This is a genomic window from Nostoc sp. XA010 (assembly GCF_020829625.1).
GTDB lineage: Bacteria > Cyanobacteriota > Cyanobacteriia > Cyanobacteriales > Nostocaceae > Nostoc.
Map to the genome: position 1 here is coordinate 1 of NZ_JAIVFX010000016.1, position 57,671 is coordinate 57,671.

Genomic DNA, 57,671 nt, shown 5'->3' on the forward strand with positions numbered 1-57,671 from the left:
CAGTAAGTCGTTTAAATTTCCTTGAAGTAAGCTGCTTGGCTCTCCAAAATTTCACTGCTAATTTAAGCCCCAATCATAAAGAAAGCAAATTTCTAATCATATCACAAAAAACTTTTGCAAGAGTTCTAATACTTTTATCCATTGAGGATCTGATAATTTATTTTCCTCCAAATCGCTTCGATGTCAATATTAAAGGCTTATCTGGCTTACTCAATGGCGATTTTCTACTGATGCTTTCCAGTTCATTTGCTGCCAATTTTGAGATAATTATGCTGCTACTTGCTGCACACTCTGAAGCTGTACTCAGTGGTAGGCGATAGCTAATAAACTATAAGTTTTTATACTATACTTAGAAAATTGCTACAATCATGCTTAGTCTTGTTAGCTACTATTCATGATGAGTCGTTTTTAACTAGTGTTCAGTTCATAAACTGTCACTCACCAGATCCCCGGTATTCTTGCAAAAGAGATATTCTTAGTTAGTGCAAGGAGTGATACCATTTCACCACATGTTTGTCACAAGTTATCCCCGCAATGCTCCCTAATAAGGGGGCGTTGCAGATTTCAAATGTTGCATCAAACGAGTGAGTTGGTATAAGCTTTTACGGGGAAACGCTTGAGTGAGCAAAACTCTCAAGCGTTTTTTCGTGTATAAATAAAACAGTTCAACTCTCTGGAAGATCATACAGATGTTTTTAAATACACATGTACCAGAGAAGTAAACTACTGTTATAAAAATTGTTGCAACACATAACTTTTTAAGCAATTCTGGGGGTTTAAATCCCCCGCTTCTAACAAGCTGCAAGTATGGAATGGCAGGGTCTAAATTCCCGTTTCAAAACTTAATTACGTTAGCGACGCAGGAGCGTCATTACGAATTATTTTAAGTGACTGGACGTACCACACGAATTAGTTTTCCTTGCAACGGTTCTTCTTTCAATTCCTTGCCAATGGTTGCCGAGACTTTGAGCAAGTAAATGTATAGCCTGCAATTTTTCACCAGGACTGAGGGCAAGAAGTTGTTGTTTTAACTCTTTGAGTGTCACGGATGTAAATCCTCTGATGTTTGGTCAGGCTATATTTACAATTTTATCGATTGCTAAGTACAATATTTAATTAATTGGTAGCGAATTGTCTGCGCTCTTCCCCTACGGGAAGGCGGAGCGCATCTGAGTTTAAATTTCAACCCTCAATTCGCCACGATTTTAGGCAAAGCTGTACTTAGCTAACTACAAAATTTACCAACTTTCCAGGCACGACAATTACCTTTTTAATCTCCTTACCTTCGATGTAACGTTGGGCAATTTCTGATTCACGGGCATATTTCTCCAACGCTGCTTTATCTGCTTGTGCTGGTACTTGAATCGAGCCGCGAGTTTTGCCCATAATTTGAATTACTAAAGTAATTTCATCAGCTACCAAAGCAGCCGGGTCAAATGACGGCCAAGTTTGAGTATGAACTGAATTACTTTCACCCAATAAATGCCACAATTCATCAGCAATGTGTGGTGCAAAGGGTGCTAGTAATACTACCAAAGTCCGAATACCTTCTGCGTAAATTGGTGAATTTTTTCCATCGGCATCAGTTAGGGCGTTACTCAACTTCATCAATTCTGATATAGCTGTGTTGAATTGATATTCGTCTTCAACGTCTTCTGTCACTGCTTGAATAGCCGTGTGAATCGCCCGTCGCAATTCTTTTTCTGCCTTAGTTAAATCAGCGAGTTGGGCTTGCTTACGGGATACCCCAGCTGCAACATAGTCTGTCACCAAACGCCAAACCCGATTTAAAAAGCGGAATTGTCCTTCCACATCGGCTTCATCCCATTCCAGGTCTTTTTCTGGCGGCGCTTTGAACAAGATGAACATCCGCGCTGTATCTATACCGTATTTGGAAATTACATCTTCTGGGGCTACACCGTTACCCTTTGATTTAGACATGGTGGCGTAGAGACGTTGCAGTGGTTCGCCTGTCTGAGGGTCGCGGGGGTCGGCTGAATTTACTAGATTAGAAGGAATCCATTTATCTTTGCCGCCTTTGTTGGGATTTAGGTAAGTTAAACCCTGTACCATACCTTGAGTTAACAGGCGTTGGAAGGGTTCATCAAAGTTTAACAAACCTCTGTCGCGTAGTACCTTAGTAAAGAAGCGCGAATACAACAAATGTAAAATCGCGTGTTCAATTCCACCTACATACTGATCAACTGGCATCCAGTCGTTTATTTTACTAGAATCGAAAACCTGTTGTTCATTCTTAGCGTCAGGGAAGCGCAAGAAATACCACGAGGAATCAATAAAAGTATCCATCGTGTCAGTTTCCCGCTTTGCCGGAGTGCCACAAGTTGGACAAGGCACATTTACCCAGCTTTCCAACTGAGTCAAAGGTGAACCGCCACGTCCAGTAAATTCCACCTCTTCTGGCAACTGGACTGGTAAATCTTTATCAGGCACTGGCACTATCCCACAGTTGGGACAGTGAATTACAGGTATTGGTGCGCCCCAGTAACGCTGCCGCGAAATTAACCAATCCCGCAAGCGATATTGCACCCGTACTTTACCAAAACCTTGTTGTTGGGCGTATTCAATTATTGCATGTTTAGCATCTGTGGAAGTCATACCAGTAAAAGACCCAGAATTAATTAAAATTCCTGGTTCAGTGTATGCCTGGTTATATTCAATTCGGATAAGTTGTGTGACTTCATTAATCTCTGATGTTGGAGTTAAGTCAAAACCTGCAACATCATCTGGAGAGGCAATGACAAAATCAACTGGCAAATCGTAATTTTTGGCAAACTTAAAATCCCGGACATCGTGCGCTGGTACACCCATCACTGCCCCAGTACCATACTCATACAGTACATAGTCAGCAATCCAAATCGGTACTTCTTCCCCTGAAAATGGGTTAATTGCCACCCCACCTGTGGAAATACCCCGCTTCGGTTTATCTTCAGCAGTACGTTCCAACTCACTTTGATTGGAAACCTCTTTAATAAAAGCTTCTACGGCTGCTTGTTGTTCTTTTGTAGTGACACGCTTTGTTAAGGGATGTTCTGGTGCTAACACCAGGTAGCTGACACCATAAACGGTATCTGGACGTGTGGTGTACACGGCGATTTTTTCATCTATCCCAATGATAGGAAATTCTAAGTAAGCGCCTGTGGATTTGCCAATCCAGTTTGCCTGCATCAATTTGACGCGTTCCGGCCAACCTGTTAACTTATCCAAGTCATTGAGTAATTCTTCGGCATAATCGGTAATCTTGAAAAACCATTGTCGCAACAATTTGCGCTCAACTATTGCGCCACTGCGCCAAGAACGTCCTTCGTTATCGACTTGCTCATTTGCCAATACAGTTTGGTCAATGGGGTCCCAATTTACTGCTGCTTCTTTTTGGTAAGCTAACCCCGCTTGCAAAAACTGCAAGAAAATCCATTGTGTCCACTTGTAATAATCGGGTGAACAGGTAGCAAGTTCACATTCCCAGTCAATGGATAAACCAAGGCGCTGCAATTGTTGCCGCATCTGGGCCATATTCTGATAAGTCCACTTTGCTGGCGGTACACCACGGTCAATGGCGGCATTTTCTGCTGGCAAGCCAAAGGCATCCCAACCCATTGGATGTATTACTCGATAGCCTTGCATTCTTTTAAGGCGGGCAATCACATCGGTAATCGTATAATTACGGACGTGACCCATGTGTAGGCTGCCCGATGGATAAGGGAACATGGATAAAGCGTAGAATTTTGGCTTGTTGCTAGCTGTAGGTGTTTTATCTAAGCCAAGTTCTACCCATGTTTTTTGCCATTTTTCCTCTATTGCTGTTGGGTTATATCGAGAATCAACAGAATCACGTATTTCCAATGGTTTCATGCCTGTTACACTTTACTTCTACTAATTTTCTAGTATTTGACCCTTACTAGTACATTTGAGCCACTATCTTGAGGGAATTATCTGTATAGTAATTTTCTAATTTAATTTACAAAATCAATTTACTATTTTTTTCTACCCCCTATTCCTATCTATCTTATATCCGTGAACTACCTACACTGTACCGTCAGGTCAGTGTAGGCTTCCAGGTTCAATGGATGTTGCCTTCTTCCCCTTTCGGTTGGTTGGTCTTACACTTGTGGGGGATCTTGTTTCTCACCAATGACTCAGGATTGCTAGATTACGCTAAATCAAAAAGTAAGATTTCGCCGCCGATATTGGTGCTAATTTCTAGCTGTTCTTCGCCGTTGATTTGCACTCCATCGCCTGCTCTAAGTTCTTCACCATTTAAGTTAACTATACCTTGGGCTATTTGTAACCATGCATAGCGATCGCGTTTAATTTGATAATTAACAACATCACCTGATTCTAAAACAGATGTGTATAAATCAACATCCTGGTGAATTGTCACAGCACCATCGCGCCCATCTTTAGCAGCAATTAAGCGGAGTTTGCCGCGCTTTTCTTCCAGAGGAAAAGCTTTTTGTTCATATCTTGGCGTCAACCCTTCTTGATCGGGAAGAATCCAGATTTGTAACAAGTGTAGTGGTTCAGTTGGCGAGGGATTAAATTCACTATGGCTGATTCCAGTTCCAGCACTCATAATCTGTGCATCACCAGGACGAATTACTGACCCAGTACCCAAGCTATCTTTATGCTCTACAGCACCTTCTAAGACATAAGTGAGGATTTCCATGTCACGATGGCTGTGAGTAGGGAATCCAGCACCAGGGGCGATGCGATCGTCGTTAATCACTCGCAGAGAACGAAATCCCATGCGGTTGGGATCGTAAAAACTACCGAAGGAAAATGTGTGATAACTATCGAGCCAGCCCATTTTAGCGTGACCACGGGCGTTTCTGTCATGAATTAGATGGCTAATTGTATTTTGAGACATATATTTACCTCTTTGTTAATGAGTATTTAGAGAAGCGATGAATCGCGTCTGTACGACAGTTAGGAATCAGAATGGAATTAGTATACTTTTTCACTAACTGACTAGCTTATTGAAGTTGAAGTATTAATCTTGAGATATCACTTGTCGAAGATATTCTGAAATTTTTTGACCTAGTTTTGAACTATTTCAATAGTAAAGTATATACATATAAAATGAAAAGTACGCACTTAAAAGTGACGTACTTACTAAAAAGATACTACTAGATTTACGAAAGACTACTTTTCTCGGAAGTGCTTACTTTACACCAGCAGGGATCTTTTGAGTTGTAGTAGCACCCGCTTTGCCATTCTCTGCTTTTATTTCTGCTACTTGCAGATGAGCTTCTAAGAACCAGAGTCGTTTGTCAATGGTGCGGGAAATTTCGGTGTAAAGGTCGGCGGTATCGAGGTCGCCTAATTCATCAGTTTTATCGATCGCTTCCCGGAGATGTTTAGCATAGAATGCATAACGATCTGACAGAGCTGTTACATGGTCTTTGCCATCCAAAATATCTAAGGGATATTCTGGCAAAATTGAATTATTAGCTGCGGCGCGGACTGTTCCGAAAGCGTATCCACCTAAAGCTGTGACGCGTTCAGCTACCATATCAATGTACTCTTCCAATTCCCCAGCAAGCTCATCAAATAATAGGTGTAACTGGTAAAAGTCAGTACCTTTAACATTCCAGTGCGCTTGCTTTGCTTGGGTTTTTAGATCAGAAGTAGCTGCCAAAGTTTTGTTGAGAAGTACCACGATTTGCACTCGCGCTTCGGCAGGAATGTCAATGCGGGTAGGGTACAAACGTGATGTAATGCTGTTGTCGCTCATGATTCTACGTTGTTAATGCCTTTTACATCTAACTCTACAGAATTGCTTGGCTTGGCGAAACTCTCTGACGATGGATTGAATTAACGGGTGAATATGTTAAGGTTAATTACTATTAGTTAATACGATGGTTTTCTATGGTATTAAAAGTACCACCGAAAAGGCGATCGCGAATAACATCATTGTGTAAAAAGTCATGGGGGAAACCTAGTTCAATTTGACTCACTTCATTTAAACGTTGCAAATTTTCTGGCGGGAGAGTGATGTTTAAAGAAGCTAAGTTATCTTGAAACTGCGTTAATTTACGTGCCCCAATTATCGGAATAATTACACCATTTTGAGCGCGTAACCAAGCTAATGCTACTTGTGAAGGTGTGTGTCCAATTTGGGTTGCAACTTCACTAACAACTTGAGCGATCGCTAAATTCCGTTCTGAAATAGTTCCAAACGCTGGATTTACTAATCTTCCTTGTTCGCTACTCTCTTGAGGAGGTTGATTATACTTACCTGTAAGCACACCACCACCCAAAGGTGACCACGGTGTTACTGCTAAATCCAAGGCTTTAGCCATTGGTAGCAAGTCACGTTCTGGTGTTCGTTGAATTAAACTATACTCAATTTGCAGGGCGACGAACTGCGTCCATCCTTGGTATTGGGCGATGGTATTTGCTTGGGAAACGATCCAAGCGGGTGTGTCAGAAATACCGATGTAAAGTACTTTACCTTGACAGACTACATCATCAAGCGATCGCAAGACTTCTTCAATAGGTGTTGTGAAATCCCAAGCGTGTAACCAGAATAAATCAATGTAATCAGTATTGAGTCGTTTCAGGCTACCTTCTAAAGACTGGATTAAGTTTTTGCGATGATTTCCACTGGCGTTAGGGTCGCCCTTTTTGTCATTCATCCGCAAGGGAAAGGAATATTTTGTCGCAACTACAAAGCGTTCCCGTTCTTTAGCAATCAACTCACCGACAATTTTTTCACTGCTACCATCGGTATAACCGTTAGCGGTGTCAATGAAATTTCCCCCTGCTTCTACATAGCTATCAAAGATTTTACGGCTTTCGTCAACAGATGCACCCCAACCCCAATCTTCACCAAAGGTCATGGTTCCCAAGGAAAGTTCAGAGACTCTTAACCCGCTTTTGCCCAAGAGTTTGTATCTCATGAATATTTTCTCATTAATGAAAAAACTAAGCAAATACCATCCCAAAAGCATGATAGCTGGAAACCGGGGGCGATGTTTGAGAACAAGCCGTTTCGTATTTGTATTGCCGTGCTATTTAAATGCAACGGCCGCTTTGTTAACGCGATAACTGCCTTGTTTATCCACACTCTTCTTTTTTTGCGACCTTTATTTATCAAGAGGATACATAAAAATCAAACCGCAACGCGAGAGTCATTAGTCCAAAATAAACCACGCCTACTCTTTAACGTGGTTTGAATTAGTCCGATATCATTAGTTTTTTTCGGTTACCTAACGGCTTGCTTAGGGCATCACAAGGGGCAAGCTATGTACCAAAAACATTTTTGTCAGAAAGATTATCAAAAAAGAATTCAGGAGTCAGGAGCCAGAATTCAAAATTTAATTCTGTGCGAGTGACAACCTCCGAATCCAGATGCGGAAACTTGGATTTTATCACCTTAAGATGCGTTTAAATCGTTGATAATACCGCCACCCTCTAAAGCACTGTTGTAACGAAAGATATCAGATCCTCCTCCACCAGTTAAGATATCTTTACCCAATCCGCCCATTAGAATATCATTACCATTTCTACCATCAAGGTTGTCATCACCCCAACCACCGTTCCGGGTATTGACTCCAGCATTCCCAGTTAAGGGGTCATTTCCATTACCTCGGATAACGTTCTCAAAGTTCACAACTCGGAAATTTAAAGGACCGAAATCGGGAATATTGCTGATGTTGAATTGTTCGGCAGATAAATCAGCAATTAGCTGTACATCGGTTCCAGAAGCGTCTATCGTATCTATCGCATTTGCTGAACCAATAATTTTTTCAATCCTAATAAGTTGGTCTTTAGCACCACCACTTTTTTGAATACCTGTTGGTAGTACCGTGATATCACCACTTTGGCTGTAATCTACAGTGTCTTGTCCGTCCCCACCATTAATAATATCGTTACCAGCACTAGCAATAATTACGTTATCTCCATTTAATGCAAGGATTAAATCGTTGTCGGGTGTACCGTTAAGAATATTGTTTAGAGGAGTTACAGTGATATCAGCCATAATTCTTTATGAGGTAATTGGTGTTTGAAGTTACAAAATCTGAAAATTAAAGATATATTTAGGTGTCGCAAGCAATCAGTATTTTCTTGTACCTATGTTGTGTATGATAAAAGACTATTTTGTAAATAATGATAAATATATAATGTTTTTTTTATTAAAGAATAATAATAAAATAATGAAGGATAATTATTTTTTTTGTAATGAGAGTAATTTGCTAGGTAAATATTTTATATTCCTTATTCGGAAACTATAATTGTAGGGCTTACGCACTGTAAAAATGCATTGTAATGTGCATTAACAAAAGCAACTTGTTTCAGGTTTTTCTTAATTATCGTGTGTTTGTAAATAGACCATGCAGTAGGGGCACAGCAATGCTGTGCCCTTACGAAAGATGTGGGTTTTAAACCTATCCATGTTTGGTATTTTTTGTCAATGAGTAAGTTCTAGATTTAGCCCTTTCAAGGTAGTGAAATTTAGAACGAGAATTGATTATTTCAACCTTCAAAAAGCCCAAAATCTGAGCAGAGGATTCCAGATGGTAGCACTGAAACAACGTATCTTCGTTGGCCACCTTGAAAGGACTAGTCCTAACAAATTAAATTTTGTTTTGGCTGAGGTGAATCGCATTATTTAGCCCTGTCTTACCGAGGTAAGAGCGATCGCCACGGTTTTCTAAGCTAGAATACCAAAGTTGTATTTAAACACATCTGACAACTCAGTTATTTTTATGAATTACTACGTAATCTACGATGGGAATTGTAATCTCTGCGTTACCTTAGTGCGATCGCTAGAAACCTTAGACCAAGGAAAGCTGTTTCGCTACAGTCCTATGCAAGATGAGCAGACACTTTTACGGTGGGGAATTACAGCTCAAGACTGTGAACAGGGGATGATTTTAATTGATGGTAATGAACCTCAGAGACGTTGGCAAGGTAGTAATGCAGCTGAAGAAATTGGGCGGTTATTGCCAGCAGGAAGTATTTTTGTAGACGCTTATCGAGCCTTACCGGGGATGAAGTGGGCAGGCGATCGCTTTTACGAACAAATCCGCGATAATCGCTATACCATCTTTGGTAAGCGTTCTAATACATATCAATCGGCATACTGTGTGGATGGTAGCTGCAAGCCGTAGGTCGTACAGGTGAGAGTATTGGTCTGGGGCAGGGGGCAGGGAGCAGGGAGCAGGGGGCAGGGGGATGAAGGGAAACCCTATAAATAAATGTATTGGCTTTGAGACAAATACGCATTATTTATCGTCGCACTTTTGGCGACGCTCGATAGCGCAGCGTAAAGCCTTCTCTACGAGAGGCTCCGCCAACGGCATGGCTTCTCTACGTTCGCGTAGCGTGTCGCAGACAGACGCTACCGCGAACGCTTAGAGCGACGGAGGAGCGTCTGACTTGCTAACGCTGCGCTATCAAAATAAGTATTTTTTCCTTAAGCATAAATATATTTATTAGCTCGTAACCCTAGACTGCATGGTAATTCCAGCATCTTTCTCCCCCTGCACCCGCCCCCTGCCCCCCTGCCTCTTTGGTCATTAGACTGAATTTGTTCTGGTCAAAAATCCGCCTCCAGGTGCTAGCAAAAACTCTGCTAGACCAACCATTATGCTATCTGGCGTGTTTGTAAATATTTTGCAATCAATGACATTTGCGATCGCCTATGGCGGGCGGGTACGCCATCGCGCCACGATTCGGCACAACAAACTGGAACTGATGGGAGGATACTGCGTGAGAATAGGTGCTAACTACTTGGGTGACGGAGAGTGCGAATTTACAGTTTGGTCTCCGCTATTAGAGAGCGTAACTGTACAAATTTTGACGCCAGAACAGCAGTTAATTCCGCTCAAGCCTCAGTCTGAGGGATACTGGCAAACGAAAGTCAACGATGTATATCCGGGTACGCTTTATCGGTATGTCTTAAATGGGCAAGACGCTTTTGCCGATCCCGCGTCGCAGTATCAACCGGAAGGGGTGCATGGGCCGTCGCAAATTGTCGATCAACACTTTGATTGGACTGATGAAGGGTGGACTGGGATTCCTGTGGAGTCGATGATTTTCTATGAAGTTCACGTTGGCACATTCACGCCTGAAGGAACTTTCACCGCCATTATTCCCCGCTTACCGGATTTGAAAGAACTGGGAATTAACGCCATTGAAATCATGCCTATCTCCCAGTTTCCGGGAGATACCCATATTGAAGCAACTCTTGCATACCGCAACTGGGGTTATGACGGCGTTTACCCTTATGCTGTCCAAAATTCCTACGGTAGCCCAGCCGAACTGAAGCAACTGGTAAATGCTTGTCACCAACACGGAATTGCCGTAGTGCTGGATGTGGTATATAACCACTTTGGGCCAGAAGGCAACTATATGAGTCAGTTCGCGCCCTACTTTACTAAAACCTATAAAACGCCTTGGGGCGAAGCATTGAATTTCGACGATGCCCATAGTCAGGGTATGCGAAATTATTTTATCGAAAATGCGCTTTACTGGTTGCGCGACTTCCACATAGATGCATTGCGGCTGGATGCTATTCAAGCAATTTACGACTTGGGGGCGAAGCATTTTCTATGGGAACTAGCGGAAGCAGTTCATCATTTTTCACAACAAGGGCAAAAATGGAAACGCCATTTAATTGCTGAAAGCGATCTGAATAATCCGAAAATAATTCGTCCAGCAGAATTGGGTGGATATGGTCTTGATGCCCAGTGGAGTGATGATTTTCATCATTCATTGCACGCACTGTTGACAGGCGATCGCCAAGGATATTATCAAGATTTTGGGCAAGTGGCTCAGTTGGCAAAAGCTTATGAAGATACTTTTGTCTACGATTGGAAGTATTCACCCGATCGCAAACGATTTCATGGTATATCTTGCCGCGATCGCCCCCTATCACAATTTACAATCTGTATTCAGAATCACGATCAAATCGGCAATCAAATGAAAGGAGAACGCCTCAGCCAGAAGGTCTCTTTTGAGGGATTAAAGTTAGCCGCTGGCGCTGTGTTGCTGTCACCTAATTTACCCCTGTTGTTCATGGGAGAAGAATATGGCGAAACAGCACCCTTCATTTACTTTGTTAGTCACTCCGATCCAGATTTAATTCAAGCAGTTCGAGCCGGACGCAAAGAAGAATTTGAAGCATTTCACTTCGCAGATGATCCCCCAGATCCCGAATCGGCAGAAACTTTCCTAAAGTCTAAACTCAATTGGGAATTACGTAACGAAGGACAGCACAAAGTTCTGTGGGATTGGTATCGCCAGTTAATTAATTTACGCAAGACGCATCCAGCACTTTTGAATCAAGATCGCAACTCTATCAAAGCAACTAGCGATGAAGATAAGCAGTTGGTAATAGTGCGCCGTTGGTGCGAATCAAGTGAACTAATATTTGTGATGAATTTCAATTCGTCTCCAGTGACAGTGACTCTGCCGTTTGAGCAAAATGCTAATAAATTGTTAGACTCTGCTGATACCTCATGGTCTGGGCATGGTTCTGAAGCTGCTGAACATCTGTCTGTGGGACAAGAAGTGAAATTGCAACCTACTAGTTTAGTACTCTATGAAAAAGGATGAGGAGGAGAGTTAAAACTTAAAGTTTCAGCCTCATAACCTCAACGTTCAACTAAAAAGGCTCAACGTTCGAGCTAAAAGGCTTAACGTTCGAGCTAAAAGACTTAGCGTTCGAGCTAAAAGACTTAGCGTTTGAGCTAAAAGACTTAATGTTCGAGCTAAAAGACTTAATGTTCGAGCTAAAAGACTTAACGTTTGAGCTAAGAGGTTGTTTGAGAAATGGTTAGCTGTGATGTTAGACACTTATTGATCCGCCCTAACCCCCCTTAAAATTTACCCCACCCTAACCCTCCCCTTGTAAAGGGGAGGGAACTAGATTTCTTATTTCCCCCCTTTATAAGGGGGGATTAAGGGGGGTAATACGCTTTTGCTACCGAGAAGAAGATTTTTCAAACATCCTCTAAAAAGTTCAGCGTTTACCCTCAAAACCTCATCTTCCTTATCCCCCTTATTCCCCACTCAAAAAAAATATGCGAATTCCTACCGCAACTTATCGAATTCAGTTTACACCTCAGTTTGGCTTTGACAACGCCAAAGCGATCGCAGCTTATCTAGCAGATTTAGGTATTTCCGATTTATATGCTTCCCCCATTTTCAAAGCACGATCCGGGAGTACACACGGCTACGATATAGTAGATGCCACTCAACTTAACCCAGAACTAGGAACTAATGAATCCTTTGATGCATTAGTTAGTGAAATTCAATCCCTTGGTATGGGCTGGTTACAAGATATTGTGCCAAACCACATGGCCTATAGCAGCGAAAACGATTACTTGATGGACGTATTGGAACACGGCCCAGATTCCAGCTATACCGACTACTTCGACCTTTCTTGGAATGCTCCCTTTGGCGATCGCCAAGAGCGAATTCTCGCGCCGTTACTGGGAGATTTCTATGGTGCATCCCTAGAAAACGGACACATTCAACTGCAATACGAACAAAACGGTTTAACCGTCAACTATTACAGCTTGAAACTGCCGTTGCGGTTAGAATCTTACACAAAATTTATTACCCATAATTTAGGTAAGCTCACCCGTACACTGGGACGTAATCATCCCGATTTTATTAAGCTATTGGGGATTCTGTATATTCTCAAAAGTGTGCCCTCAGAAGTTGCAGGAAAACAGCGACAAGACCAAATCGCATTTATTAAAGGATTGCTTTGGGAACTCTACACCACAAACGATGTCATCCGCGAGTTCATTGACGAAAATATCCAAACATTCAACGGAGAACCCGGTAATTCAGAAAGCTTTAACCTCCTAGATGAATTACTAAATGACCAGTTTTACCGTCTTGCCTTTTGGAAAGTTGGGGCGGAAGAAATGAACTACCGCCGTTTCTTTACTGTCAATGAACTAATTTCCGTTAAAGTTGAAGAAGTGCGGGTTTTTAATAATACCCACAGCCTAATTCAGAAGCTCGTTGAAGAAGGGAAATTTACTGGTTTACGGATCGATCATATTGATGGACTTTATAACCCAATCCAGTATCTCGAAAGGCTGCGAGAAAAGGCGGGAGATGTTTATATCACCGTCGAGAAGATTTTAGAACTCACCGAAGAATTGCCAGAAAACTGGGGAATTGAAGGAACGTCTGGTTATGACTTTCTCAACTATGTAAATGGCGTATTTTGTCAAACAGAAAATGAATCATCCTTTGATAAAATTTACCAAAACTTTATCAGTTCCAGAGTAGATTATGCATCGGTAGTGAAGGATAAAAAGCATCTAATTTTGGAAAAGAATTTAGCAGGTGATATTGACAATCTGGCTCTTTTGTTAAAGAATGTCTCCAGCAAATATCGCTATGGTAATGATTTTACGCTGAATGGATTAAAAAGAGCGATCGCCGAAGTTTTGACACTCTTCCCAATTTACCGCACCTACATTACACCCGATGGAATTGGAGAAAGCGATCGCGCTACCATTCAGAAAGTAATTGATCAAGCCAAAGAACAAACGCCTCTGTTGCACAACGAACTGACTTTTATTGAAAAGTTAATGCTGCTAGAGTTTGATAATTCTCTGACTCAAACAGAACGCGAACAATGGATATATTTTGTCTTGCGGATGCAGCAATACAGTGGCCCGTTAATGGCAAAAGGCGTAGAAGACACCACATTATATGTTTATAATCGGTTGCTGTCGCTGAATGAAGTCGGGGGAAATCCTGGACATTTTGGCATCGACTTAGCCAAATTTCATGCCTTTAACAAACAGCACCAAGAAACCTGGCCTCACACAATGAACACCACCGCCACCCACGACACCAAACGCGGCGAAGATGTTCGCGCCAGATTGAATGTCCTTTCAGAAATCCCCGATGAATGGGATCAGCAGGTAAATACCTGGAGCGCCATGAATCGAGGACATCGTAGCCATCGCCACGGCTTCGCTATGCCCGATCGCAACGACGAGTATTTTCTCTATCAAACCTTAGTAGGGGCGTTTCCCTTTGCAGAACAAGACCATGCATCCTTCGTGGAACGGGTGAAAGACTATATAATTAAGGCAATTCGAGAAGCGAAAGTGCATACAGCATGGTTGCGACCTGATAGCGACTATGAAGAAGCTTGTACCTCATTTATTGAGAAAGTACTCGATCCTTCCCTCTCCGGCGAATTTCTAGAAGCCTTTCGTCCCTTTCAACAACGAATTGCAGAGTATGGTATCTTCAATTCCCTTTCTCAAACTCTACTGAAGATTACCGCCCCAGGCGTACCCGATGTATACCAAGGAACAGAACTTTGGGAACTAAGCCTAGTCGATCCAGACAACCGCCGCCCGGTAGATTTTGAACAGCGACGCACCTACTTAAACGCCATCCGCGAACAGGTGAAAACCGATATTCTCGCTTTGATTCAAGAATTGCTGAGTGATAAAACCGACGGCAGAATCAAACTGTTTTTAACGGCTCAATTACTCCAAGCTAGAACAAACTATGTCTCATTATTCCAGGACGGCGACTATCTCCCCTTAGAAGTTCAGGGAACCTACGCCAATCACATAATCGCCTTTGCGCGACGGGAAGGGAATCAAACAGCGATCGCGATCGCCCCTCGCTTTTTAACCAACCTCATCCAGCCAGGAGAAAACCCGTTGGGCGAGTCAATATGGAAAGATACGCACCTGCAATTACCCTCTGGAACTTCCCCCACCTGGAAAAACGTCATCACTCAACAACCCTTACAGGCCACACAAACCCTATCTATCGGATCAGCCCTCGCCCATTTCCCAGTCGCCCTACTAATTAGTACTGCCCAATAAAAACATAAATCTACCCCACGCAGAGAAAACCCCCTAAAACCTCTGCGTACCTCTGCGATTCCCTTCGCGTCCCTTTGCGTTAAAAAATTCTAAATTATGATCACCCCAGCACTTACCACCACGCAGATAGACACCCTGCGCCTCCATATCAAAAAAACCTGGAAAACCTTAACGCGATCGCACGAACACTTATTACAATCTGCACAGGATACCAAACTAGACCACAAAACCGATACTCCTTGGATCGTCTACATTTCACCCTCAGAAGATTGTCCCAATATTCAAACTGTGTTGGAGCGATCGCTATCTCCCAAGGATATGCAAAGAATTGAAATTCGCACTTTGCCAACTGAAATGGAGGCGATTAAAGAGCATGGGTTACTATACCTACCGGGGCCTTATGTTGTTCCAGGTGGGCGCTTTAATGAAATGTATGGCTGGGATAGCTACTTTATATTACTGGGACTTTTGCGCGATGAAGAATGGGAGCTAGCACAAAGCCAAGTTGATCAGTTGTTGTACCAGGTGCAGCATTACGGCACTGTTCTGAATTCCAACCGGACTTATATGCTGTCGCGATCGCAACCCCCCGTCCTCAGCATGATGGTTTTGGCGCTATTCCAGCACACCCAGGATGAAGAGTGGTTAAAGTCAACCATACCGATCCTAGAACAGTTTTATTATTACTGGGTAGTACCACCTCACCTGAATCCGGCAACAGGCTTATCCCGATTCTATGCTTTTGGGGAAGGCCCTGCGCCAGAAGTTTTGTTCTCTGAGCGGGATGATGAGGGAAAAAGCCACTATGATCGCGTCAAGGAGTACTATAAAACTTTTGAGGTTGAGGATTATGACGTTAGTCTTTACTACAACGAAGAAAAAGACGAACTGACGCACCTATTTTACAAGGGCGATCGCACCATGCGCGAGTCCGGTTTTGATATCACTAACCGCTTTGGCCCCTTCAGTGCTGATATCCTCCATTATGCTCCTGTGTGCCTCAACAGTTTCCTGTATCAGGTAGAACAAGACTTGGGGCAAATCCACAATATTTTTGGGAACGCAGAACTGCAAAAACAATGGCGCGATCGTGCAGATATCCGCCGCCATCGTATTGATCGCTGTCTCTGGGATGAAGAACAGGGGCTTTATTTGGATTACCACTTCCAGAGTGGAAAACGCCGTTGCTACGAATTTGCTACCACGTTCTATCCCCTGTGGCTAGGAATTGCTTCTCAAGCCCAAGCCCAGCGCGTCGTGGAAAATCTCTCTTTGTTTGAAGCCCCAGGCGGAATTCTTACCAGTACTCGTGTCACCGGAAACCAGTGGGATGCTCCCTTTGGTTGGGCACCATTGACATTAATTGCTGTCCAGGGACTTCACCGCTATGGGTTTCATACAGAAGGCGATCGCATTGCCAACAAATTCCTGGCTATGGTAACTAAAGAATTCGAGCGTCACAATACCCTAGTTGAGAAATATGATGTTGAACGCTGTTCTGCCAACGTTTCCTACGAAATCTCCTTTGGATATAGTTCTAACGAAGTTGGTTTCGGCTGGACAAATGGAGTCATTCTAGAACTCTTAGCAGGCGGTGGGAAAAAAGTTTAAGTAAAAAGGCGTGAGGAAAAAACTCACGCCTTTATTTTATTTATTACACTTGACTCTATATGGCTTATCTATACTTGAATGAAATTTGAATGGGACAAAAATAAAAATCAACAAAATATCCAGAAACATGGCATTAGTTTTGAAGAAGCTACAGAAATATTTGACGGTGTTGTTTTCACCTCAATTGATGAACGGTACGACTATGAAGAAATTCGAGAAATTAGTATTGGCTCAATCCAAGGCATTGTAATTATTACCGTCGCCCATACAGACAAAAACGGCAAAATTCGATTAATCTCTGCCCGAAAAGCCACCCCCAAAGAAAGGAGAACCTACTATGAGTATCTCGCCCAATCGACTTAAAGAACTCCAAAATATCCCTGATACAGCGATTGATACTTCAGATATTCCTGAATTAGATCAGCAATTTTGGGAAACAGCCAAAATGGTAAAACCTGTTAGCCAAGAAGCCACATTAATTCAACTAGATCAAGATATTCTGGATTGGTTTAAAAGCAAAGGAAAAGGCTACCAATCTCTAATTAACTCCGCTCTCCGCTCTTATATTGAGCATAATTCATCGCTATAACGCCTTACCTTACTGGCTCGTACCAAATCATGAATAATCACACGCTACAGTGAGTGCGATCGCTTTGAGTAGTCTGCCAACTTAAAATTGCTGAGTTTGGACTGGTGAAATGTTAAAGGGGGAAAGGATAAAATACCTTTCCCCCTTATAGCCAGAGATGATGTATTACCCAGGATAACTAAAGCACAAGATAAACCCAATACTTTAAAAGTTGTGCCTTCATCGACTTTCATTTCTTTGCTTGATTAAATGTCCAAAATAGACAAAACAAACATATAATCCTAGACCCCAAGTAGTTTTGTTTACTTTCCTCTAATACCAATTGCAACGCTATAGTTGCGGCTGGAATTTTGAATGTATAGTGAGATTAAAATTCTGATTGATATATGATTTTTGCAATATATCTATTCATCAGGAGCCACAATGCAAAATCAATTGTAAGTAGATAGGTGGGAATAAACCAAACTATGTTACTAAAAGTAAACACGCCTAAATCCTTACCAATGATGAATGACAAAGGACAACCCTCGCCAGTTAAGTTTATTTACGCCCACCTACTTAATAGTGACGTATTGCAATACGCCACTACTTTTGAATAAAAGGGTTTAAGTACAGAGATAAATCTACAATTTAGTGGGTTTCAAATTTATGATTTGCCTAAAATTCCCGGTAATTGCCCTCGTTTGTATTCTGAATTCTGAATTTTGACTCCTGTATTATTTAGCAATTTGTATCAGCACCTACGAATTATCATCTTTACGTTTATCGTAAGGCTCACCTGTAAAAGGTTGTACGCCAATCACAGGATAAGCATCATCCGTAGGGCCAAAAATCCGCATTGCAGCTTCAGAAATATACTGAGTTATGTTCGCAATGATTTGGGAAATAGCCATAGTATTGGACTCCTTTTTCGAGTCGCTTTAATTGTGCTACCTATACTCTAATACTGATATGCAAAACTGGCTCTTATTCTCAATATATTGAGAATATATGCAATGTTTATTCAGATAACTTCGCAATACTTTAGCTTGTCATAAAAACAAAATTTTCCCTTTGATTCTAATTGTAACATAGTTGTTTCTCCAACCCCAGTTCGGAAAAGAGGGAAGCAAAACAAAAGATATTATTTCCCTTCATTAGCCGCCTTATCCAATTAACATTATTGCTAGCTATTACTATTAAAAAATATTAATTATTCTATAAAGTTAGTATTAACCTGCCTATGAATCTACTGTTATACGGCAATCTCAGAAAATATACTTGCTGAGAGTTGACATTATTTATGGTAAATATTACCATAATAAGAGAAGCATCTTGTAAGGAAGCTCTTGCATGACAACTTTGCCAGATTTGGAATATGTATATAGAGAGCAAAGCCAGCAGAACCAGGAACTAAACCTATCTGCGGATGATTACAGCTTACTGACCGATCTTTACCAGTTAACAATGGCAGCTTGTTACACAGGCGAAGGTATAGAACAGCGACGGGCAAGCTTTGAGTTGACTGTTAGGCGATTGCCAGAGGGTTTTGGTTATTTAATTGCAATGGGGCTAACGCAGGCATTGGAATATTTGGCCAAATTCCGGTTTAGTTTGGCGCAAATTGCGGCATTACAGGCAACGGGAATTTTTGCTCAAGCAGGCGATCGCTTTTGGTCACTTTTAGCTGAGGGAAAGTTTACGGGTGATGTTTGGGCAGTACCAGAAGGAACAGCCGTTTTTGCCAATCAACCACTGTTGCGGGTGGAAGCACCACTTTGGCAAGCCCAACTAGTAGAAACTTACCTGCTGAATACGATTAATTACCAAACTTTAATTGCCACAAAAGCAGCACGGTTGCGGGATATAGCGGGGGAATCAGCAACACTTCTAGAATTTGGCACAAGACGAGCATTTAGTCCCCAAGGGTCTTTGTGGGCGGCACGGGCGGCGTTAGCAGGTGGTTTAGATTCCACTTCTAATGTGTTAGCAGCGCTACAACTAGGACAAAAGCCTAGTGGTACGATGGCACACGCCCTGGTGATGGCGTTGTCAGCAATAGAAGGCACTGAAGAACAAGCTTTTAGTGCATTTCATCGATATTTTCCGGGTGCGCCATTGCTGATTGATACTTACGATACCATTGCTGCTGCCGGGCGCTTGGCCGAAAAAGTAAATTCCGGGGAAATGCAATTAACAGGAGTGAGATTGGACTCAGGAGATTTAGTTACCTTATCAAAACAGGTGCGATCGCTCCTTCCCGGTGTACCAATTTTTGCTAGTGGCGACTTGGACGAGTGGGAAATTGCCAGATTAAAAGCTGCTGGGGCCGAAATTGATGGTTACGGACTGGGAACACGACTAGTTACAGGTTCGCCTGTAAATGGAGTCTATAAACTTGTAGATATTGATGGTATTCCAGTGATGAAACAGTCTAGTGGTAAAGTTACTTATCCAGGGCGCAAGCAGATTTTTCGCTCGTATACGGGAGGGAAGGTAAAAGCAGACAGGTTGGGACTTTTAGGTGAAAGTTCTCTAGAAGAAGAACCTTTGTTGCAATTGGTAGTGCAACACGGTGAACGGGTGCAACCGTTAGAATCGTTGGCAACAATTCGTCAGCGTACCGCCGCATCAGTTGCGAGTTTGGCACAGGAAACACGGCGTTTGGATAATCCGGTGGCTGTAGAAGTGGAAATTTCTGAGGGGTTACGGGTGTTGACTGAGGAGACTAAGAAACGTAGGTAGACGCACCAGCAGCTTGCCGTAGGCTACCGCAGAGGCACAGAGAACACAGAAGTAAAATTACTCTTTCAGTATGTCTTAATTACGAATTACGAATTACGTTAGCGAAGCGGGGCGTAGCCCATTACGAATAACTATGAGAATTGCTTTGTTTGGAACTAGTGCCGATCCACCAACTGCTGGACATCAAGAAATTCTGAGTTGGTTGTCTGAGCGTTATGATTGGGTAGCGGTTTGGGCAGCAGATAATCCATTTAAGTCCCATCAAACACCCTTACAACATCGGGCGGCAATGCTGCAACTGTTGATTGCGAATATAGACGCGCCACGGCACAATATTGCTTTGGAACAAGAATTGAGTAGCTTCAGAACACTGGAAACAGTAGAAAAAGCCAAGCTTACTTGGGGTGAAGATGCTGAATTGACGTTGATTATTGGTTCAGATTTACTGAGTCAGCTACCACGTTGGTATCGCATTGAAGATTTGTTACAGCAAGTGCAACTACTGATCGTACCGCGACCGGGATATGCAATAGATGAATCTAGTTCAGAGGTAGTGCAAAAGCTGGGAGGGAAGATTGCGATCGCTAGTCTGACCGGTCTAGATGTTTCCTCAACAGCGTACCGCGAACATGGAGATTCTCAAGCCCTCACAGCCCCTGTAGTTGCCTATATTAATCGAGAGCATTTGTACGAATGCCAGGACGTTCACAAAAAAACATACCAACTCCGTTAAACCAACAACCTTTGGCCGATTTCAAGGTTGGTGTTGATAATGTAATTTTTTCTGTAGATACTGTACAAAATCGGCTGTTAGTTCTACTAGTAATGCGACAGCAAGAACCATTTCTAAATCATTGGAGTCTTCCCGGTACTTTAGTACGTCCAGGAGAGTCTTTAGAAGATGCCGCCTATCGCATTATGGCAGAGAAAATTAAGGTCAACAATCTCTATTTAGAACAATTGTATACATTTGGCGGACCGAACCGCGATCCACGGGAAGCAACTGATAGTTATGGTGTGCGTTATCTATCAGTTAGTTACTTTGCCCTAGTGCGATTTGAAGAAGCCGAATTAATTGCCGATCGCATGACTGGTATAGCTTGGTATCCAGTAAAACAAGTGCCGCAATTAGCTTTTGACCATAATGAAATTTTGGCTTATGGACATAGGCGGTTGCGAAATAAATTAGAGTATAGTCCGGTGGCTTTTGAAGTCTTGCCAGAAATGTTCACCTTAAATGATTTATATCAGTTATACGCCACAGTTTTAGGTGACAATTTTTCCGATTATTCTAATTTTAGAGCGCGTCTACTCAAGTTAGGTTTTTTATGCGATACCGGAATTAAAGTATCACGAGGTGCTGGTCGTCCAGCTAGTTTGTATAAGTTTGACGCCGAAGCTTTTGCTCCCTTAAAGGATAAACCTTTGGTGTTTATTTAATGAACCGCTACGTAGAGTTGAAAGTTAAAAGTCAAAGCAATGAGTTTTTACTATTAACTCCTAACTCCTAACTTCTAACTCCTAACTAACCAAAAATGAAGATTGCGATCGCTCAAATTAATCCGACAATTGGTGATTTGCTTTTAAATGCCAAAAAAATCCTGGAAGCGGCACAAAAAGCAGCATCTAGCGGTGCGCGTTTGTTGCTGACACCAGAACTTTCTTTGTGTGGCTATCCACCAAGAGATTTATTACTAAATCCTAGTTTTGTGGAAGCGATGGGCATCACTTTACAAAACTTGGCTCAGGATTTACCACCAAAGTTAGCTGTTTTGGTAGGAACTGTTGAACAGAATCTTCAAGCACATATTAGTGGTGGTAAAAGCTTATTTAACAGCATGGCTTTGTTAGAAGATGGCAAAGTCAAGCAAGTTTTTCACAAAAGACTTTTGCCTACTTACGATGTATTTGACGAACGTCGTTATTTTGAACCAGGGTTGCAAGCTAATTATTTCACTCTAGATGATATCCATATTGGTGTAACTATTTGCGAAGATTTATGGAACGATGAGGAATTCTGGGGCAAACGCAGTTACGCAATAAATCCGATTGCTGACTTAGCAATTTTGGGTGTAGATTTAATTGTAAATTTGTCTGCTTCCCCCTATACTGTCGGCAAGCAGCAGTTTCGTGAAACAATGCTCAGTCATAGTGCAGTACGTTTTCAACAACCGATGATTTATGCTAATCAGGTTGGCGGAAATGATGACCTAATTTTTGATGGGCGGAGTTTTGCCTTGAATCGTCAAGGTGAAGTTATATGTCGTGCCCGTGGCTTTGATACCGATTTAGTAGTAGTTGAATTTGATGAAGGGCAACGGGATTTTCAATTAGGTTCTGTAGCACCTGTCTATGAATCGGAAGATGAAGAAATTTGGCAAGCTTTGGTTTTGGGAGTGCGAGATTATGCTCGTAAGTGTCGCTTTTCTAAAGTAGTTTTGGGTTTAAGTGGTGGGATTGACTCTGCAATAGTAGCTGCGATCGCAACTGCGGCACTTGGTAAAGAAAATGTCCTTGGTGTTCTCATGCCTTCCCCTTACAGTTCCGAGCATTCCATTAGCGATGCTGTGGCATTAGCCGAAAATTTGGGGATTAAGACTCATCTTTTACCAATTAGGGAGTTAATGCAAGGTTTTGATCAAACTTTAGGTGATTTATTTGCGGGTACAGAGTTTGGGCTGGCTGAGGAGAATATCCAATCTCGGATTCGCGGTAATTTATTAATGGCGATCGCTAATAAATTTGGCTATCTGCTTTTATCTACTGGTAACAAGTCAGAGATGGCTGTTGGTTACTGTACTCTCTACGGCGATATGAATGGCGGGTTAGCGGTGATTGCAGATGTTCCTAAAACCCGTGTGTATTCACTTTGCCAATGGTTAAATCGCAATAATGAAATCATCCCACAAAACGTCTTGACTAAACCACCCAGCGCCGAACTCAAACCAGGTCAAGTTGATCAAGACTCTCTACCACCCTACGAAATTTTGGACGATATTTTGCAACGCCTGATTCACAATCACCAATCAGCAGCGCAAATAGTTGCAGCCGGTCACGATCCGGTAATTGTAGACAGAGTAATCCAAATGGTAGCGCGGGCTGAATTTAAACGGCGACAAGCACCCCCCGGTTTAAAAATTACCGATCGCGCCTTTGGAACTGGTTGGCGAATGCCAATTGCTAGTAACTGGGTTGGTGTCAAAAACGCCTACCAAACTAAAACTGTACCTACAGCTACTACTAGTCTATTGCATTAATTTTGCGAGGTTAGTCATGTTCAGATCCCCGACTTCTTAAAGAAGTCGGGGATCTAGCAGCCCATCTAACTTTGTTCTTGTGGTTGTCCTATTTGTGCCGTCAACTTCTCTTTATCTTGCCTGCGTTTTTTGGCGTAAAGTTGAATAGTGACTGCCATCAAAATAATCATGGCGAAAATAGCCCAAGCAGCGATATCTGTAGGTAGATTATTCTTAAACACAGCCAGCAACACGATCGCTACTAACATAACTGTGGGTGCTTCATTTAAAGCCCGTAATTGCTGACCACTCCAGCCACATTCATCTACTGCTAACTTTTTCATCAGCCGAGCGCAGTAATGATGATAGCCAATTAAAATAGCAACAAACAGTAGTTTTATATGCAACCAACCCTCTTTTAAAACGTCCGGTTCAGTAGTTAATAAACCGATAGCCATTGCGATCGTCACAAACATTCCTGGGTTAGTGATGATATAGTAGAGACGCTTTTCCATAATTTGATACTGATTTTTCAGTATCGTTCGCGCTGGTTCAGGTTCAAGGTTCGCTTCAACGTGATAGATAAAAAGACGAACTAAGTAGAACAAACCAGCGAACCAAACTACAAATCCGACAATATGAAAGGCTTTAAACCATGAATAAGCCATGAAGACTAATCTCCTTTATTTGTGGTTGCGATCCATTTTTAATGGTAATAAAAACCTCAAAAATGCAGGCTGAAATAACATTATAAGTCTGGCAAAATCCAGAATTCATTTTTTACTACAGATAAATTATCAATGTTTATCTGTGGTTTCATTTTTATAATATCGATTTTCGCCAAAAGTATATTCTCAATGAGCATCTTTACGACGCACAAAGGGTAAAAGGTCTTCTAAAATCGCTTCGTGGTAATGTTCTTGAGGATAATGTCCGACGTTATTAAGTTTTATTAATTCGGTATTTGGTGCGGACTTGGCAAAATTTTCGGCAATGTCTACGGGTAGCCAAGGGTCAATCATACCCCATTGAATTAGAATTGGCTGTTGCCATTCTTTAAAGCCAGATTCGATTTCTTTCATTGCTGAATCAAGCTGTAAATTGCGAATACTTGATAAGAGACTCCGCCCAGATGAAGAACTTTTTAAAAATGGTTTTCGATAAATATCTAATTCCTTATCCCCTATGCGATAACGGCTTCCACTTTCTAGCGTCCGGTCAACCAAAAGCGGGTCTTGGGTCATTACTTCACCTGCCAAAGGTAAACCCATTTGTTTAATTTTCCAGGGTAATTTAGCAGCAGTTGAAATTGGTGTATTTAAAATAGCTAAATTGGCAATTTGTTCTGGATGACGCAAAGCATATTGTAATCCTACAGAACCTAAAAATCCTTGTACAACTAAAGAAAAATGTTCAAGTTCTAGCGCTTTAACAAATCCTTCTAAAGCTGTGATAAAAGCATCGGGAGTGTAAGCAAAATCTCGCTTTTCTGGTTTTAAAGAATTGCCGTAACCAATCCAATCTGGAGCGATCGCTCTTGTACCCTGATTCGCCAAAGCAGGTATAATATTACGCCAACTATAACTTTGTGAGACTAAGCCGTGTAGCAACAACACAGGCGCTAAGTCAGTTCTACCGATTGGTAAAGATTCCCGATAAAACCATTCTAGTGAATCTACATTGATTTTATGTTCTGTTATTGACACGCTATTTTCCTATATTAGGCATTGGGTACTGTTGGGTACTGGGTATTGGGTATTGGGTACTGGGTATTGAATACTAATAAGAAGAATTCAGTCCCTAGTCCCTAGTCCCCAATCCCTAGTCCCCAGTCCCCAGTCCCTCATTCCCCGTTCCCTGATGAATAATCATCTCACGAATCGCATAAGCTGTAGCGGGCGCTAGTAAAACGCCGTTGCGATAGTGTCCCGTAGCTAGGAGGATGTTACTAAACCCTGGTAACTTACCAATAACTGGGGCTGGACGGCCTTCAGGACGGGGACGTAACCCCGACCAAGTGCGGAGAATAGTTGCTGTGGCTAACTCTGGGCAAAATGCGATCGCTTGTTCTCTAACAGATTCCAGCAGTTCTTTATTTGGCGGTATCTCATCGCCGTTGCTGGGAAATTCTACTGTTGCACCCACCCAATAATCTCCACCACCCACAGGAACAATATGCACATCGTTACCCGTTATCGCTGGCTGGAAGTCGGGATTTCCTAATGGATGCCCCACACGCATTTGCAATGCTTGCCCTAGCACGGGGCGGATATCAATTATTTGATTTAATTTTGCTGTTAGTGGTGTCGAACCTAACCCTGCTGCGACTACAAACCAATCTGCGGCTATTTTTCCTGCCGTAGTCTCAAGTTGAACGCAAAATTGGGGGGAAGATTCAGGTGGTGAGGTTTGGACATCCAAAACAGCCACACCAAATTTGAAAGTCACACCGTTTTGCTGGGCAGCCTCAACTAAAGCTAATGTGAGAGCAGTTGGATCAAGTTGACGGTCTTGAGGAGAATAGACAGCGCCAGTAATTGTTTCGCAATCAACTTGAGGACAAATATTTTTGAGTTTAGCCGTATCCCATATTTCTAAATGCCAGCCTTGAGAGTGGCGAACTTCTACAAGTTTTTCCCATGCTGCTAAATTCTCCTCTTCCAAACCAAGACTGAGAATTCCCTGGCGATTAAAAGGAATTTTGCGACCTGTTAAAGCTTCTAGTTCAGGAATCAAAGTTTCATAGCGTTGGATGCTAGTTTGTCGCATCTGCCAAGCTTTACCCTTAATTTTTTGGCTGATTGCGCCCATTAAAACGCCAAGTGCAGCGCCTGTAGAAGCTTGTGCTGGTGCTTGCCGATCGCAAACTGTGATTTTCAGCCCTTTTTCTTGACTCAGTTGGTATGCGATCGCAGCCCCAACCACACCACAACCGATAATAACTACATGACTCATTGCTGTTTTGAGGCAAAGATGGGAGAGATGCGGGAGATGAGGGAACAGGGGGAGCAATTTTTACTCTCCCTCATCCTCCTCACTCCCCTCAGTTCATCTTACCTTGCGCTTAACTTGCCTCTGCTTCACTGCTGGTCTTAGGAAGCAGATCGAGGAATTTGTCAATCTCTGCGAAAGCAGCTTGGGATTGATTCAAGGCAACTAGAGGATTGCTAGCACTAGTAGCTTTATCGAGTTTTACCAGGTCTTTAAAAAAATCTCGCGTTATTTGACGTGCTGTGGGTTGGTCTTTGGGTAGAAGATTGGGAGTGATATAAGTCAGATTCAGCTTTGCTTCTGTTATCGGTCCATGTATAAAGTTACGCACATTGATCCAATCACCTTTTTTAATCAGGGTTGTCAATTCTTCTGAGCGATCGCGCACAGCCTGAATTTCAGGAACATAAGCCTGAATTTTTTCAAGTTGTACTGCTGTGTAAGTCGGAGGTGCGATCGCAACACCAGGGCCACCACAACTAATCAGGAATGTGGCCAATAGTACTAGGAAAAATGAAAAAATCGAGCGTTGACGCACCATATATTCAACTTAATTGGTTTACCGATTAACAGTGTCATTTTAGATCGCTAGCGCAGTCAATCGTTCTTGTCAGCCAAGGATTTTGCAGAAAATCTTGATATTTTTTCCAAAGGCCAGAAGGTAGTCGAACCAGATGCAATGGGTAGGTGGGATGGTTCAAGAAGCAAAACGCCCAACCTGAACTGACAGGTAATGCCTTAAAAGGGATGGCGTAACTGCCGGGATAAGCAGACATGAGCCGCAGTGTGGGAAAGCTAGAGGTAACAGTAGCTATGAATAAGCCTAATTCGGATTCAGAAATGAATATCGAGGGATGGAAGGATATCAATTGGCGACTTGTCGAGCGATACGTCTTCAAGTTGCAAAAACGCATCTATCCTGCTTCCCGCCGTGGTGATGTTAAGCGATGCCGCAAACTCCAAAAGACGTTGATGAGGTCTTGGTCTAACAGAATGTTAGCGGTACGACGGGTAACAACGGAAAATCAAGGCAAGAAAACGGCAGGAGTGGACGGAGTTAAATCCCTATCCCCACAAGCGCGTTTGAAATTGGTTGGGGAACTAAAACTCACTGGCAAATCCAAACCCACACGGCGGGTATGGATTCCAAATTCCTCCTAATTATGCAAGCAGTAACGGTAAAACGCGGCAAGCTGACACTTGGAGTTGACCCTAGAGGCACAAGTATTAATTGTTCTAGTTGTGGTGAGAGAGTAGAGAAAACCTTGGCAGTCCGTGTTCATAGTTGTTCTTGTGGATTGCTCATTGACCACGACTGGAATTCAGCATTGAATCTTTTAAAGCGTGGGTCGGTTGGACTACCCATTCCTGGCTGTGGAGGCTTAGGGGATACCCAGCCCGTGAAGCAGCAAGTCTCTATTTGTGAATTTGAGATGCTCCCGCTACACTGCTTGCAGTTAGCAGTGAGAGTTGTCACAACTTTGAATTTCTTTACAGCGCGTTAGCCTAACACTAAGCTGGATTTAGGATTCATCCAGAAGATTTACGCAGGCGATCGCTCGATGTCTATTCCCCAAATTAGTGAATTTACTATCCGCCGTCATGCCAACGCCAAATCTTTCCAACGGGGCGAGGCATACTATGAGGCTGGTGCTGTCAATACAGTTACCCAACGTGGTGATCTGCTTCAGGCAGATGTTGTAGGCACTGAAGCTAAACCTTATCATGTCAACCTGAGTTTCGATAGCAGTGGCTTAACCTCAGTAAACTGCACCTGTGCCTACAAGTTTGACGGGTGGTGCAAACACATTGTAGCGACGATGCTTGTCTGTGTGCGTAACCCAGAAAACATTGAGCAGCGCCCCACCCTAGAACAACTACTTAATCACCTGGATTATTTACAAACTCAAAGACTGCTACAAGAGTTGGTAACAGAACATCCACAACTAATTGAGGCGATTGACCGCCATGTAAGTTGGATGACTAATCCTACTGACAAGCAAACAACCACAAAACCCTTGCTCCACATTACTATTGATCCGGCTCCCTTTCGGCGGCAAGTGCGGCAGATTCTCAAGGATACCGTGCGCTATTTTGAGGAAGGGTGCGAAGAAGACCCAATTGGTGAAGACTTGCTGAGTGTGGTGCAGACTGCGGTAGATTTTAGCGAACGGGGAGAGGGTGAGAATGCGATCGCTATTTTAGAAGCGATTACCTCTACCTGTGTGGAAAATTGGGATGATGTTGCAGAATACGGTGCCGAAAATGATGAACTTATCGAAGAATTAAATAATGCCTGGTGTGAAGCAATTCTCAGTGCTGAACTCACCCCAGAAGAAAAAGTTGATATTCAAATAAATTTAGAAGCTTGGCAAGATGAGTGGAATGCTGATTTTGGCATGATTATGGAGGTTTTACGCCAAGGTTGGGATTATCCACCACTGGTGCAAGTTCTTCAAGGTAATATTACCGAAAGGGGAGCTTGGGAAGAAGACGTGCCGGACTACGCGGATGATTTGGCACTAATTCGGCTAAAAATCCTCGAACGTCAGGAACGTTACCAAGAATACTTATATTTAGCAGAAGCTGAAGGGCAAACCCAGCAGTATCTGACAATGCTAGGGCGTTTAGGCAGGGTAGAAGAAGCAATTGATGCTGCTCAAACCCAGATGAACTCAATGGAAGAGGCTTTTGCCCTAGCGAAAACACTCAGCGTTCAAGGGGCATTACAGCAAGCACTAAATATAGCCCAGAGTGGATTAAATTTACCGGGTAAGTGTCAGTATGAATTGGGGATTTGGACAAGTGATTTGGCTATTGAGTTGGGTGATAGTGAAGCTGCTTTATTAGCAATCAAAGCGGCTTTTCAAGTGAAGCCCTCCTTTTTTGACTACCAAAAGATGGCAGAATTGGCTGGGGAAAATTGGGAAAGTGTCAAAATAGACCTGTTGAGAATCATTCGTACTGTTAGTGGTGGCGGAACAGAATCAGCCAAGGTAGATATATTCTTGCATGAGGGGCTAATTGATGATGCAATTGCGATCGCTAGTGAACTCAGTTCTTATAATTCAGACTTAATTCACCGAGTCATGGATGCTGCTATTGCTCACAATCCTAGTTGGGTGATTGCTAATGCTCGTCGCCGTGCCGAAAAGATTATGGATGCAGGTAAAGCCGAATACTACTACTACGCAGTTGAATGGTTGAAAAAGGCACGTAACGCCTACTTGGAATCTGGAAATAAAGCTGACTGGTTAAGCTATCGCCAAAACTTGATGCAAACCCACGCTCGTAAACGTAAATTGATGGGAATGTTTCAGCAAAGGGATATGCAGTAACCCTAAACCATAACAAAACGCAAGTTTGCCTACTTTTAACAAGGGGATTTTGCCCCAAATCTTGTTAGTTGAGATAGTAAATAGATTTACGCCGTACTCTCGCAGCAACAGATAATTCTAATATATCTGCTTGCTTACGCAGCTCGAACACCATCAATGTTTTTAAGTCTGCAATAACCAATTGATTTAGCTTTTAAATTGAAATTTGCCCAATATATCAACTTTAGTGACAAAAGATGAAGTAAGATTCACATCTGAAACAGTCTTTGAATAATCCCATAGTTTCTAACAAAAAATACCCCGGTACGATGATTGATAAATATCCTCAAAATCTTATAGTGTCCTGCTTACCACTAAGTATGCTTCTATTACTCAGCAGCATAACTTCTAGTCCAGTGAAAGCTCAAGCTGTTGATACTACACAATTACCAACTGGTAATTCTATCCCATCACAAGAACTCCCACCGCCGCAGGATGTCCAACCACCCTCACCTTCGCCAGTTCCATCACCTGAACTGCCACAACCACTTCCTCCACCAGCAGAACTATTTCCACCCTCTGCCCCAACTCTCACACCTGATGAACCACTCCCTGGTAACTTTCCTCAAAATATTGTTGTTGAACGGTTTGAAGTTCTTGGTAGCACAGTCTTCAGTCCCGAAGAGTTAGCCCTCGCCACTGCTGAATTTACCAAACGACCGATCTCACTGACCCAAGTGTATCAAGCACGTTCTAAAATTACTGATTTATATGTCCAAAATGGTTACATTACTTCTGGTGCTTATATTCCGCCCCAAACAATCCAATCCGGTGTTGTAAAAATTCAGGTGGTGGAAGGTAAATTAGAAGATATCCAGGTAACTGGAACTCGGCGGTTGAATCCGAATTATGTCCGTAGCCGACTAGCAATAGCTACATCAGCGCCTTTGAATCGGCAACGTCTACTAGAGGCACTGCAACTTTTGCAACTTAATCCTTTGATTCAAAACGTCTCTGCTGAACTCACCGCAGGATCGCGGACTGGTTCGAGTCTTTTGGAAGTCAGGATCAGCGAGGCAAAAACCTTTAGTAGCCCAATCGTTCTTGATAATGGGCGATCGCCTAGTGTTGGCAGTTTCCGACGCGGATTAAGATTGAATGAAGCCAACTTACTCGGATTGGGAGATGCTCTGAGTCTAGGCTACACCAACACTGATGGTAGCAACTCCTTTGACGCTAGTTACACATTGCCTCTCAATCCCCGCAACGGAACGCTTTCCCTCAACTATGGCACTACGTCGAGCAATGTCATTGAGCCTCCTTTCGACTTGTTAGATATCGAATCGGATTCTCGCTACTACGAACTGACATTCCGCCAGCCAGTCATCCAAACTCCCACACAAGAATTTGCTCTTGGCTTTATTGCCTCTCGACGAGAAAGTGACATATCTTCCCTGCTGTTCCAACCAGAATTTGGACTTACCCCTAATGAACTTTCACCTGGTGCTGATGAACAGGGACGCACCAGAGTATCTGCCTTGCGATTTTTTCAAGAATGGACGAATCGTAACAGCCGTGAAGTCATCGCCCTACGTTCTCAATTCAGTTTGGGTCTAGATGTGTTGAACGCCACGGTTAATCAAGATGTGTTGAATCCCACGATTAATCAAGATCCTCCCGATAGCCGTTTTTTTGCTTGGCAAGGGCAAGCGCAGTGGGCACGCCTTTTAGCTCCTCAAACCTTACTTTTACTTCGTTTAAATACGCAACTAGCATCCACAACACTCTTACCTATAGAACAAATTGGCTTAGGTGGGCAGGATAGCATTCGGGGTTACCGTCAAGATTATTTGCTTACAGATAATGGCACTTTTGTTTCTGCGGAAGTTCAAGTACCGATTCTGCGTTTACCCCAGATAAATAGCACCTTACAGGTTGTCCCGTTTGTGGATTTTGGTGTTGGCTGGAACAGTTCTGGTAGAGAGAACCCCGACCCTAATACTCTAGCTGCTGTTGGTCTGGGGTTGCGTTGGTCACAAGGCGATCGCTTCACCGTTCGTCTTGACTGGGGCATTCCTTTAGTATCTGTTAACTCATCAAATGAGAGAACATTACAAGAAAACGGACTATATTTTAGTTTATTCTATAATCCTTTTTAAAATTTAGGGGTTCATTCTCCTTCCTTTGCCTTCTCTAACATAGGCTGCGCCAACCGGAGTTCCCGCTCCATTAAAGCAACTGGCGGGCAATTTCAAATCCACAGATATTTTTGTCAGTGGGATGCCCCCAATTTATTTAATTCCTACCTTGCTCTAATCTATTTTGCAAAATTAATTGCGTAAAACAGAACTATTTGACTGATGAAAAAATAAAAATCAGACCGTTATTTATTTAATTCAGAGTTTTCCCACTACTCAGAATAAAAATCCGCAAATATACCAAGTGTTCTATTCAGCGTTTGATTTTATTCTGGGTATCCTAAGAAAGACAAGCTTAGATGATATGGACAAAGGGGGAAAATTTATAAATTATGTATGAATAGAGAAAACAGCTAGAAGTTCTACCGCAAAGCTGAATCCCCTGCTTTTTAAAAAAGGTTAGCCTTAACCTAACGGTATTGAAACTTGTGGGAGTAGGATTATTCAGACTAAAGACATAAAAATATGAAAAATTGAGGAATAACCATGTTAGGAAATGAGCGGGAAAAAATACGCCATCTGCTGGTCATTCAAGACCTGCAAGGTCGCCGAACTGTCCCCTTGCAAGAGACTACTTATTCTCTGGGGCGACATCCCGCAAACACTATTATCTTGTCTTCCCGGTCAGTATCAATGCAACATGCAATTTTATTGCGAGTAACTGTTCCAGAGACTGATCAATATGGCTTCCAGATTATTGATGGTAACTATAAAGGTAAGGGGAGTACTAATGGCTTATTTGTCAATGGCACTAAATGCTTTTCCCATAATCTTAGAAGTGGAGATGTCATTGCCTTTGGCAGTAATCAAGCTCAAGCTAAATATTATGCTATTTCTAACATTTCAGAACAAGCATTTTCTGAATCTTTTGATGTTGAAGACTTATCTGGTTTTCTATCAGAGCAAGGCAGTCCTGCCAATCCTTTTCAAACCTTAGCTCTCGAGCCCAGCTTTGAATTAGCTAGTGAGTCTGCTTTAGCTCGCCTAGCATCCTTCCCTGAACTCATCCCCAATCCAATCATTGAGATGGATTTGGAAGGAAGAGTAACTTATCTTAATCCAGCCGCAACTCTCAAGTTTCCCAAGTTGAGGGAAATTGGAACAAAACACCCGATTTTAACAGGACTTTTGAGTACAAATAATGTAGAAAAAAATTCTTTTGTGCGGGAGGTGGAAGTAGGTACAGAAGTTTTTGAACAATCCGTTCTCTACTTACCTGAAAGTGATTTAATTAGAACTTTTATTACTAGGGATATTACAGAGCAAAAACAAGCCACAGCCGAACTACGTCAGCGCGATCGCTTGCTACAGGCAGTCGCAGAAGCTGCCAATTATTTGCTTGGGGAAATGAATTATGAAACTGGTATTGATCTAGCTCTAGCTGTATTGGGTGAAGCTGCCAAAGCAGATCGTGCTTATCTCTTTCAAAACCATACCCATCCTGCTACAGGAGATATAGTAGTCAGCCTGCGGTTTGAATGGACACATTGTTCTACGGAATCTACTTACCAATATTGGCAGAATCAGCCTTATCAAGGTTCTGGATTAGCTCGTTGGTACACTGTTCTCTCTAGCGGCAAGTCGATTAGCGGACTGACCCAACAATTTCCTGTCGCCGAACAAGAATTCCTGATTAGAGATGGCATTAAATCCCTTCTCCTGGTACCTCTTTGCTTGGAGAATGAGTTGTGGGGTTACCTTGGCTTGGCAGACTGCACCTTTGAGCGTCATTGGTCAAAGCACGAAGAATCTACCCTTTTGACGATGGCCGCCAGTATCATTGGTGCGCGGCAACGTCAGCAAGTAGAAGAAAAGATTCGCTATCAAGCCCTACATGACATGCTGACAGGGTTGCCCAATCGCCTACTATTTAATGAGCTGCTTAATAAAACTCTCCCCAACGCCACTCGGAATGGTGAAAGTTTAGCTGTGATCTTCCTCGACCTGGATCGCTTCAAGGTGATTAATGACACTTTGGGACACACTCTGGGAGACCAATTGTTACAAAGCGTTGCTCAAAGATTACAAGGCTCACTCAGAGGCGGAGACACTATAGCCCGTTGGGGAGGTGATGAGTTCACTATCTTACTCCCGCGAGTCAATGACATTGAAGAGGTAACACTGGTGGCGTATAGAATATTACAAGCACTAGAGGATGCTTTCCATTTCCAAGGGCATGAGCTTTATGTGACTGCCAGCCTCGGTATTGCATTGCTTGATAGTAACAGTCCTGACGCCGAAACACTAATCCAGCACGCAGATGCCGCTTTGTACTATGCCAAAGACAAAGGGCGAAATAATTACCAATTCTATAGTGTTTCTCTCAGTGCTAAAAATCCTGAACTCCTGACTTTAGAAAAGAGCTTGCGCTATGCCCTAGAACGCAATGAATTTACGCTGTACTATCAACCTCGTGTAAATATTGCTACGGAAAAAATTACTGGGATGGAGGCTCTATTGCGCTGGCAGCACCCAGAGATGGGATTGGTCGCACCCAGTGTTTTCATTCCCCTGGTCGAAGAAAGTGGATTAATTGTCCCCATCGGCGAATGGGTGCTGCGGACAGCCTGTATTCAAAATAAAATCTGGCAAGATGCAGGATTGCCACCCATAACGATGGCTGTTAATCTTTCTCTTAAGCAGTTCCGCCAACCCAAATTGGTGGAGACTATAGCTACAGTTTTAGAACAAACGGGTCTGGAGCCGCACTTTTTAGAATTAGAAATTATGGAAACCACAGCCATTGAGGATTTAGATTTTACCACAATGGTATTAAAGGATCTACAGCAAATGGGTGTTTGCATCTCCATTGATGACTTTGGCACGGGTCATTCCTCGCTCTCGCGTCTACAGCTTTTGCCACTCCACAATCTGAAAATAGATAAATCTTTTATTCAATATTTGACGCAGGATGTCAAAGCAGCTCATATTATTAAGGCGATAGTTACCTTGGGACACAGCTTGGGATTGAAGTTGATAGCCGAAGGGGTAGAAAAAGAAGAGGAACTGGAGTTTTTGAGATCTATTAATTGTGAGGATGTACAGGGCTATTTATTTTACCGGCCACTTTCTGGACAGAAAGCAACAGAAATCCTCCAAAGTAAACAACTAACCTAATATTGTTACAGTCGATCAATTATCTTGGCATTTTCTGGCAACTTGGCGTCTCGTTGACCAGCAGCACGCGCCCTAACAGTGAACAAACCAATGGGAGTATTTAATAAATCTACAAGGGTGGCTTTACCTGCAATCGCCTTTTTCATATCCCTTGGTATTTCCTTGACTAACCAACGTGCCAAACGATAACCGCATTCTTTGAGTGTAATATCTCGCATCAACTCTACATCGTACAGTTCGTGCAGATAGCGATTTGAGCGTCCATAGCGCCGCCATTGACTTCGCAGTTCTTGAAGTGTGGCGCGGTGGCGGTGCTGAACGATCGCATTCGGGGCAAATTCCAAACGCCCGATGTTTTCTCCCAAAATCCGCCAGCAAATATCGGCATCGCCACCAGTGGTAAGATAGGGACGAAATAAACCCGCTTTTTCTAATGCAATGCGTCGAATCGCTAAATTAGCCGTTTGACCATAGGGACGAAAGGAATGGTTAAGGGTATGCTTTTGCGACAAAGTTTCTTGACGATCTGCGTGCTGTTCTAGCAGAGTTGTGCCTGGTAGTGCCAAAATTTCACCAGCGACAATTACCACTTCTTTATTGACAAAAGGCTGAATTAATGTATCTAACCATTGCGGTTGTGGGCGACAATCTGCATCGGTAAAAACGATAATTTCATGCGTAGCGGCGCGAATCCCAGTATTACGAGCAGCATAAGAGCTTTGAATTTGGTTTTGGCTCAATGGGCGGATTGTAATTGGGCAGTTTTCGGTAGATGTTTTTAGGATGGTGAGAGTGCGATCGCTACTGTTATTGTCCACCAACAAGTATTCTACCCGGTCTTTTGGGTAAGTTTGAGACAACAGACAATTAATTAACTCTGGTAAATCCGCCTCACCGTTATAAATAGGAACAACCACCGACACCATTGGTAAAAAACTGGTGGCGGTGGTTGCATCAACTGGCTGATGATTCATAAATCTGAGATTTTGGTTTGGGATTAGTAACTAGTATTCCCAATCCAAAATCCTAGAAAGGTATACTAAGCAGTTTTCATAACTCCAAAAATCTGGATTTGGGAATACTACTATATAAACACCTACAAACAAATCACTCACCTAAAATTTTAGTTTATCGGCGCGGCTCATGGGTCGAGTAGGCTGATTTGCTGGCGGTTGGGCAAAGTTGTTATTTGATAAAATTGCGATCGCACGGGCATATTGTGGATCACTCTTAGTTCCAATTAAATCTGGATTAGAAGCTAACTGCCGCTCTTGTGCCTCTGTCAAGTCTAGCTTGATATCTGGGGCAATCCCTTTATGGTTAATATCCGTTCCCGCCGGGGTGTAGTAATGGGCTATGGTAACTGCCAAGCCGGAACCATCTGCGAGTTCATGAACTGACTGCACTAAAGCTTTACCAAAGGTTTGACCACCTACGACTACCGCCCGCTTATTATCCTTGAGTGCCCCTGTGAGGATTTCGCTAGCACTAGCTGAATTGCCATCCACTAAGACTGCCAAAGGACGATTTGTTAAAGCAGTGCGATTGGCTTTAGTTTCCTCAGTGCCGCCCACACGGTCTACTGTCTTGACAATGCCGCCGTTATCATACCACATCCGGGCAATTTCAATACTCGCCTGTAACAACCCGCCAGGATTTCCTCGCAAATCCAAGACATAAGAATCAACTTTCTTAGTGTTCAAATCGCGGATGGCTCGTTGCATTTGGTCTGCGGCGTGAGCGCTAAATTCCCGCAAACGGATATAGCCAACGCGGCGATTCCCTTCTTGCTTGAGGGTATAACGTACCGTTGGCACTTCAATATTTGCCCTTGTCAGCTTCAAATCAAAGGCAGTTTGCCCCGCCCGTCCCAGCTTTAGCTTGATGGGAGTACCCGCTTTGCCACGAATTAGCTTAGAAGCATCATCCACCTTCATTTTGAGAGTGGGTTTGCCGTCAATTGCCAAAATTTCATCGCCTGCTTTGATCCCAGCTTTTAGCGCCGGAGAATTTTCTATGGCTTCGACAACAGTAAGGCGCTGAGTTTTTTCGTTTACTTCCATGCGAATGCCAATACCAGAGACTTCCCCAGATGTTTGGCTAGTCAGGGCTTCAAACTGTTTGGGGTCCATGAATCGAGTGTAAGGATCTCCCAACTTTTGTAAAGCTTCACGGATGGCAGTATAAGCTTCTTCCCGAGAAGAATAGTCTTTGCTCAACAGGCTTTGTCTGGTTGCTTGCCAATCTTGTTGATTAAATTTGCCATCAACATATTCATGATTCACCAGTTGCCATACTTGGTCAACTATCACTTTCGGGCTGTCTTGTAGGGCTAGAGCGGCCCGGACACCACGAGTCCAAGCAGTGCCGAACAAAGATATAGTAGCAGTAGTGGCGATCGCCCCACCAATCAAGGCTACTTGGAGCGGCGAGTAACTTTTCGCAGATTGGTTCATGTATATTAGCTGGAATAATTGTGTTATTGACAGTTTAGCAATCAGGCTTTCAAGAGACTTTTAAGTTTTTATACCCCAAACTAAGCTCTGCTCCCTTCATCATTTTTATCGTTGAATGATGCCGAAAATGCTGCATTATTAACAACCATTTCTAAGTTTGTTAGCCTTCTCCGGAAGGCTATACTGAACATGTGACACTTTGATCAGCGTCATTTTTGTACTTATTCATTACTTTTATAAGATAGCACTTTGATCACTGAATTGCAGTACTGTTAAACTGCCATTAAATTAGCTTTTCTTACCTAAGTCATGAAACGTAAATTTACCATCAAATCGTTAATTTCTATTAAAAAATTTTTTACTAATCTGTGGCAATCGTTACAAAAACTAACTGGTGGATTGTATTTTGTTTTGGGCGCTTGGCTGATTTTTACCACTATAACCTTAGTTTTTGCTTCTTCGCAGCCAGTAGATGCCTTCTTTGTGCTTGGTGGCAGTATTCGTCGAGAAACTTATGTTGCTCAACTAGCAAAACAATACCCGCAAACCCCAATTTTAATTTCTCATGGTTCCCCAGACCCCTGTATATGGTTAATTTTTCAGGCGGAATTAGCACGGTTACAAAACGTTTGGTTAGAAAACTGCGCGAATTCTACCTTTGAAAATTTTTATTATGGTATTCCAATTTTGCGACGTTGGGGAGTGCATAAAGTCATGTTGATTACCTCGCCAAGTCATTTACCCAGAGCCAAATGGATGGCACAGATTCTCTTGGGCGCTCATGGTATTTGGGTAGAGACAGAGATTGTTCAGGAGTTGGGTGTTCCTGGTAACAATGAATCTTGGGCCAAAACTGGATTAGATGTAACACGCAGCTTATTTTGGGCGATTGTAAGTCAAATTATTCAACCGCAATGCTCAAATGTAACAAGACTTACCGAAGTAGATATGCAAGCTTGGGAGAATCGAGGTTTTCATTGTGAACACCAAGGGGGGTTGAGGAGATAAGTTACTCGTAATGTGTCCACATGCGAATTATCTTAACTACTTGCTCGGATTCAATGACCTCATATACCAACCGATGCTGTATATTTATCCTACAAGAATAAGCACCTGATAAGTCACCAACCAGCTTTTCATAAGGTGGAGGATTTTGAAAAGGATTGTCTTGAAGGACTGCGAGTAATTCTTCGGCCTTTTCCTTTAAGTTACTAAAAGCTAATTTCTTTGCGTCTTTTTGCGCTTGTTTTGTGTAAATCAACCTCCAACTCGCACCTTGGGGGTTTGGAAGTGGCTCCTCAGACGTTGACTGACTCACCAATCCAACTCTCCATCACATTCTTGGATCGGGGTTGCTAGTCCTTCTTTGATAGATTCTCGCATTCCAGGGATAGATAATAAGTAAAGAGTCTCCTGAATTGCAGACCAATCTTTTTCCGCAACCAGAATCGCATTACTGCGATCGCCTCGAATGATCACAGGTTTACCCTGTGCAACTTGGTCAATGATCTCTTGTAAATTATTTTGAGCGTCGTTGACGGGAAGCGAAGACATCATACTTTTTTGGCTCACGATAACTTTAATTTAGTTTACTCATCCTACAAAAAATCACTTCGTTTTTTTTGGTAGCATGATAACCGTGTCATCATGCTAATTATGATAAGGAACTTCCAGAAAGTAAATCAAAAGTGAGGTATTACACCTAGTAAGGCAATAAGGTTATCAAAATTTTTTGGAAATAGTTCAGAGTTTTGGCTAAACCTCCAACAGAATTGGGAACTTTACCACGTTCTCAAGGAAGAAGAAGAGGAACTAAAAAGTATTTTACAATTTAGAATCACGAAGTAGCGATCGCCTAGAAATTTGGGCGATGTATTCAAAGAAAAATTAATGCAAAAGTTCCCAATCTTTCAGCATCAAAATAGCATCTCTATATAAAGACAAATCCACCTGATGAACTTCTATTCCCTGCCCGATTCTTTGTAGAAGAGTGATTGTCAAATTTCCTCCCAAGTGTTCACGGAACTCGGTAAGCCCCCTAAATAGACAATGCGGATGATCTAGTTGATCTAATTGTTCTGTCAGCGCTGATACGTACAAAGTAAAGCCTAGTTTCTTGAGTGTACTTAGAACCCTTTGCCACTCAGATTCTAAGAGTTGCCCTGTTAAATATGAATAGGTCGTATCTAAAGCAATACCGATCGCTACAGATTCACCATGACGTAGGCTGTAATTAGTTAAATGCTCTAGTTTGTGAGCAGCCCAGTGTCCAAAGTCCAAAGGACGCGATGAACCCATTTCAAAAGGATCGCCGCTACCAGCAATATGCTCTAAGTGCAACTGAGAACAGCGATAGATCAGCCTTTCCATTATCTCCATGTCTCGATTAGCTAATTTATCGGCATTAGCCATAATGAAATCGAAGAAATCTGCATCTTTAATCAGCGCTACTTTCACTGCTTCTGCAATACCCGATCGCCAATCTCGATCATCAAGGCTAGTAAGAAAATCAAAGTCATTCAAGACAGCATAAGGTGGCATGAATGTACCCAAAAAGTTTTTCTTGCCAAAGGCATTGATTCCGTTCTTTACCCCTACACCCGAATCGTTTTGCCCTAATACTGTTGTTGGTACTCGTAGCAGCCGAATTCCTCGGTGAGCTGTTGTTGCTGCGTATCCTGCCATATCTAGGACGGCTCCACCTCCAATTGCTAAGATGTAGGAGTGACGACACAATCCAGCTGCATTTATGTGCTGATGAATTTGCTCTATAAATCTAGAATCGTTCTTGACTGCTTCTCCACCCGGAACTACTATCGGCTCACCAGTTAGTGTTAGTACATCTTGATAATACTGAGCGTAAACTGATAATTTTTTTAGCAACCCATCCTGATACTGTAAAAATCCTGCATCTACCACTGCTAGCACTTGTTTTGGGGCTGTTTCCCCATCTGCGGCGATCGCTTGTGCGAGTAAAGGATTATCTAACTGAAACAGACCTCTAGTAAAGTGAACATCATAATTGAAGGTGACGCGAACACATTGGTTAATTGGTTGAAGATTAAGAACGGTTTTTTGTTGAATAGCCATTGGGTATTAATTATTAAATAAGTGTAAATATAGGAATCGTATTTGATTTTTGAAATTATCTACGTGGGCGGGGAGTGGAGAGTAGGCTTGCCGTGAGCGTAGCCGAACGGAAGGAGGGAATAAGGAATTAAGCTTTTCGATCTGTACCGAGCTTTTTCAGAAATCAAATATTAGTCCTATACTATATATGTAAGATTGTCATTAAAAATTATAGTAACTTTGAAAAATTGAACTTATTTAAAAGGTCAATTTTAAAACCATTAATATTAAATATTAGACAATAAAATAATCATACTTCTGAAGTATTTTCCCTAATTTAGAAATTCTAAATAACATCAAATTTTGACTTTATACATGGATAGATTTTATATTTATAATCGCCTATTGATATCATTATTACATTAAATTCTAATTTTATTCCGTAAGAAAAAATTCTAATTTATCTAATCAAAATGATATCTTTACAGTATCTTATTGAAAGTCGGGAGATTTTTATAGATTCAGTGAAGTTATAATCTCAGTAGTATATTATCTAGCTGCTTGAATCACAAAGTATCAAGTTTAGTGCTAGATTTTATACTTGGTTGCCATAAAAAAGTTGGGCAACTTTCCTAAAATTCATCATGAGTAAAGTAAACGAGTTACTGCATCACTGGCTGTTAAAGTCTGTTTCAGAGAAAGCTTTTGCTTGGCTGGAACAGAAGCAAGCACAAATTGCTAGCGGCGCTGCTGAGAGAGTGTTTTTTACGGCTTTTAGTGCTGTGCCGCGTTATCTAGGTAAAGAGGATTTGCAACTAACATTCCAGGACTTGGAAGCAGCACAGGATGTGATTCCCGGTTGGTATCCTGGTCCTTGGAGTGTAGATCAAGCAGGTCGTACACTCTTACTTCTAGCTTTGCCCCATGATGATGCTGAGGTCTATGTGCGATCGCTTGATAAATTCTTCTCCACTGCCGATATGGGGGAGTTAGTTGTCCTTTATCAAAGTTTGCCGTTATTACCGCATCCAGAGTTACATCGCCATCGCGCTGCTGAAGGAATTCGCAGCAATATGAGTAATGTATTCCAAGCCATAGCACTACGAAACCCTTATCCAGCAGATTATTTAGATAATGCTGCTTGGAATCAGATGGTGCTAAAGGCTGTGTTTGTCGGCAGTCCGTTACATCTAATTTGGGGACTGGATCGGCGTGCTAATCCAGAATTGGCGAGGATGTTGGCAGACTATGCCCATGAACGTTGGGCAGCTAAACGCTCAGTTACGCCAGAACTTTGGCGACCTGTAGGACGGTTTGCGGATAGTGCAATCATCACAGATTTGGAAAAAGTACTGGCTAATGGGGATATACACGAGCAAGAAGCAGCAGCGTTAGCTTGTGCTGAGTCTTCTTTACCCCAAGCACAAGAATTACTTTCTCGCTACCCAGATTTACAGTCATCCATTCAAAAAGGTAATCTGACTTGGAGCAGTTTTAGCCGCTAACGCCTGTCAGTTTGCAAATGAAATTATCCATCATTCAGCAACAGCAAGCTATTCCACATTGAAACCGGATACAGTCAGCAGCCAGGATAGTTGCTGATGCCGGGTTTTTCATTTTAAATTTTGAATTTTCAATTTTGAATTACTTATGATGTTCATCGATCCTCACATTCACATGTGTTCGCGTACTACTTACGATTACTTAGTAATGCGGGAATATGGCATTGTCGCCGTTATTGAACCAGCCTTTTGGTTAGGACAACCGCGAACGAACGCTGGCACATTCAAAGACTATTTCAGCAGTCTTGTAGGCTGGGAACGGTTTCGTGCTAGTCAATTTGGCATCCAACATTACTGCACAATTGGCCTCAATCCGAAAGAAGCTAACAATGAGGCACTAGCAGCAGAAGTTATAGAACTGCTACCACTTTATGCTTGTAAAGAAGGTGTTGTTGCTATTGGTGAAATTGGCTACGACGACATGACAGAAGCAGAAGACAAGTACTTTTGTCAACAGTTAGCATTAGCTAAAGAACTCGATATGTTGGTGCTAATTCATACGCCTCATCGTAATAAAAAGGCGGGTGCTAGTCGGAGTATGGATCGCTGTATTGAATACGGCTTAGATCCTTCACAAGTAATTATTGACCACAACAACGAGGAAACCGTTGAGGAAGTATTAGGACGGGGTTTTTGGGCAGCTTTTACGATTTATCCACAGACGAAGATGGGTAACGCCAGGATGGTTGAAGTTGTCCGTAAGTATGGACGCGATCGCATCATTGTAGATAGTAGTGCTGATTGGGGTATTAGCGATCCTTTGGCAGTCCCAAAAACGGCTCAGTTGATGTTAGACAGGGGCATTCCTGAAGAACATGTACGAGCAGTTTGTTATGAAAATGCCTTAGCTGCTTACAGTCAAACTGGGCAAATGCAGGCATCAGACTGGCTCAATCCCCAATCTATTGATCAGCGTCAGTTGTTCAATGGCAATTCTGTGTTGCGGGGACAAGAACCAGGAATAAAATCAGTTTCAGATTATGTGTTGATTGAGTAAAAAATTGGGGGTGGGGAGCGGGGATGAGGAATTGCATAAATATTTGATTCATGTGTAATATGCGGTTTATTTTGACAAGTTATTAGGTGCGGAGGCAGATAAGTGAATGTTGCAAGCTTAAATTTTCAAAGCTGGCGGGGTTATCTAGAATTGATGCGTCCTGCTAATATTGTTACTGCTTGGGCGGATATTCTTGTTGGTTTTGCTGCTTCTGGCTCTGGGATTATTTTTGCCCAATTAATCAATGGAGAAGCAAGTTTTGCCATACTAATTCCATTAGCTTGGTTGTTATTGGCTACAACTGGTTTATACGGCGGTGGTGTAGTTTTTAATGATGTTTTTGATGCTGAATTAGATGCAAAAGAGCGACCAAATAGAGCAATTCCCAGTGGTCGCGTATCTCGTGAAAATGCTACTTTATTGGGGAGTATACTATTTGCGATCGGGATTATAGCTGCTTTTCAAGTATCGTTGGTGAGTGCTGCGATCGCTATATTTATTACTCTTTCATGTCTACTCTATAACTCACTCGCCAAACATCATCCTTTTTTTGGCCCTTTAAATATGGGTTTGTGTCGTGGCAGTAACTTATTATTAGGCGTAAGTGCTGTACCAGCAATGATAGGAGAACGTTGGTATTTAGCGCTGATTCCTGTTATTTACATTGCTGCTATCACCGCAATTAGTCAGGGTGAAGTTCACGGAGGGAAGAAGATTACCGGAGTACTGGCATTACTGCTGATTGCAATAGTTTTAACGGCAATTTTAGCTTTAGGATTCTTAGGAGAGTATGCAGCGATCGCAGCACTACCATTTGCTATTTTATTAGCTATCAGAGTTTTGCCTAATTTTATCAAAGCTGCGCGTGAACCAGTCGCCGAAAATATCCGAAGTGCCGTAAAAATAGGCGTGTTATCTCTAATAGTTTTAGATGCAACTATTGCATCTGGTTTTGCTGGTTTGTATTACGGCTTATTCGTTCTAATTTTGCTACCATTCTCGATGAAGTTAGCAAAAGCATTTGCCGTTACTTAAATTTGAATCTATACACCCAGTAATCCTATGAATCAGTTGTAGGGGCGCACATCTATGCGCCCTTACCCATGAATATGCAGCAGGTATTTTATGAAATAGTATAAGCCAAAGAAAATAGATTACATATACAAGGGATAAAGCTAGAAAATGAAAATTACAAAAGACAGCAACTTTCACTTAACTTATTGCAGCAATATTCACCCTGGTGAAAGTTGGCTAGAGGTTTTTAGCAATTTAGAAAAATATGTTCTCGATCTCAAATCACGTTTATCACCAACAGCACCTTTTGGTATTGGTTTAAGATTAGCAGATGCAGCTGCTAAAGAACTGTTACAAAATAATAACTTGGCTCAATTCCAAGCATGGCTTAGTCAAAAAGATTTATACGTTTTCACTTTAAATGGATTCCCTTATGGCGGATTCCATCGACAGGTAGTAAAAGACCATGTTTATGCACCAGATTGGTCTACACAAGAACGGGTCGATTATACATTAAACTTGGTACAAATTTTAGCTACTCTATTACCAGAAGAACTTGATGGCGGAATTTCTACACTGCCATTATCTTATAAACCTTGGTGGCAAAAAGACCAATCAACTTTCGAGACAGTTCTGGAAAAGAGTTGTTTAAATATAGCATCAGTTGTTGTAGAAATGATTCGCATCTGCGAAGAAACAGGAAAAATACTCCATATTGATTTAGAACCTGAGCCTGATGGATTAATTGAAAATACCTCAGAAGTAATTGATTTCTATCAAAATTGGCTATTGCCAATTGGTGGTAATTACTTATCAGAAAAATTAAATATTGAACCGAGTTTAGCAGAAAGTAAATTGCTAGAACATGTTCGGATATGCTATGACACTTGCCATTTTTCAGTTGAATATGAGGAACCGCAATCTGTATTTGCGCGTTTCCAATCGGCGGGAATTAAAATTGGTAAAATTCAAATCAGCGCCGCAATTAAAGTAAAAATACCTGCTGATGTTGAAAAACGTAGTTTGATAGTTGAACGCTTACGTCCTTTTGCTGAATCTACTTATCTTCACCAAGTAATAGAACGTCGCAGTGATGGTACACTCCATCACTATCCTGACTTAATAACTGCATTACCGCATTTAGAACAATCTCTAGCCGAAGAATGGCGTACTCACTTTCATGTCCCAATTTTTATTCATGATTATCAAATTTTGCAGTCTACCCAAGATGACATTGCTACTGTTTTACATCTACTTCATACAAACAATGCTTGCTCCCATTTAGAAATTGAAACTTACACTTGGGATGTATTACCAGCAGAAATGAAGATAGATTTGCTGACTTCTATTCAGCGAGAATATGAGTGGGTATTAAAAGAATTTGCGGCAAATTAAAAGGAGATTAATTTATGCAGAAAACTGTTGTTCTAAATGTCGTGGGATTAACGCCCAGTTTACTAGGAGAAAACACACCGTTCTTATCTTCTTGGGCGGCGATTGGGCAAGTAGTCCCAATCGCAACAGTTTTACCTGCTGTAACTTGTTCTGTTCAGGCTACTTATTTAACAGGAAAATTGCCTGATGAGCATGGAATTGTCGCTAATGGTTGGTACTTCCGCGATGAATGTGAAGTGAAGTTTTGGCGACAATCTAATAAACTAGTGCAGGCTCCCAAAGTTTGGGAAATAGCTAAATCAATTGATCCAAATTTCAGTTGTGCCAATCTTTTTTGGTGGTACAACATGTATTCTTCAGTAGATTATGCCATTACGCCGCGCCCGATGTATCCCGCAGATGGCAGAAAATTACCTGATATTTATACCCATCCTAGTGATGTGCGATCGCAAATTCAATCTGATTTAGGAAACTTCCCTTTGTTCGATTTTTGGGGGCCAAAAACTACCATTAGTTCTAGTCAATGGATTGCCAATTCGGCAAAATGGATTGAGGAACGTTATAGCCCTACATTATCACTAGTTTATCTACCACATTTAGATTACTGTCTGCAAAAATTTGGTCATGATGAAAAACACATCCAAGCAGATTTACGAGAAATTGATGCTGTTTGTGGCGATTTAATTGAATATTATCAAGCACGTAATACTCAGGTAATTATTCTTTCTGAGTATGGCATTACCCCAGTCTCTAAAGCTGTAGATATCAACCGTGTACTACGGGAAAACGGTTTAATTGCTGTGCGGGAAGAATTAGGGCGAGAACTGCTCGATTTTGGTGCTAGTATTGCCTTTGCTGTTGCAGATCATCAAATTGCTCATGTTTATGTAAATGATCCGGCATATATCCCGAAAGTGCGATCGCTTTTAGAAGCGACTGAAGGCGTAGCCCAGGTATTAGATGAAGAGGGTAAGCAAACCTACCATCTCAATCATCCTAGATCGGGTGAGTTGGTAGCGATCGCTCAATCTGACGCTTGGTTTACCTATTATTATTGGCTCGATGATAATAAAGCGCCTGATTTTGCTAGAACAGTAGATATCCACCGCAAACCTGGTTACGATCCTGTAGAACTTTTCCTTGATCCGCAAATTAAATTTCCTCAAGGAAAAATTGCTCTCAAACTACTTAAGAAACAACTAGGTTTTCGCTACTTAATGGATGTGATTCCTGTGGATGCTTCCCTTGTACGCGGTTCTCACGGTCACATTAGCACTTCTCCAGATGAAGGGCCTCTATTTATCACCCATCAAACTCACCTAGTTGATGAAAATCGCATTCAGGCGACAGATGTTTGCTCGTTGATTCTCAAACATTTGAGTGGGGAGTAGGGAGTGGGGGGTTAAGTCTGTATTGGACTCAACCGAGAAGTTTCTGCTAGAGGCTAGAAATGCTTCTTATGGCGGTGCCGCAAGTAAGAAGGCGGCGGCCCCCCTAGTAGGCATTCCCAGTCAGACCAAGGGAACGAAGATAATCCCTAAAAGCTTTTTGTAGGCTGGTTTTCACTTTAAGTTGACACCAATGCACATATATGCATTACTACAGATTCCAAAAATACAAAACAATTTTGTGATAATTCAAAGTCATATCGAGTATGCTTTAGATATAAACTCGTTATGACTATGAATTAATTAGCTCTATTAGTGGGCAACCGCCTATCTGCTGCCTAAGTTTTACTTTGGCAATCTCAAGAACTTAACGGAGAACTTCTTTATCCATGACTGAACCCCAAAACTTAACAACTGCTGACGGTATTCCTGTTGCCGATAACCAGAACTCACTTACAGCTGGATCGCGTGGCCCTGTATTAATACAGGATTTCCACCTCCTAGAAAAGCTGGCTAATTTCAACAGAGAACGTATTCCTGAGCGCGTTGTCCATGCTAAAGGTGCGGCTGCTCATGGTACTTTTACGGTTACTAATGACATCACCCGCTACACTAAAGGCAAACTTTTTTCTGAGATTGGCAAGAAAACGGAAGTCTTCGTGCGCTTTTCTACAGTCGGTGGAGAAAAGGGTTCAGCAGATGCCGAGCGTGACCCTAGAGGCTTTGCCATTAAGTTTTATACTGAAGAGGGCAACTGGGATATTGTAGGCAACAATACCCCTATTTTCTTTATCCGCGACCCCCTCAAGTTTCCTGATTTTATCCATACCCAAAAGCGCAATCCTCAAACCAATTGCAAAGACCAGAATGCAAAGTGGGATTTTTGGTCACTCAGTCCTGAATCGCTTCACCAGGTGACGATCCTGTTTTCAGACAGAGGAATTCCAAAAACTTATCGAAACATGGATGGCTTCGGTAGTCACACCTTTAGTTTGATTAATGCTCAGGGTGAACGCGTTTGGTGTAAATTTCACTTTAAGACTCTGCAAGGACATCAAACCTTGACGGAGGAAGAATCGGCCAAAATCAAAGGCGAAGATCCGGATCATGCGACTCATGATTTGTTTGAAGCGATCGCTAAAAAAGACTATCCTAAGTGGCGGATGTGTATTCAGGTGATGACCGAGGAGCAAGCGGAAAAACATCCAGACAATCCTTTTGACTTGACGAAAGTTTGGAAGCAAGGGGAATATCCTTTAATCGAAGTTGGGATATTAGAGCTAAATCGGAACCCTGAGAATTATTTTGCTGAAGTTGAGCAAGCCGCTTTTAGCCCTAGTGCAGTGGTTCCGGGTGTTAATTTTTCTCCAGACAAAATGCTTCAAGCTCGCCTTTTTTCTTACCCAGATGCTCAACGGTATCGCTTGGGTGGTAACTATCAGCAACTACCTGTCAACCAGCCCAAATGTCCAGTGATGCATTATCAGCGAGATGGCTTTATGGCATCGGGGAACAACGGCGGTAGCGTTCCTAACTATGAACCGAATAGTGCTGAGGGCACGCCCAAAGAAAATCCAGCTTATGCAGAACCACCTAGTCATTTGGGCGATGTCACAGTCGATCGTTACAGTCATCGTGAAGGAAACGACGATTACACCCAAGCAGGTAATCTCTATCGATTATTAACTCCTGAGCAGCAGGAGCGTCTTGCTAAAAATATTGTCGGTAGTCTCTCTCAAGCAAGGCAAGACATCCAAATGCGTCAACTTTGCCACTTCTTCCGAGCAGATATTTCTTATGGCCGTCGTGTAGCTGAGGGGTTAGGTATTTCAATTGATCCTTCATTACTTCCAGTTATTGCTCAAGCTGTAAGTATCTAGCAGTTTGAGACTAGAAATTACATTTTGATCTAGTTTTGTAGGTGCGTTACGCTATTGCTAACGTACTAAAAACTTGATAGTGAGTTACATACTTAAGGTAGATTTAAATCCCCGGCTTCTTTAAGAAGTCGGGGATTTGAGCATAAGAACAGACTCATTATAGGTATTTTGTAAAATCGGATAACGCCTATTATTTGGCGAAGAGGAAAATTGTGGTGTCAACCATACCGGGGTGGGGTGACCCCTGTATTGCAGGGAAGTCAAAACTGCTATTACACAAAGACTTTTAATGCTGACAATTCCGCCGCAAGTATTGCAGATTAATAATGCCAAATTGCTCAGGCTAGCTGCCACATCTGGACATTCACCGCCGAAACTTTTCTTAAAGGACATAGCATTTTTTACCCTACTATAAGGCTTGATTATAGGCTCTTTGACGTTAGTAAAATCTTCCCAGGCTCAAGATCCTTTCACCCCAGATGTGTTTCTTTAGAGCGATTAAGTCGTGTTCTACCCTTGCTAGATTAGGTATGAAAGGTAACTAATAGCCATCTGGTTTTAATCAAGGAGATTGTTGATATGGTTGAGAATAAGCAAGCTTTAGATAAACAGGTTGAAAATGCTAATCGCATAACAACAGGTCAATCCTATGGTGCTTCAACTGGCACAAACATAGATGTTGGATTACCTGAAACCGAGTATCCTAACCGCACAACAACGGGTCAATCCTATGGTGCTTCAACTGGCACAAACATAGATGCTGGATTACCTGAAACCGAGTATGCTAACCGCACAACAACAGGTCAATCTTATGGTGATTCAACTGGTACTAACATAGGTACTAAAATACCTGTATCTGCTGCTCCTACGATTACACCTGAATCCGATACTCGTCCTGCAAACAAAGGTAGCAATCCTGCATTAAATAGAGCACTGGTAGGGGGACTCATTGGTCTTACGTTAGGCTCATTAGCTGGCGCTTTTGCTGGCAAAAGAATAGGTCAAGGCTTTAAGCACACTGTAAAAGGTATAGGAGACGCGTCAAAGACTATTGGTGATGGTCTTGGTCAAACCGCAAAAGGTCTAGGGGACGCGGCAAAGAGTGTCGCTGAGGGTACTATCCAAGCTGTTGTAGGCGGTACAATCGACACAGTAGAGGGCGTTGGTGACCTAGCCAAGCAAACCACTATAGGAACACTGGACGCTGTACAGAACACAGCACAAGGTGTGAATCAAGCGGTACATGTTGCTGTGGACACAGTAAAGGATACAGCACAAAATGTCGCTGAGGGAATCAAGCAAACCACAGTAGGAACACTAGACGCAGTACAGAGTACAGCAGAGGGTCTTAATGAAGCTGTACAAGGCGCTGCGGACAAGGCAAAGGATACAGCAGAAAATGTCGCTGACGTAGCCAAGGAAACCGCTGTAGGAACACTGGACGCTGTACAGAGTACATCACAGGGTCTTAATGAAGCTGTACAAGGTGCTGCGGACAAGGCAAAGGATACAGCAGAAAATCCCAAAGCATCTGAAAATCAGAGCAATCCATACAAGCGGAAATAGTTGCAACTAATAGGGTAGTTCTTAAAGACTAAGGATAAGCAATAGTTTCTTTTTTAAAGTATATATACTTATCCTTTTTTGAGGACTACCTGCAAACATAGAAAGTTCATGAGTTGTTAGTTACCAGATAACTTACATTTTTTCAAATTAGACTCTGACAGACCAAGGAAAGATTTTTAGATATTGCTTTTCTGTCCTAGCACAAAATACAAAACAGAAGATTATTATGAATGAGAATCAGCAGTTTTCAGAGCAGTCTGAAGAAAATATTGATTTCTTTACAGATCAACCCAATAATTATACAGCAGCTAGTAGCTCAAAGAATGATTTAGGTAAAGTACTAATTGGAGCGCTGATTGGTGCTACCGTGGGCGCAATAGCTACGGCTTTAACTATTAAAGGTACAACTGAAAAAGTTGACAAAGCTGTAAAAAGTGTAGGAAATGCGGTAAAAGGTGCAACTGGGAGTTTTAATCAAAATGTAAAAAATGTCGGAAATGCAATAAAGACTGTAGCTGACAGTGTTAACGAAACTGTAAAAGATGTAGGAGATGCTGTTAAAGATACAGCTTTAGATGTTAACAGTATTGCAATAGATACAGTGGATGCTGTTAAAGGTACAGCTGTAGGCATTAACGATACTGTAAACAATACAGTAAATATTGTTAAGGGTGCAGCTGAGGGGGTTAAAGATACTGTAAAAGGTACAGTGGACGTAGCTACAAATGCAGTTGAGGATGAGACTCAATCTGCTAGTCAAAACGCTAATATACCTAATAACCAGACAACTTACATTTTGGTTCCACTAGACAAAAACCAGTAGTAGGCATCTATCTGCCTTCATCATCTGCACAAAACTACTCTTGTACAAAAGCGATACTAGTGGTCAATTGTAAGCTAATTAATGGAGTTCAAAGACTCGTTAACGGAGAAAAAATACTTGTTGACGGAGTTCAGAGGCTCGTTAAGTAGATAAACAAAAATATTTACAGTCATTGCGATCGCAGCCTTCACAAAGCATATCGTAGAGAAGTAGTTCTAGGCGTTGCGATCGCATTATTTTGCTTTAGTGCGATCGCAATGACATTGTGTAATTAATTATATTGCTGATAAAGAGTTAGTTAGAAAGCTGACATTGCTTATCAACTTTGCCTTAATTTAGAAAATTATTCGATATCATTCAAGGTTTAAAGAAGTTTGAAATCGGAAATTTTGGCTTTTTATTCCCTAAAAGTTGACGAAAAGGAAGGCTTTGCTATGATAGGAAGTTACCTTTGAACTGTTCAACTCCTTTGTCTGGCTAATGAAAAAAATTGTAAAAATCATTACCTCAATAATTATTAATGTATATGTAGCATGTTCGGCTTTTAACTACTATTGGTATAGTGATTTTATCCCGGCGAAAATTGGGATAACCTACGCCATACACATTGGCGGTGAGAGTCATTTTCGAGAGGGTTGTGGCGCAGCTATATTTCGACTATCAGATGCAACTGCGGATGCCATTTCCCGCAAAGGTATCGATTTTTTTAACGACGCTATCTATTCAAGAAAAAGCAAAGCTCGTCGCTATACCTATAGTTCATGGAAAGAAACACCAGTTCCCAATTCATGGACGAGTGATGGCACTTGGCCAGGTTTGGATTGTTCGGGTGCAAGTCGCTCACTGTTGTCTCAAATCCTTCTCGCTGCTTCTAAAAAAGGAAGCTACTACTCCTCCAAAGACGAAGCATGGATTGTTGTTATTCCAAGCTTTAAATTGGTAGTCTTTTCTTATTTTGGCTAGTCCCGCCAATCTAAATGCCATCTTAACATCAACTTAAAAGGCATTTCACAACGCTTAGACTGGACTTAAACAAAACTCAAGAAGAAAAAAGAGTAATCGCAAAGCTTTCCTCTGTATTATTCCTCACTACTTTCTCTGACACAAGTTGACTTCATTCACTTGGTTTATTAAAAACTTCTAAAATCTGTCGGCAAATTTGTTTGAGCTTATCCTCGATTTCACCAGAAGGCGAAGATGCGCCGACAACACTCCAGTTTTCCACCGTAGAAAGTCGCCACGCTTCACCGCGATGATCGAATCCGGCTACTTCCACACCGATCGCACGCCGGGAATTATTGATGGGATCTTGATAAAATCGGATTTGAATTAAAATACTGCGACTTCGCCAAGATTTGCTGATACCAGGAAAGTGAAAACCAATATCTATAGAATCTGGATCGACTAACTCTCTGGTTTCCGGGTCATTCTTCCAGGGTTTGAGATCAGATTTGGCATCAGGAAACTCGAATTTGAACAAATTAACTACCGTAGCAATGTTGCTGGCGAGTTCAAGGTTCGTTGCCTGTTCAGCTGCGTTCACTAAAAAATACTCCTATATTGCGTCGGCATCTTCCGGGATGTGAAGACAGAAAAACCGCCATAAGACCTATAATATTGGTGTTTCAGCTTATCAAGGTAGGGTCGAGGTGTGCATTACTGCATCACCCCTCCCATCCGAAACCGTGCTTGCGCCTTTCACCGCACACGGCTACTCAGTGTGTTGTCCATTTGTCATTACAGACTTCCTAACCTTAAGACCTATGAAACTTGGGATGTCATTTATCCACTCCCAATCAAATTTATCCCATTATTGGATTGCAAGATGCAATTTTTAGATCCTTTAACTTTACGAGCAAGTTGCACCATTGCTAACCTTTTGGACGGGGATAATGATTTTACTCCATCTACTCCGGCTGTTTTCTTGCCCTGGTTATCTTCTGTCACGCGACGCACCGCCAGCATCTTTGCCGACCAAGACCTCATCAAAGTCTTTTGGAGTCTGCGAACTGCTTTTACATCACCACGACTAGAGGCTCTGAATATTCTCTTTTATTGAAGACTGAGCAAAGTTTTGAGTCCACTTAAGTGGTAGCCCAGAAATAAATCTGTGGGCGGGCAATGGTGCTAATGGAGAATAGTGCAAGATATCTGAACTTAAAGCTACATATCACCTTGACAAGGCTATCCTCAGTCCTTTTGTAGTATCAAAAAAATAAGTATAGAGATTTGACTATAATTACTGAAAACATCCATATTTTCGTCAGAAGTGAGTGAATCATAATTTGAAGCAACACCCGAACCTGAAATTAGTAAACAGTCAGCAGTCAACAGTTCTGATGGTTTATGGTGAGGAATTTAGTGTCAAGCAATAACACTGATAACTGTTAAAGGGGTTGCGCTGATTGTCGGTCAAGTTGAGAATAAATAGGCGAAGCACACAGGGAAACTAACGTGAGTCAAGGATTTGATTACGATTTAGTAATTATCGGCGCTGGTGTAGGCGGGCATGGCGCAGCCTTACACGCCGTAAGTTGCGGTCTGAAAACAGCGATTATTGAAGCTGCTGATATGGGAGGAACCTGTGTTAATCGGGGCTGTATTCCTTCTAAGGCGTTGCTGGCAGCATCTGGACGTGTGCGGGAATTACGCAATGCCCACCACCTGAAGTCATTGGGAATTCAAATTGGTAGCGTGGAATTCGATCGCCAAGCGATCGCTAATCATGCTAATAATCTCGTCTCAAAAATTCAAGGCGACTTAACCAACAGCCTCAAACGTCTAAAAGTCGATATTATCAACGGTTGGGGAAAAATCGCTGGGGCGCAAAAAGTCTCTGTTACCGGAGACGGTGGTGAAAAAACCATCACAGCCAAAGACATCATTCTTTCCCCTGGTTCAATTCCTTTTGTGCCTCCAGGAATTGAAGTAGACGGCAAAACTGTCTTTACCAGCGATCAAGGCGTTAAGTTGGAGTCTCTACCAGACTGGATAGCGATTATTGGCAGTGGTTACATCGGCTTAGAATTTTCTGATATTTACTCAGCTTTGGGTTGCGAAATCACCTTGATTGAAGCCCTAGATCAGTTAATGCCAGGATTTGACCGAGACATTGCCAAACTTGCCGAACGGGTACTGATTACTCCCCGCGATATTGAAACGAAAGTGGGGATATACGCTAAAAAAGTCATCCCCGGTTCACCTGTGGTGATTGAATTAGCAGATTTCAAAACCAAAGAAGATGTAGATGTCATCGAAGTAGATGCTTGCTTGGTGGCTACAGGACGCATCCCGGCGACCAAAAATCTTGGTTTGGAATCTGTGGGTGTAGAACTGGATCGGCGGAATTTTATCCCAGTTGACGATCGCATGGCAGTACTATCAGCTGGTGAAGTAGTACCGCATTTGTGGGCAATTGGCGATGCTAATGGGAAGATGATGTTGGCACATGCGGCTTCTGCTCAAGGCATCATCGCCGTAGAAAATATAGTTGGGAGGGAAAGAATAGTAGACTATCGCAGCATCCCGGCGGCGGCGTTTACCCACCCAGAAGTTAGCTATGTGGGCTTAACAGAAACCGCAGCTAAGGAGTTAGGACAAACCGAAGGGTTTGAAATCGCCACCAGTCGGAGTTACTACAAAGGGAATTCCAAAGCGTTGGCAGAAAATGAAGCCGATGGTATTGCCAAGGTGATATATCGCAAAGACACCGGAGAAGTCTTGGGCGTCCACATTTTTGGACTACACGCCTCAGACTTAATTCATGAAGCGTCAGCTGCGATCGCAAACCGTCAATCTGTCCAAAGTCTCGCACATCTAGTTCACGCGCACCCGACACTTTCGGAAGTGCTGGACGAAGCTTATAAACGAGCCATTTAGTCATTTGTCCTGTGTCATTTGTCCTTTGTCAATAAACAAGGACAAATGACCAATGACCAATGACCAATGACCAATGACCAATGACTAATGACAAATTATGCAAATCCGTCGCCGTTCACCAAACCCAGCTATTGATGTATCGATATTGCGTTATCAGGCTGTCGTGCCTGATGCAGCGCCAAACAACATCTTGGAGGAAATTGTCTGGCAGAAAGAAGTAGAATATGACCAAATGCGGGAAAAAGTTCCTTTGCAAGAATTACGGAAGCAGGTACTGACTGCGCCACCAACCCGTGATTTTGTCGCCGCCTTACGGCAAGGTAAGACTAAGCCAGCATTAATTGCCGAAGTTAAAAAAGCTTCACCTAGCAAAGGTATTTTACGAGAAGATTTTGACCCAGTAGCGATCGCCCTGTCTTATCAGCAAGGTGGCGCTAGTTGTCTTTCTGTGCTGACAGATGTCAAGTTCTTTCAAGGTAGTTTTGAAAACTTAGCCAAGGTTCGGGCTGCTGTAGATTTGCCCTTACTGTGCAAAGAGTTTGTCGTTTATGCTTACCAGATATACTTGGCGCGGGTTCAGGGTGCAGATGCTATTTTGTTGATTGCGGCTATTTTGAGCGATCAAGATTTGAAATACTTCCTTAAAATTGCTAACAACCTAAAAATGGCAACCTTGGTTGAAGTCCATAGTTTGGCAGAACTTGATCGTGTATTAGCTTTAGATGGGGTTTCCTTAGTAGGAATCAATAATCGCAATTTGGAAGATTTCTCTGTTGACTTGCAAACTACTTGCCAACTTTTAGCTGCAAGGGGTAGCCAATTGCAGGAGAAAAACATCCTTGTTGTTAGCGAGTCAGGACTACACAACCCAGATGATCTGAGTCTGGTACTGACAGCAGGTGCATCGGCTGTACTCATTGGAGAATCTTTAGTAAAACAACCAGATCCCGGCGCTGCGATCGCCCATATATTGCCGAGAAATTTCTGAAATAAACATCTCCCCTACGCCCCTTAGCATAGGGCAACTAACTACATACAATAGTTTGTAAATTGGGTACACTATGCGTGGACACGCAGCACATTGCCATCAAATATCATCATATCTTTGTCAAATCTTCATTGCTAATCAAATCAAAGCCATAAGCAACTAGTTATTTCTTATGTAACAATTTATTGAGAAAAGCCAAATAACTAATACAAAATCTCAAATATGAAATCAAAAGTTAACTTCATGGAGCAACTTCCTCTACCTTCTCCTATTCACTACGAACTTATACTTCAACTTTTAGAAAGACAAACCATGTTAGCTGTAAATGATAATCCAGATTTACGGCATCAGGTAAATCAACTAATTATTACTCTGCGTAAAGCTGCCGTACAGCAAAAACGCCTAGAAGAAATTTGCGAGTTTTCCTCTATGACTGTTGATCACCGTTGGTCAATCAACCATCATCACGATAACAAAGTTGTTGCCCCCGATTGAAGCTGATAACTTAATATCTCAACCTCAGATTTGGTATCTTTGTTAAGTTAGCTTACCACCATCAGAAAGTGTCTCTGTGTATTGAAGGAGCCACTATTCAAAACTTCCGCCGCACTTGCTTGACTCAAATGCACAGTTTGGGGTGTGATTTAAAATGATTCTGCTTACAGAATCTCTGTGTAAAAATATCTATAAATGCTAGATGAGGATTTTAAAAGGGGTTTTATCCTAACGCACTCTACATTACCTAATTTTTTCAAAAATATAGGAATCTTATACATAGCTATTTTTTATCGAAATTTTAATTCACTTGCTTACAATTTATACAATAATTTTATTAATGCTGGAAAAAAAATGTCATCTTTATAAAAATTTTAGATGGGGAAAAACTCATATTGATTTATAGGAAACTGTAGAGCAGCTAAAATATTTATGAGATTCTCTCTCGAATTCGACGAAAGATGAAATATAACAGCATTGATGAACTTTTCAGAAATAATCAGGCTTGGGTTGCCGAGAAACTAGCAATAGACCCAACTTACTTTCAAGATTTATCTACCGGACAAACACCACCTTTTCTATACATTGGGTGTTCTGATAGTCGTCTAGCATTAACAAGCTTTACTCGTACAGAACCAGGAGAGTTATTTGTACATCGTAATATTGCCAATCAAATTTCTCTAACGGATATAAACTTCTTAGCGGTTTTAGAATACGCAATTTTACATCTTAAAGTGGAACATATTATCGTTTGTGGCCACTACGATTGCGGAGGAATTAAGGCGGCTTTAGAAGGAAGAACCATCGGAATTCTTGATAACTGGGTAAATCCGATTCGGGAACTGTATTTACAGAAACAAGAAGAAATTGATGCCTTGCCAACAAGAGAAGAACGTTTGAATCGTTTGGCAGAAATAAACGTTGTAGCGCAAGTAAAAAATCTTTACCAAACTTCCATCATGCGGCAGGTACTCTATGAGCGAAAAGCGCCTATGGTTCATGGCTGGGTGCTAGATATAAGCACTGGGTTAATCAAAGATTTGAACGTCTCAACTGTACAATGGCAATTGCACATTTGCCCCTTGCTTTTAGAGTTTAGACTCTATGCTATGTTAAAAAATGAGAGATAATTCGGTATTAATCGACACACAAAAGCCCATATTTTTAGATTCCAAAGCTTTACCCAAGGTAATCATCTTGCAGGTAATTTATTTTCATAGTTTTCTACTCTGCATCGAAATGCATCCATTGAGGCTCTGACTCAATTTATCAATGTATGCAGAGCCTCAAACCTACCTCTACAAGGAATTATTTCTTAGAAATTATCCATACTGCGTGAATAATGCCAGGAATGTAACCAAAAAGTGTCAAAACTATATTAATCCAAAAATCTATACCAAAACCTACTTGCAAAAAAACTCCCAGAGGCGGTACGAAAATGGCACACAAAATACGAACTAAATCCATTTAAACCTCCTATTCATCTCACAAAAAATAGCTTGTTGGCAAAGTGGTTTACCAAAGCTC

At 42.0% G+C, this 57,671-nt stretch carries 48 protein-coding genes; 30 read left to right on the forward strand and 18 right to left on the reverse strand.

Annotated elements, in window-relative coordinates; all coding sequences use genetic code 11:
• Positions 1 to 320 (forward strand): hypothetical protein (locus LC608_RS21680; protein WP_229555481.1); only part of this gene is annotated, 320 nt, incomplete at its 5' end.
• Between the two features lie 901 nt (positions 321 to 1,221).
• Here the strand turns inward: LC608_RS21680 and leuS are convergent.
• The 5 genes from leuS to LC608_RS21705 form a co-directional block, all read right to left on the reverse strand.
• Positions 1,222 to 3,870, reverse strand: coding sequence for a leucine--tRNA ligase (leuS, locus tag LC608_RS21685; RefSeq protein ID WP_229555482.1), 2,649 nt, complete (start codon positions 3,868 to 3,870; stop codon positions 1,222 to 1,224).
• Between the two features lie 298 nt (positions 3,871 to 4,168).
• Positions 4,169 to 4,885: a pirin family protein gene (locus LC608_RS21690; RefSeq protein WP_229555483.1), complete on the reverse strand. Its 717-nt coding sequence runs from the start codon at positions 4,883 to 4,885 to the stop codon at positions 4,169 to 4,171.
• A gap of 294 nt (positions 4,886 to 5,179) precedes the next feature.
• A complete protein-coding gene (dps, locus tag LC608_RS21695) occupies positions 5,180 to 5,752 on the reverse strand; it encodes a DNA starvation/stationary phase protection protein Dps (protein WP_229555484.1) in 573 nt (190 codons plus the stop codon).
• Between the two features lie 112 nt (positions 5,753 to 5,864).
• Entirely contained in the window at positions 5,865 to 6,920 is a 1,056-nt protein-coding gene (locus LC608_RS21700) for an aldo/keto reductase (RefSeq protein WP_229555485.1), read from the reverse strand.
• A 476-nt stretch (positions 6,921 to 7,396) separates the two neighbouring features.
• The gene (locus LC608_RS21705) at positions 7,397 to 8,002 is read right to left on the reverse strand and encodes a hypothetical protein (RefSeq protein ID WP_229555486.1); all 606 of its coding nucleotides are present in this window, start codon (positions 8,000 to 8,002) and stop codon (positions 7,397 to 7,399) included.
• Positions 8,003 to 8,729: 727 nt separating this feature from the next.
• On the opposite strand from LC608_RS21705, the gene LC608_RS21710 reads away from it, so the two are divergent.
• The 6 genes from LC608_RS21710 (at position 8,730) to LC608_RS21735 (ending at position 17,049) form a co-directional block, all read left to right on the forward strand.
• Positions 8,730 to 9,134 carry a thiol-disulfide oxidoreductase DCC family protein gene (locus tag LC608_RS21710; protein ID WP_229555487.1) on the forward strand — a complete coding sequence of 135 codons (405 nt, stop codon included), beginning with the start codon at positions 8,730 to 8,732 and terminating at the stop codon, positions 9,132 to 9,134.
• Positions 9,135 to 9,735: 601 nt separating this feature from the next.
• Entirely contained in the window at positions 9,736 to 11,583 is a 1,848-nt protein-coding gene (treZ, locus tag LC608_RS21715; RefSeq protein WP_229555598.1) for a malto-oligosyltrehalose trehalohydrolase, read from the forward strand.
• Between the two features lie 467 nt (positions 11,584 to 12,050).
• Complete coding sequence (gene treY, locus LC608_RS21720; RefSeq protein ID WP_229555488.1) at positions 12,051 to 14,849, forward strand: malto-oligosyltrehalose synthase; 2,799 nt, start codon at positions 12,051 to 12,053, stop codon at positions 14,847 to 14,849.
• Between the two features lie 96 nt (positions 14,850 to 14,945).
• On the forward strand, positions 14,946 to 16,460 hold the full coding sequence (locus tag LC608_RS21725; RefSeq protein WP_229555489.1) for a trehalase family glycosidase: 1,515 nt from the start codon (positions 14,946 to 14,948) through the stop codon (positions 16,458 to 16,460).
• Positions 16,461 to 16,538: 78 nt separating this feature from the next.
• Positions 16,539 to 16,823 carry a BrnT family toxin gene (locus tag LC608_RS21730; protein WP_229555490.1) on the forward strand — a complete coding sequence of 95 codons (285 nt, stop codon included), beginning with the start codon at positions 16,539 to 16,541 and terminating at the stop codon, positions 16,821 to 16,823.
• The gene (locus LC608_RS21735; protein WP_229555491.1) at positions 16,798 to 17,049 is read left to right on the forward strand and encodes a BrnA antitoxin family protein; all 252 of its coding nucleotides are present in this window, start codon (positions 16,798 to 16,800) and stop codon (positions 17,047 to 17,049) included. Before LC608_RS21730 ends, LC608_RS21735 begins: the two co-directional genes overlap by 26 nt.
• A gap of 740 nt (positions 17,050 to 17,789) precedes the next feature.
• On the opposite strand, the gene LC608_RS21740 is transcribed toward LC608_RS21735, so the two are convergent.
• Positions 17,790 to 17,942, reverse strand: coding sequence for a nicotinate phosphoribosyltransferase (locus LC608_RS21740; RefSeq protein WP_229555492.1), 153 nt, complete (start codon positions 17,940 to 17,942; stop codon positions 17,790 to 17,792).
• 439 nt (positions 17,943 to 18,381) lie between these two features.
• Between LC608_RS21740 and LC608_RS21745 the strand changes: the two genes are divergently transcribed.
• From LC608_RS21745 to LC608_RS21760, 4 genes are all read left to right on the forward strand, one after another.
• Positions 18,382 to 19,773, forward strand: coding sequence for a nicotinate phosphoribosyltransferase (locus LC608_RS21745; RefSeq protein ID WP_229555493.1), 1,392 nt, complete (start codon positions 18,382 to 18,384; stop codon positions 19,771 to 19,773).
• A 133-nt stretch (positions 19,774 to 19,906) separates the two neighbouring features.
• The gene (locus tag LC608_RS21750) at positions 19,907 to 20,506 is read left to right on the forward strand and encodes a nicotinate-nucleotide adenylyltransferase (RefSeq protein WP_229555494.1); all 600 of its coding nucleotides are present in this window, start codon (positions 19,907 to 19,909) and stop codon (positions 20,504 to 20,506) included.
• Positions 20,467 to 21,213 carry an NUDIX domain-containing protein gene (locus LC608_RS21755; protein WP_094332339.1) on the forward strand — a complete coding sequence of 249 codons (747 nt, stop codon included), beginning with the start codon at positions 20,467 to 20,469 and terminating at the stop codon, positions 21,211 to 21,213. The genes LC608_RS21750 and LC608_RS21755 overlap by 40 nt, the downstream gene beginning before the upstream one ends.
• Positions 21,214 to 21,308: 95 nt before the next feature.
• The gene (locus tag LC608_RS21760) at positions 21,309 to 23,030 is read left to right on the forward strand and encodes an NAD+ synthase (RefSeq protein ID WP_229555495.1); all 1,722 of its coding nucleotides are present in this window, start codon (positions 21,309 to 21,311) and stop codon (positions 23,028 to 23,030) included.
• A 65-nt stretch (positions 23,031 to 23,095) separates the two neighbouring features.
• Here the strand turns inward: LC608_RS21760 and hemJ are convergent, their stop codons facing one another.
• The 4 genes from hemJ to psbQ form a co-directional block, all read right to left on the reverse strand.
• A complete protein-coding gene (gene hemJ, locus LC608_RS21765) occupies positions 23,096 to 23,677 on the reverse strand; it encodes a protoporphyrinogen oxidase HemJ (RefSeq protein ID WP_229555496.1) in 582 nt (193 codons plus the stop codon).
• Positions 23,678 to 23,863: 186 nt separating this feature from the next.
• A complete protein-coding gene (locus LC608_RS21770; protein ID WP_229555497.1) occupies positions 23,864 to 24,715 on the reverse strand; it encodes an alpha/beta fold hydrolase in 852 nt (283 codons plus the stop codon).
• Between the two features lie 115 nt (positions 24,716 to 24,830).
• Complete coding sequence (locus LC608_RS21775; protein ID WP_229555498.1) at positions 24,831 to 25,964, reverse strand: FAD-binding oxidoreductase; 1,134 nt, start codon at positions 25,962 to 25,964, stop codon at positions 24,831 to 24,833.
• Positions 25,965 to 26,073: 109 nt separating this feature from the next.
• Positions 26,074 to 26,541 carry a photosystem II protein PsbQ gene (psbQ, locus tag LC608_RS21780; RefSeq protein WP_229555499.1) on the reverse strand — a complete coding sequence of 156 codons (468 nt, stop codon included), beginning with the start codon at positions 26,539 to 26,541 and terminating at the stop codon, positions 26,074 to 26,076.
• Positions 26,542 to 26,774: 233 nt separating this feature from the next.
• Between psbQ and LC608_RS21785 the strand changes: the two genes are divergently transcribed.
• The 5 genes from LC608_RS21785 (at position 26,775) to LC608_RS21805 (ending at position 34,632) form a co-directional block, all read left to right on the forward strand.
• Positions 26,775 to 27,161 (forward strand): reverse transcriptase N-terminal domain-containing protein, encoded by a 387-nt coding sequence (locus LC608_RS21785; protein WP_229555500.1) that lies wholly within the window; start codon positions 26,775 to 26,777, stop codon positions 27,159 to 27,161.
• A complete protein-coding gene (locus LC608_RS21790) occupies positions 27,140 to 27,505 on the forward strand; it encodes a transposase (protein ID WP_229555501.1) in 366 nt (121 codons plus the stop codon). Before LC608_RS21785 ends, LC608_RS21790 begins: the two co-directional genes overlap by 22 nt.
• 57 nt (positions 27,506 to 27,562) lie before the next feature.
• Positions 27,563 to 29,338: an SWIM zinc finger domain-containing protein gene (locus tag LC608_RS21795; protein WP_229555502.1), complete on the forward strand. Its 1,776-nt coding sequence runs from the start codon at positions 27,563 to 27,565 to the stop codon at positions 29,336 to 29,338.
• A gap of 308 nt (positions 29,339 to 29,646) precedes the next feature.
• Positions 29,647 to 31,476 carry a ShlB/FhaC/HecB family hemolysin secretion/activation protein gene (locus LC608_RS21800; RefSeq protein WP_229555599.1) on the forward strand — a complete coding sequence of 610 codons (1,830 nt, stop codon included), beginning with the start codon at positions 29,647 to 29,649 and terminating at the stop codon, positions 31,474 to 31,476.
• A gap of 525 nt (positions 31,477 to 32,001) precedes the next feature.
• The gene (locus LC608_RS21805) at positions 32,002 to 34,632 is read left to right on the forward strand and encodes an EAL domain-containing protein (protein ID WP_229555503.1); all 2,631 of its coding nucleotides are present in this window, start codon (positions 32,002 to 32,004) and stop codon (positions 34,630 to 34,632) included.
• Positions 34,633 to 34,637: 5 nt separating this feature from the next.
• Here the strand turns inward: LC608_RS21805 and LC608_RS21810 are convergent, their stop codons facing one another.
• Both LC608_RS21810 and ctpB read right to left on the reverse strand, forming a co-directional pair.
• Positions 34,638 to 35,606 carry a glycosyltransferase family 2 protein gene (locus tag LC608_RS21810; protein ID WP_229555504.1) on the reverse strand — a complete coding sequence of 323 codons (969 nt, stop codon included), beginning with the start codon at positions 35,604 to 35,606 and terminating at the stop codon, positions 34,638 to 34,640.
• 141 nt (positions 35,607 to 35,747) lie between these two features.
• Positions 35,748 to 37,088, reverse strand: a complete 1,341-nt coding sequence (ctpB, locus tag LC608_RS21815; protein WP_229555505.1) for a carboxyl-terminal processing protease CtpB — start codon at positions 37,086 to 37,088, stop codon at positions 35,748 to 35,750.
• Positions 37,089 to 37,397: 309 nt separating this feature from the next.
• Between ctpB and LC608_RS21820 the strand changes: the two genes are divergently transcribed.
• Positions 37,398 to 38,096 carry a YdcF family protein gene (locus tag LC608_RS21820; protein WP_229555506.1) on the forward strand — a complete coding sequence of 233 codons (699 nt, stop codon included), beginning with the start codon at positions 37,398 to 37,400 and terminating at the stop codon, positions 38,094 to 38,096.
• Between the two features lies 1 nt (position 38,097).
• On the opposite strand, the gene LC608_RS21825 is transcribed toward LC608_RS21820, so the two are convergent.
• From LC608_RS21825 to LC608_RS21835, 3 genes are all read right to left on the reverse strand, one after another.
• Positions 38,098 to 38,406 (reverse strand): Txe/YoeB family addiction module toxin, encoded by a 309-nt coding sequence (locus tag LC608_RS21825; RefSeq protein WP_229555507.1) that lies wholly within the window; start codon positions 38,404 to 38,406, stop codon positions 38,098 to 38,100.
• Positions 38,403 to 38,642: a type II toxin-antitoxin system Phd/YefM family antitoxin gene (locus tag LC608_RS21830; protein ID WP_267871160.1), complete on the reverse strand. Its 240-nt coding sequence runs from the start codon at positions 38,640 to 38,642 to the stop codon at positions 38,403 to 38,405. The genes LC608_RS21825 and LC608_RS21830 overlap by 4 nt, the downstream gene beginning before the upstream one ends.
• Before the next feature lie 333 nt (positions 38,643 to 38,975).
• On the reverse strand, positions 38,976 to 40,178 hold the full coding sequence (locus LC608_RS21835) for a 3-dehydroquinate synthase (protein ID WP_229555509.1): 1,203 nt from the start codon (positions 40,176 to 40,178) through the stop codon (positions 38,976 to 38,978).
• 623 nt (positions 40,179 to 40,801) lie between these two features.
• Here LC608_RS21835 and LC608_RS21840 point away from each other — a divergent pair.
• The 9 genes from LC608_RS21840 (at position 40,802) to LC608_RS21880 (ending at position 51,745) form a co-directional block, all read left to right on the forward strand.
• The gene (locus tag LC608_RS21840) at positions 40,802 to 41,662 is read left to right on the forward strand and encodes an EboA family metabolite traffic protein (protein ID WP_229555510.1); all 861 of its coding nucleotides are present in this window, start codon (positions 40,802 to 40,804) and stop codon (positions 41,660 to 41,662) included.
• Between the two features lie 145 nt (positions 41,663 to 41,807).
• Complete coding sequence (locus LC608_RS21845) at positions 41,808 to 42,716, forward strand: TatD family hydrolase (RefSeq protein WP_100903103.1); 909 nt, start codon at positions 41,808 to 41,810, stop codon at positions 42,714 to 42,716.
• Between the two features lie 102 nt (positions 42,717 to 42,818).
• Positions 42,819 to 43,751 carry a UbiA-like protein EboC gene (gene eboC / locus LC608_RS21850; RefSeq protein ID WP_308189909.1) on the forward strand — a complete coding sequence of 311 codons (933 nt, stop codon included), beginning with the start codon at positions 42,819 to 42,821 and terminating at the stop codon, positions 43,749 to 43,751.
• A 147-nt stretch (positions 43,752 to 43,898) separates the two neighbouring features.
• Positions 43,899 to 45,125 (forward strand): metabolite traffic protein EboE, encoded by a 1,227-nt coding sequence (eboE, locus tag LC608_RS21855; protein WP_229555511.1) that lies wholly within the window; start codon positions 43,899 to 43,901, stop codon positions 45,123 to 45,125.
• A 14-nt stretch (positions 45,126 to 45,139) separates the two neighbouring features.
• The gene (locus LC608_RS21860; RefSeq protein WP_229555512.1) at positions 45,140 to 46,516 is read left to right on the forward strand and encodes an alkaline phosphatase family protein; all 1,377 of its coding nucleotides are present in this window, start codon (positions 45,140 to 45,142) and stop codon (positions 46,514 to 46,516) included.
• Positions 46,517 to 46,902: 386 nt separating this feature from the next.
• The gene (locus LC608_RS21865) at positions 46,903 to 48,393 is read left to right on the forward strand and encodes a catalase (RefSeq protein ID WP_229555513.1); all 1,491 of its coding nucleotides are present in this window, start codon (positions 46,903 to 46,905) and stop codon (positions 48,391 to 48,393) included.
• Positions 48,394 to 48,972: 579 nt separating this feature from the next.
• On the forward strand, positions 48,973 to 49,959 hold the full coding sequence (locus LC608_RS21870) for a hypothetical protein (RefSeq protein WP_229555514.1): 987 nt from the start codon (positions 48,973 to 48,975) through the stop codon (positions 49,957 to 49,959).
• Positions 49,960 to 50,185: 226 nt separating this feature from the next.
• Positions 50,186 to 50,782, forward strand: coding sequence for a YtxH domain-containing protein (locus LC608_RS21875; RefSeq protein WP_229555515.1), 597 nt, complete (start codon positions 50,186 to 50,188; stop codon positions 50,780 to 50,782).
• Between the two features lie 480 nt (positions 50,783 to 51,262).
• Positions 51,263 to 51,745, forward strand: coding sequence for a hypothetical protein (locus LC608_RS21880; protein WP_229555516.1), 483 nt, complete (start codon positions 51,263 to 51,265; stop codon positions 51,743 to 51,745).
• A 151-nt stretch (positions 51,746 to 51,896) separates the two neighbouring features.
• On the opposite strand, the gene LC608_RS21885 is transcribed toward LC608_RS21880, so the two are convergent.
• Both LC608_RS21885 and LC608_RS21890 read right to left on the reverse strand, forming a co-directional pair.
• Complete coding sequence (locus LC608_RS21885) at positions 51,897 to 52,325, reverse strand: hypothetical protein (RefSeq protein WP_181928534.1); 429 nt, start codon at positions 52,323 to 52,325, stop codon at positions 51,897 to 51,899.
• A 239-nt stretch (positions 52,326 to 52,564) separates the two neighbouring features.
• On the reverse strand, positions 52,565 to 52,828 hold the full coding sequence (locus LC608_RS21890) for a reverse transcriptase N-terminal domain-containing protein (RefSeq protein ID WP_308189910.1): 264 nt from the start codon (positions 52,826 to 52,828) through the stop codon (positions 52,565 to 52,567).
• Positions 52,829 to 53,236: 408 nt separating this feature from the next.
• On the opposite strand from LC608_RS21890, the gene lpdA reads away from it, so the two are divergent.
• The 4 genes from lpdA (at position 53,237) to LC608_RS21910 (ending at position 57,274) form a co-directional block, all read left to right on the forward strand.
• A complete protein-coding gene (lpdA, locus tag LC608_RS21895) occupies positions 53,237 to 54,661 on the forward strand; it encodes a dihydrolipoyl dehydrogenase (RefSeq protein WP_229555518.1) in 1,425 nt (474 codons plus the stop codon).
• 97 nt (positions 54,662 to 54,758) lie between these two features.
• Positions 54,759 to 55,649 carry an indole-3-glycerol phosphate synthase TrpC gene (gene trpC, locus LC608_RS21900; protein WP_229555519.1) on the forward strand — a complete coding sequence of 297 codons (891 nt, stop codon included), beginning with the start codon at positions 54,759 to 54,761 and terminating at the stop codon, positions 55,647 to 55,649.
• A 243-nt stretch (positions 55,650 to 55,892) separates the two neighbouring features.
• Positions 55,893 to 56,144 (forward strand): DUF5340 domain-containing protein, encoded by a 252-nt coding sequence (locus LC608_RS21905; protein WP_229555601.1) that lies wholly within the window; start codon positions 55,893 to 55,895, stop codon positions 56,142 to 56,144.
• Positions 56,145 to 56,605: 461 nt separating this feature from the next.
• Positions 56,606 to 57,274 carry a carbonic anhydrase gene (locus LC608_RS21910; RefSeq protein ID WP_229555520.1) on the forward strand — a complete coding sequence of 223 codons (669 nt, stop codon included), beginning with the start codon at positions 56,606 to 56,608 and terminating at the stop codon, positions 57,272 to 57,274.
• Positions 57,275 to 57,452: 178 nt separating this feature from the next.
• Here LC608_RS21910 and LC608_RS21915 read toward each other — a convergent pair whose 3' ends face one another.
• Complete coding sequence (locus LC608_RS21915; protein ID WP_229555521.1) at positions 57,453 to 57,611, reverse strand: YqaE/Pmp3 family membrane protein; 159 nt, start codon at positions 57,609 to 57,611, stop codon at positions 57,453 to 57,455.
• Positions 57,612 to 57,671 lie beyond the last annotated feature (60 nt).

Excerpts from the sequence above, each read along its gene's own strand:
- leuS (WP_229555482.1), bottom strand. The coding sequence starts at position 3,870 with ATGAAACCATTGGAAATACGTGATTCTGTTGATTCTCGATATAACCCA.
- LC608_RS21690 (WP_229555483.1), bottom strand. The coding sequence starts at position 4,885 with ATGTCTCAAAATACAATTAGCCATCTAATTCATGACAGAAACGCCCGT.
- dps (WP_229555484.1), bottom strand. The coding sequence starts at position 5,752 with ATGAGCGACAACAGCATTACATCACGTTTGTACCCTACCCGCATTGAC.
- LC608_RS21700 (WP_229555485.1), bottom strand. The coding sequence starts at position 6,920 with ATGAGATACAAACTCTTGGGCAAAAGCGGGTTAAGAGTCTCTGAACTT.
- LC608_RS21705 (WP_229555486.1), bottom strand. The coding sequence starts at position 8,002 with ATGGCTGATATCACTGTAACTCCTCTAAACAATATTCTTAACGGTACA.
- LC608_RS21710 (WP_229555487.1), top strand. The coding sequence starts at position 8,730 with ATGAATTACTACGTAATCTACGATGGGAATTGTAATCTCTGCGTTACC.
- treY (WP_229555488.1), top strand. The coding sequence starts at position 12,051 with ATGCGAATTCCTACCGCAACTTATCGAATTCAGTTTACACCTCAGTTT.
- LC608_RS21725 (WP_229555489.1), top strand. The coding sequence starts at position 14,946 with ATGATCACCCCAGCACTTACCACCACGCAGATAGACACCCTGCGCCTC.
- LC608_RS21730 (WP_229555490.1), top strand. The coding sequence starts at position 16,539 with ATGAAATTTGAATGGGACAAAAATAAAAATCAACAAAATATCCAGAAA.
- LC608_RS21735 (WP_229555491.1), top strand. The coding sequence starts at position 16,798 with ATGAGTATCTCGCCCAATCGACTTAAAGAACTCCAAAATATCCCTGAT.
- LC608_RS21740 (WP_229555492.1), bottom strand. The coding sequence starts at position 17,942 with ATGGCTATTTCCCAAATCATTGCGAACATAACTCAGTATATTTCTGAA.
- LC608_RS21745 (WP_229555493.1), top strand. The coding sequence starts at position 18,382 with ATGACAACTTTGCCAGATTTGGAATATGTATATAGAGAGCAAAGCCAG.
- LC608_RS21750 (WP_229555494.1), top strand. The coding sequence starts at position 19,907 with ATGAGAATTGCTTTGTTTGGAACTAGTGCCGATCCACCAACTGCTGGA.
- LC608_RS21755 (WP_094332339.1), top strand. The coding sequence starts at position 20,467 with ATGCCAGGACGTTCACAAAAAAACATACCAACTCCGTTAAACCAACAA.
- LC608_RS21760 (WP_229555495.1), top strand. The coding sequence starts at position 21,309 with ATGAAGATTGCGATCGCTCAAATTAATCCGACAATTGGTGATTTGCTT.
- hemJ (WP_229555496.1), bottom strand. The coding sequence starts at position 23,677 with ATGGCTTATTCATGGTTTAAAGCCTTTCATATTGTCGGATTTGTAGTT.
- LC608_RS21775 (WP_229555498.1), bottom strand. The coding sequence starts at position 25,964 with ATGAGTCATGTAGTTATTATCGGTTGTGGTGTGGTTGGGGCTGCGATC.
- psbQ (WP_229555499.1), bottom strand. The coding sequence starts at position 26,541 with ATGGTGCGTCAACGCTCGATTTTTTCATTTTTCCTAGTACTATTGGCC.
- LC608_RS21785 (WP_229555500.1), top strand. The coding sequence starts at position 26,775 with ATGAGCCGCAGTGTGGGAAAGCTAGAGGTAACAGTAGCTATGAATAAG.
- LC608_RS21790 (WP_229555501.1), top strand. The coding sequence starts at position 27,140 with ATGGATTCCAAATTCCTCCTAATTATGCAAGCAGTAACGGTAAAACGC.
- LC608_RS21795 (WP_229555502.1), top strand. The coding sequence starts at position 27,563 with ATGTCTATTCCCCAAATTAGTGAATTTACTATCCGCCGTCATGCCAAC.
- LC608_RS21800 (WP_229555599.1), top strand. The coding sequence starts at position 29,647 with ATGATTGATAAATATCCTCAAAATCTTATAGTGTCCTGCTTACCACTA.
- LC608_RS21805 (WP_229555503.1), top strand. The coding sequence starts at position 32,002 with ATGTTAGGAAATGAGCGGGAAAAAATACGCCATCTGCTGGTCATTCAA.
- LC608_RS21810 (WP_229555504.1), bottom strand. The coding sequence starts at position 35,606 with ATGAATCATCAGCCAGTTGATGCAACCACCGCCACCAGTTTTTTACCA.
- ctpB (WP_229555505.1), bottom strand. The coding sequence starts at position 37,088 with ATGAACCAATCTGCGAAAAGTTACTCGCCGCTCCAAGTAGCCTTGATT.
- LC608_RS21820 (WP_229555506.1), top strand. The coding sequence starts at position 37,398 with ATGAAACGTAAATTTACCATCAAATCGTTAATTTCTATTAAAAAATTT.
- LC608_RS21830 (WP_267871160.1), bottom strand. The coding sequence starts at position 38,642 with ATGTCTTCGCTTCCCGTCAACGACGCTCAAAATAATTTACAAGAGATC.
- LC608_RS21835 (WP_229555509.1), bottom strand. The coding sequence starts at position 40,178 with ATGGCTATTCAACAAAAAACCGTTCTTAATCTTCAACCAATTAACCAA.
- LC608_RS21840 (WP_229555510.1), top strand. The coding sequence starts at position 40,802 with ATGAGTAAAGTAAACGAGTTACTGCATCACTGGCTGTTAAAGTCTGTT.
- LC608_RS21845 (WP_100903103.1), top strand. The coding sequence starts at position 41,808 with ATGATGTTCATCGATCCTCACATTCACATGTGTTCGCGTACTACTTAC.
- eboE (WP_229555511.1), top strand. The coding sequence starts at position 43,899 with ATGAAAATTACAAAAGACAGCAACTTTCACTTAACTTATTGCAGCAAT.
- LC608_RS21860 (WP_229555512.1), top strand. The coding sequence starts at position 45,140 with ATGCAGAAAACTGTTGTTCTAAATGTCGTGGGATTAACGCCCAGTTTA.
- LC608_RS21865 (WP_229555513.1), top strand. The coding sequence starts at position 46,903 with ATGACTGAACCCCAAAACTTAACAACTGCTGACGGTATTCCTGTTGCC.
- LC608_RS21870 (WP_229555514.1), top strand. The coding sequence starts at position 48,973 with ATGGTTGAGAATAAGCAAGCTTTAGATAAACAGGTTGAAAATGCTAAT.
- LC608_RS21875 (WP_229555515.1), top strand. The coding sequence starts at position 50,186 with ATGAATGAGAATCAGCAGTTTTCAGAGCAGTCTGAAGAAAATATTGAT.
- LC608_RS21880 (WP_229555516.1), top strand. The coding sequence starts at position 51,263 with ATGAAAAAAATTGTAAAAATCATTACCTCAATAATTATTAATGTATAT.
- trpC (WP_229555519.1), top strand. The coding sequence starts at position 54,759 with ATGCAAATCCGTCGCCGTTCACCAAACCCAGCTATTGATGTATCGATA.
- LC608_RS21905 (WP_229555601.1), top strand. The coding sequence starts at position 55,893 with ATGGAGCAACTTCCTCTACCTTCTCCTATTCACTACGAACTTATACTT.
- LC608_RS21910 (WP_229555520.1), top strand. The coding sequence starts at position 56,606 with ATGAAATATAACAGCATTGATGAACTTTTCAGAAATAATCAGGCTTGG.
- LC608_RS21915 (WP_229555521.1), bottom strand. The coding sequence starts at position 57,611 with ATGGATTTAGTTCGTATTTTGTGTGCCATTTTCGTACCGCCTCTGGGA.